51 protein-coding genes (2 of these 51 only partly in view) are annotated in these 57,671 nt (G+C 70.7%); 17 read left to right on the forward strand and 34 right to left on the reverse strand.

All coding sequences use genetic code 11. The annotated features are described in order from the left end of the window. The 5 genes from KME78_RS44345 to KME78_RS44365 all read left to right on the forward strand — a co-directional run. A protein-coding gene (locus KME78_RS44345) for a shikimate dehydrogenase (protein ID WP_219535841.1) crosses the window boundary here: on the forward strand, window positions 1-755 show its 3' portion. 100 nt of this gene lie to the left of the window's left edge; 755 of the gene's 855 nt are visible here — the last part of the coding sequence; its start codon lies off the left edge, out of view; the stop codon is at window positions 753-755. Window positions 756-772: 17 nt separating this feature from the next. Beyond that, on the forward strand, window positions 773-2,587 hold the full coding sequence (locus tag KME78_RS44350; RefSeq protein WP_219535843.1) for a bifunctional sugar phosphate isomerase/epimerase/4-hydroxyphenylpyruvate dioxygenase family protein: 1,815 nt from the start codon (window positions 773-775) through the stop codon (window positions 2,585-2,587). A gap of 12 nt (window positions 2,588-2,599) precedes the next feature. Next, window positions 2,600-3,265 (forward strand): TetR/AcrR family transcriptional regulator, encoded by a 666-nt coding sequence (locus KME78_RS44355; protein ID WP_219535845.1) that lies wholly within the window; start codon window positions 2,600-2,602, stop codon window positions 3,263-3,265. Between the two features lie 117 nt (window positions 3,266-3,382). Beyond that, complete coding sequence (locus tag KME78_RS44360) at window positions 3,383-4,720, forward strand: MFS transporter (protein ID WP_219535847.1); 1,338 nt, start codon at window positions 3,383-3,385, stop codon at window positions 4,718-4,720. A gap of 31 nt (window positions 4,721-4,751) precedes the next feature. After that, window positions 4,752-5,585, forward strand: coding sequence for an N-acyl homoserine lactonase family protein (locus tag KME78_RS44365; RefSeq protein WP_219535849.1), 834 nt, complete (start codon window positions 4,752-4,754; stop codon window positions 5,583-5,585). Between the two features lie 3 nt (window positions 5,586-5,588). Here KME78_RS44365 and KME78_RS44370 read toward each other — a convergent pair whose 3' ends face one another. The 6 genes from KME78_RS44370 to KME78_RS44395 form a co-directional block, all read right to left on the reverse strand. Continuing rightward, window positions 5,589-6,290, reverse strand: coding sequence for an ABC transporter ATP-binding protein (locus KME78_RS44370; RefSeq protein WP_219535851.1), 702 nt, complete (start codon window positions 6,288-6,290; stop codon window positions 5,589-5,591). Further along, entirely contained in the window at window positions 6,287-8,071 is a 1,785-nt protein-coding gene (locus KME78_RS44375; protein ID WP_219535853.1) for a branched-chain amino acid ABC transporter ATP-binding protein/permease, read from the reverse strand. Before KME78_RS44375 ends, KME78_RS44370 begins: the two co-directional genes overlap by 4 nt. After that, on the reverse strand, window positions 8,068-8,937 hold the full coding sequence (locus tag KME78_RS44380) for a branched-chain amino acid ABC transporter permease (RefSeq protein ID WP_219535855.1): 870 nt from the start codon (window positions 8,935-8,937) through the stop codon (window positions 8,068-8,070). The genes KME78_RS44375 and KME78_RS44380 overlap by 4 nt, the downstream gene beginning before the upstream one ends. A gap of 7 nt (window positions 8,938-8,944) precedes the next feature. After that, window positions 8,945-10,087 (reverse strand): ABC transporter substrate-binding protein, encoded by a 1,143-nt coding sequence (locus KME78_RS44385; protein WP_219535857.1) that lies wholly within the window; start codon window positions 10,085-10,087, stop codon window positions 8,945-8,947. Window positions 10,088-10,201: 114 nt separating this feature from the next. After that, window positions 10,202-11,932 carry a thiamine pyrophosphate-binding protein gene (locus KME78_RS44390; RefSeq protein WP_219535859.1) on the reverse strand — a complete coding sequence of 577 codons (1,731 nt, stop codon included), beginning with the start codon at window positions 11,930-11,932 and terminating at the stop codon, window positions 10,202-10,204. Next, window positions 11,929-13,377, reverse strand: a complete 1,449-nt coding sequence (locus KME78_RS44395) for an aldehyde dehydrogenase family protein (protein ID WP_219535861.1) — start codon at window positions 13,375-13,377, stop codon at window positions 11,929-11,931. The genes KME78_RS44390 and KME78_RS44395 overlap by 4 nt, the downstream gene beginning before the upstream one ends. A 185-nt stretch (window positions 13,378-13,562) precedes the next feature. On the opposite strand from KME78_RS44395, the gene KME78_RS67555 reads away from it, so the two are divergent. Genes KME78_RS67555 through KME78_RS44410 form a run of 3 tightly spaced genes read left to right on the forward strand, consistent with a single transcriptional unit; the run spans window position 13,563 to window position 16,237 of the window. Beyond that, complete coding sequence (locus tag KME78_RS67555; protein ID WP_219535863.1) at window positions 13,563-14,336, forward strand: IclR family transcriptional regulator; 774 nt, start codon at window positions 13,563-13,565, stop codon at window positions 14,334-14,336. A gap of 13 nt (window positions 14,337-14,349) precedes the next feature. After that, a complete protein-coding gene (locus KME78_RS44405; RefSeq protein ID WP_219535865.1) occupies window positions 14,350-15,504 on the forward strand; it encodes a CaiB/BaiF CoA transferase family protein in 1,155 nt (384 codons plus the stop codon). Beyond that, window positions 15,497-16,237 (forward strand): citryl-CoA lyase, encoded by a 741-nt coding sequence (locus tag KME78_RS44410; protein WP_219535867.1) that lies wholly within the window; start codon window positions 15,497-15,499, stop codon window positions 16,235-16,237. Before KME78_RS44405 ends, KME78_RS44410 begins: the two co-directional genes overlap by 8 nt. Here KME78_RS44410 and KME78_RS44415 read toward each other — a convergent pair. Then, on the reverse strand, window positions 16,234-18,351 hold the full coding sequence (locus tag KME78_RS44415) for an outer membrane protein assembly factor BamB family protein (protein WP_219535869.1): 2,118 nt from the start codon (window positions 18,349-18,351) through the stop codon (window positions 16,234-16,236). The two genes, KME78_RS44410 and KME78_RS44415, sit on opposite strands and share 4 nt — an antisense overlap. 159 nt (window positions 18,352-18,510) lie before the next feature. On the opposite strand from KME78_RS44415, the gene KME78_RS44420 reads away from it, so the two are divergent. Then, entirely contained in the window at window positions 18,511-19,413 is a 903-nt protein-coding gene (locus KME78_RS44420) for a ThuA domain-containing protein (RefSeq protein WP_219535871.1), read from the forward strand. On the opposite strand, the gene aroQ is transcribed toward KME78_RS44420, so the two are convergent. The 15 genes from aroQ to KME78_RS44495 form a co-directional block, all read right to left on the reverse strand. After that, complete coding sequence (aroQ, locus tag KME78_RS44425) at window positions 19,414-19,881, reverse strand: type II 3-dehydroquinate dehydratase (RefSeq protein ID WP_372455077.1); 468 nt, start codon at window positions 19,879-19,881, stop codon at window positions 19,414-19,416. 13 nt (window positions 19,882-19,894) lie between these two features. Further along, on the reverse strand, window positions 19,895-21,181 hold the full coding sequence (locus KME78_RS44430; RefSeq protein WP_308127366.1) for an AAA family ATPase: 1,287 nt from the start codon (window positions 21,179-21,181) through the stop codon (window positions 19,895-19,897). Then, complete coding sequence (locus tag KME78_RS44435) at window positions 21,178-22,605, reverse strand: hypothetical protein (RefSeq protein ID WP_219535875.1); 1,428 nt, start codon at window positions 22,603-22,605, stop codon at window positions 21,178-21,180. The genes KME78_RS44430 and KME78_RS44435 overlap by 4 nt, the downstream gene beginning before the upstream one ends. Next, window positions 22,602-23,702, reverse strand: coding sequence for a hypothetical protein (locus tag KME78_RS44440; protein WP_219535877.1), 1,101 nt, complete (start codon window positions 23,700-23,702; stop codon window positions 22,602-22,604). Before KME78_RS44440 ends, KME78_RS44435 begins: the two co-directional genes overlap by 4 nt. Before the next feature lie 39 nt (window positions 23,703-23,741). After that, window positions 23,742-24,548, reverse strand: a complete 807-nt coding sequence (locus tag KME78_RS44445; protein WP_219535879.1) for a hypothetical protein — start codon at window positions 24,546-24,548, stop codon at window positions 23,742-23,744. A 97-nt stretch (window positions 24,549-24,645) separates the two neighbouring features. Next, window positions 24,646-25,332 (reverse strand): class I SAM-dependent methyltransferase, encoded by a 687-nt coding sequence (locus KME78_RS44450; protein ID WP_219535881.1) that lies wholly within the window; start codon window positions 25,330-25,332, stop codon window positions 24,646-24,648. A gap of 56 nt (window positions 25,333-25,388) precedes the next feature. Then, entirely contained in the window at window positions 25,389-25,976 is a 588-nt protein-coding gene (locus KME78_RS44455) for a hypothetical protein (RefSeq protein ID WP_219535883.1), read from the reverse strand. After that, the gene (locus KME78_RS44460) at window positions 25,973-26,968 is read right to left on the reverse strand and encodes a PASTA domain-containing protein (protein WP_219535885.1); all 996 of its coding nucleotides are present in this window, start codon (window positions 26,966-26,968) and stop codon (window positions 25,973-25,975) included. The genes KME78_RS44455 and KME78_RS44460 overlap by 4 nt, the downstream gene beginning before the upstream one ends. A 118-nt stretch (window positions 26,969-27,086) precedes the next feature. Next, complete coding sequence (locus KME78_RS44465; RefSeq protein ID WP_219535887.1) at window positions 27,087-27,848, reverse strand: class I SAM-dependent methyltransferase; 762 nt, start codon at window positions 27,846-27,848, stop codon at window positions 27,087-27,089. 107 nt (window positions 27,849-27,955) lie between these two features. Next, window positions 27,956-28,384, reverse strand: coding sequence for a hypothetical protein (locus KME78_RS44470; protein WP_219535889.1), 429 nt, complete (start codon window positions 28,382-28,384; stop codon window positions 27,956-27,958). A gap of 342 nt (window positions 28,385-28,726) precedes the next feature. Continuing rightward, on the reverse strand, window positions 28,727-29,974 hold the full coding sequence (gene fmdA / locus KME78_RS44475; protein WP_219535891.1) for a formamidase: 1,248 nt from the start codon (window positions 29,972-29,974) through the stop codon (window positions 28,727-28,729). Window positions 29,975-30,049: 75 nt separating this feature from the next. Beyond that, complete coding sequence (locus KME78_RS44480) at window positions 30,050-30,703, reverse strand: AmiS/UreI family transporter (RefSeq protein ID WP_219535893.1); 654 nt, start codon at window positions 30,701-30,703, stop codon at window positions 30,050-30,052. Window positions 30,704-30,854: 151 nt separating this feature from the next. Continuing rightward, on the reverse strand, window positions 30,855-31,448 hold the full coding sequence (locus KME78_RS68230; RefSeq protein WP_372455078.1) for an FmdB family zinc ribbon protein: 594 nt from the start codon (window positions 31,446-31,448) through the stop codon (window positions 30,855-30,857). Continuing rightward, window positions 31,387-32,121 carry an aminotransferase class V-fold PLP-dependent enzyme gene (locus KME78_RS44490; RefSeq protein ID WP_246653239.1) on the reverse strand — a complete coding sequence of 245 codons (735 nt, stop codon included), beginning with the start codon at window positions 32,119-32,121 and terminating at the stop codon, window positions 31,387-31,389. Before KME78_RS44490 ends, KME78_RS68230 begins: the two co-directional genes overlap by 62 nt. 49 nt (window positions 32,122-32,170) lie before the next feature. Next, on the reverse strand, window positions 32,171-33,625 hold the full coding sequence (locus KME78_RS44495; RefSeq protein ID WP_219535897.1) for an aminopeptidase P family protein: 1,455 nt from the start codon (window positions 33,623-33,625) through the stop codon (window positions 32,171-32,173). A gap of 130 nt (window positions 33,626-33,755) precedes the next feature. Between KME78_RS44495 and KME78_RS44500 the strand changes: the two genes are divergently transcribed. Next, complete coding sequence (locus KME78_RS44500; protein WP_219535899.1) at window positions 33,756-34,184, forward strand: hypothetical protein; 429 nt, start codon at window positions 33,756-33,758, stop codon at window positions 34,182-34,184. Continuing rightward, window positions 34,181-34,786, forward strand: a complete 606-nt coding sequence (locus KME78_RS44505; protein ID WP_219535901.1) for a TetR family transcriptional regulator — start codon at window positions 34,181-34,183, stop codon at window positions 34,784-34,786. The genes KME78_RS44500 and KME78_RS44505 overlap by 4 nt, the downstream gene beginning before the upstream one ends. On the opposite strand, the gene KME78_RS44510 is transcribed toward KME78_RS44505, so the two are convergent. From KME78_RS44510 to KME78_RS44525, 4 genes are read right to left on the reverse strand one after another with little or no spacing between them, the layout of a single operon-like run. Next, window positions 34,740-35,561, reverse strand: a complete 822-nt coding sequence (locus tag KME78_RS44510; protein WP_219535903.1) for an ABC transporter permease — start codon at window positions 35,559-35,561, stop codon at window positions 34,740-34,742. The two genes, KME78_RS44505 and KME78_RS44510, sit on opposite strands and share 47 nt — an antisense overlap. Next, the gene (locus KME78_RS44515; RefSeq protein WP_219535905.1) at window positions 35,558-36,277 is read right to left on the reverse strand and encodes an ABC transporter ATP-binding protein; all 720 of its coding nucleotides are present in this window, start codon (window positions 36,275-36,277) and stop codon (window positions 35,558-35,560) included. The genes KME78_RS44510 and KME78_RS44515 overlap by 4 nt, the downstream gene beginning before the upstream one ends. A gap of 43 nt (window positions 36,278-36,320) precedes the next feature. After that, window positions 36,321-37,286, reverse strand: a complete 966-nt coding sequence (locus KME78_RS44520; protein ID WP_219535906.1) for a phosphotransferase family protein — start codon at window positions 37,284-37,286, stop codon at window positions 36,321-36,323. Continuing rightward, a complete protein-coding gene (locus KME78_RS44525) occupies window positions 37,283-38,473 on the reverse strand; it encodes an acyl-CoA dehydrogenase family protein (protein WP_219535908.1) in 1,191 nt (396 codons plus the stop codon). The genes KME78_RS44520 and KME78_RS44525 overlap by 4 nt, the downstream gene beginning before the upstream one ends. 306 nt (window positions 38,474-38,779) lie before the next feature. Between KME78_RS44525 and KME78_RS44530 the strand changes: the two genes are divergently transcribed. After that, a complete protein-coding gene (locus KME78_RS44530; protein WP_219535910.1) occupies window positions 38,780-44,848 on the forward strand; it encodes a PA14 domain-containing protein in 6,069 nt (2,022 codons plus the stop codon). A gap of 80 nt (window positions 44,849-44,928) precedes the next feature. Continuing rightward, the gene (locus KME78_RS44535; RefSeq protein WP_219535912.1) at window positions 44,929-45,270 is read left to right on the forward strand and encodes a DUF6285 domain-containing protein; all 342 of its coding nucleotides are present in this window, start codon (window positions 44,929-44,931) and stop codon (window positions 45,268-45,270) included. 59 nt (window positions 45,271-45,329) lie between these two features. Here KME78_RS44535 and mctP (KME78_RS44540) read toward each other — a convergent pair whose 3' ends face one another. The 6 genes from mctP (KME78_RS44540) to KME78_RS44565 form a co-directional block, all read right to left on the reverse strand. Continuing rightward, window positions 45,330-46,940, reverse strand: a complete 1,611-nt coding sequence (gene mctP / locus KME78_RS44540; protein WP_308127367.1) for a monocarboxylate uptake permease MctP — start codon at window positions 46,938-46,940, stop codon at window positions 45,330-45,332. Next, window positions 46,937-47,146 carry a DUF3311 domain-containing protein gene (locus tag KME78_RS44545; protein WP_219535914.1) on the reverse strand — a complete coding sequence of 70 codons (210 nt, stop codon included), beginning with the start codon at window positions 47,144-47,146 and terminating at the stop codon, window positions 46,937-46,939. The genes mctP (KME78_RS44540) and KME78_RS44545 overlap by 4 nt, the downstream gene beginning before the upstream one ends. A gap of 140 nt (window positions 47,147-47,286) precedes the next feature. Next, window positions 47,287-48,897 carry a monocarboxylate uptake permease MctP gene (gene mctP, locus KME78_RS44550; protein ID WP_308127368.1) on the reverse strand — a complete coding sequence of 537 codons (1,611 nt, stop codon included), beginning with the start codon at window positions 48,895-48,897 and terminating at the stop codon, window positions 47,287-47,289. Further along, window positions 48,894-49,103, reverse strand: coding sequence for a DUF3311 domain-containing protein (locus KME78_RS44555; RefSeq protein ID WP_219535916.1), 210 nt, complete (start codon window positions 49,101-49,103; stop codon window positions 48,894-48,896). Before KME78_RS44555 ends, mctP (KME78_RS44550) begins: the two co-directional genes overlap by 4 nt. A gap of 60 nt (window positions 49,104-49,163) precedes the next feature. Beyond that, complete coding sequence (locus KME78_RS44560) at window positions 49,164-49,820, reverse strand: carboxymuconolactone decarboxylase family protein (RefSeq protein ID WP_219535918.1); 657 nt, start codon at window positions 49,818-49,820, stop codon at window positions 49,164-49,166. Next, window positions 49,820-50,368, reverse strand: a complete 549-nt coding sequence (locus KME78_RS44565) for a VOC family protein (RefSeq protein WP_219535920.1) — start codon at window positions 50,366-50,368, stop codon at window positions 49,820-49,822. The genes KME78_RS44560 and KME78_RS44565 overlap by 1 nt, the downstream gene beginning before the upstream one ends. Before the next feature lie 78 nt (window positions 50,369-50,446). Between KME78_RS44565 and KME78_RS44570 the strand changes: the two genes are divergently transcribed. Next, window positions 50,447-51,337: an SDR family oxidoreductase gene (locus KME78_RS44570; RefSeq protein WP_219535922.1), complete on the forward strand. Its 891-nt coding sequence runs from the start codon at window positions 50,447-50,449 to the stop codon at window positions 51,335-51,337. A 9-nt stretch (window positions 51,338-51,346) separates the two neighbouring features. Here the strand turns inward: KME78_RS44570 and KME78_RS44575 are convergent, their stop codons facing one another. Both KME78_RS44575 and KME78_RS44580 read right to left on the reverse strand, forming a co-directional pair. Further along, window positions 51,347-52,288: a helix-turn-helix transcriptional regulator gene (locus tag KME78_RS44575; RefSeq protein ID WP_219535924.1), complete on the reverse strand. Its 942-nt coding sequence runs from the start codon at window positions 52,286-52,288 to the stop codon at window positions 51,347-51,349. Beyond that, entirely contained in the window at window positions 52,270-53,832 is a 1,563-nt protein-coding gene (locus KME78_RS44580) for a CocE/NonD family hydrolase (RefSeq protein WP_246653240.1), read from the reverse strand. Before KME78_RS44580 ends, KME78_RS44575 begins: the two co-directional genes overlap by 19 nt. A gap of 301 nt (window positions 53,833-54,133) precedes the next feature. Between KME78_RS44580 and KME78_RS44585 the strand changes: the two genes are divergently transcribed. The 3 genes from KME78_RS44585 to KME78_RS68235 form a co-directional block, all read left to right on the forward strand. Next, entirely contained in the window at window positions 54,134-56,263 is a 2,130-nt protein-coding gene (locus tag KME78_RS44585; RefSeq protein WP_219535928.1) for an anthranilate synthase component I, read from the forward strand. An 88-nt stretch (window positions 56,264-56,351) separates the two neighbouring features. Further along, window positions 56,352-57,509, forward strand: coding sequence for an amidohydrolase family protein (locus tag KME78_RS44590; RefSeq protein WP_219535930.1), 1,158 nt, complete (start codon window positions 56,352-56,354; stop codon window positions 57,507-57,509). After that, window positions 57,434-57,671, forward strand: the 5' end (the start) of a protein-coding gene (locus KME78_RS68235; RefSeq protein ID WP_219535932.1) for an ATP-binding cassette domain-containing protein. Its footprint extends 269 nt past the window's final position; only the first 238 of its 507 coding nucleotides appear in the window; the start codon lies at window positions 57,434-57,436; its stop codon lies beyond the right edge, outside the window. Before KME78_RS44590 ends, KME78_RS68235 begins: the two co-directional genes overlap by 76 nt.

Genomic DNA, 57,671 nt, shown 5'->3' on the forward strand with positions numbered 1-57,671 from the left:
TCTACCGGCTGCTCGACATCGGCGAGCTGGGGCTGGGCGCCGACGCCGCGGGGGAGCTGGTCCGTACGGCGCGGCGGCTCGGGTTCGACGGCCTCAACATCACCCACCCGTGCAAGCAGACCGTGATCCCCTTCCTGGACGAGCTGTCCCCGGACGCGGCGATGCTCGGCGCGGTCAACACCGTCGTGTTCGAGGGGCGGCGGGCCGTGGGGCACAACACCGACTGGACCGGGTTCGCGGAGTCGTTCGCCCGAGGGCTGCCCGACGCGCCCACCCGGCAGGTGGTGCAGCTCGGCGCGGGCGGGGCGGGGGCGGCGGTGGCGCACGCCCTGCTGACCCTCGGCGCCGACCAGGTCGTGCTGGTCGACGCCGCCGAGGACCGCGCGGCCTCGCTCGCCGCCGACCTGGCCGGCCGGTTCGGGCCGGACCGGATCCGCGCCGCGGCCCAGCGCGAGCTGGGCGGGCTGCTCGCCACGGCGGACGGGCTGGTGCACGCGACCCCCACCGGGATGGCGCAGCACCCCGGGCTGCCGCTCCCCGCGGAGCTGCTGCGCCCGCAGCTGTGGGTGGCCGACATCGTCTACCGGCCCCTGGAGACCGAACTGCTGCGCCGGGCCCGGGCGCTCGGCTGCCGCACCATGCACGGCGGCGGCATGGTGGTCTTCCAGGCCGCGCATGCCTTCCGCCTGTTCACGGGCCGCGAGCCCGACGCCGAACGGATGCTCACCCACCTCACCGACCTGATCGACGCCTGACCGGGAGGTCGCGCACCATGCGTAAGTCCATCGCCACCGTCTCGGTCAGCGGGACGCTGGCGGAGAAGCTGACCGCCATCTCCGCCGCGGGCTTCGACGGTGTGGAGATCTTCGAGAACGACCTTCTCGTCTCCCCGCTGAGCCCGGAGGAGGTACGCGCCCGCGCCCGGGACCTCGGCCTCGGCATCGACCTCTACCAGCCCTTCCGCGACTTCGAGGCGGTGCCGGGCGACGTGCTGGCCGGCAACCTGCGCCGGGCCGAGCGCAAGTTCGAGGTGATGGAACGCCTCGGCGCCACCCTGCTGCTGGTCTGCTCCAGCGTGTCACCCGACGCGATCGACGACGACGAACTGGCCGCCGAGCAACTGCGCCTGCTCGCCGAACGCGCGGCCGGGCACGGCATCAGGATCGCCTACGAGGCGCTGGCCTGGGGCAGGCACGTCAACGAGTACCTGCACGCCTGGCGGATCGTCCGCATGGCCGACCACCCGAACCTCGGCACCTGCCTCGACAGCTTCCACATCCTGTCGCGCGGCTCCGATCCGATCGGCATCGAGGCGATCCCGGGCGAGAAGGTGTTCTTCCTCCAGCTGGCCGACGCGCCGCTGCTGGCCATGGACGTGCTGCAGTGGAGCAGGCACTACCGCTGCTTCCCCGGCCAGGGGACCTTCGACCTGGCGGGGCTGGTGACGCACGTGCTGGAGACCGGGTACACCGGGCCGCTGTCGCTGGAGGTGTTCAACGACGGCTTCCGGCAGGCCGACGCCGGCCGTACGTCCCTGGACGCCATGCGGTCGCTCATCGCGCTGGAGGAGGCCGCGGCCCGGCGGCGCGGCACGACGCCGCCGATCCCGCCCCCGGTCATCCCGTCCGGCTTCGCGTTCGCCGAGCTGTCCGTCCCCGCCGCCGACCCGACCGCTGAGCTGCTGGCCGCTCTCGGGTTCGTCCGCACCGGGACGCACACCGGAAAGCCGGTCGAACTGTGGGAGCAGGGGCAGGCCCGGATCCTGCTCAACGCCACCGGCGACGAACCCGCGCTGGCCGCGCTCGGGCTGGAGAGCCCCGACCCGGCCGGTTCGGTGAAGCGCGCCGAGTCGCTGCTGTCGCCGGTGCTGCCCCGCCACCGGGCCCCGCGCGAGGCCAGGCTGGACGCGATCGCCGCACCGGACGGGACCGAGCTCTTCTTCTGCCGCACCGAACACCCTGACCATTCGAGCTGGACCGACGACTTCAGGCCCCGCCCGGAGGGCGCACCGCCCGCCGGGGGCATCACGCACATCGACCACGTGGCGCTCACCCAGCCGAGGCACCACTTCGACGAGGCCGCGCTGTTCTACCGCGGCGTCCTCGGCCTGCGCCCCCAGGAGAGCCTGGAGGTCCCCGACCCCTACGGCCTGCTGCGCAGCAAGGCGATGTCCAGCGAGGACGGCGCCCTGCGGATGGTGCTCAACATCAACCAGGTCGGCGCCCAGCACATCCCCTGGCAGCACATCGCCCTGGCCTGCGACGACATCGTGACCACCGCCCGCCGGCTACGCGCCGCGCACCCCGGCCTGCTGCTGCCCGTCCCCGCCAACTACTACGACGACCTGGCCGCCCGGTACGACGTGCCACCCGAGCTGCGAGAGCTCGGCCTGCTGTACGACAGGGACGAGCACGGCGAGTTCCTCCACCTGTACACGATCACGGCCGGGCGGGTGTTCTTCGAGATCGTCCAGCGCGCCGGCGGCTACCAGGGCTACGGCGCCGCCAACGCACCCGTCCGCCTGGCCGCACAGCACGCCTGGGGAGCACAACGGTCATCTAGGATGGCGGTGACCCCGTCGGCCTGACCGTGGAGCCCCATGACCTCGCAGCCACTCGCCCGCGCCGGTGGCGAACGTCAGCGTGACGCCGACCGGACCAAGGCGGAGATCCTCCAGGTGGCGCAGCGGGAGTTCGCGCGGCACGGATACGCCGGGGCCAGGGTGGACGAGATCGCCGAGCGGACGCGCACCACCAAGCGCATGATCTACTACTATTTCGGCGGCAAGGAGCAGCTCTACATCGCCGTTCTGGAGAAGGCCTACACCGAGGTGCGGGCCGCCGAGCGGACCGTCGACGTGGCGCACCTGGCGCCGGTGGAGGCCATCCGCACGCTGGCGGAGCTGACCTTCGACCACCACGACGCGCACCGCGACTTCATCAAGCTGGTCGGCATCGAGAACATCCACGAGGCCGAGCACATCCGCAAGTCCGAGCTGCTGGCCAACCTGGGCACGCCCGTCCTCGACCTCATCTCCCGCATCCTCGACGCGGGGCAGGAGTCCGGCGACTTCGTCACCGAGGCCGACGCCATCGACGTGCACATGATGATCAGCGCGTTCTGCTTCTTCAGGGTCGCCAACCAGCACACGTTCGGGGCGCTGTTCGGCCGCGACATGACCGCGCCCGAGCACCGTGCCCGGCTGCGCGCGATGGTCGGCGAGCTGACCGTCGCCTACCTGCGCGGTGCGGGTGCGCCCGCCTGACCTGCGGGCGGACCGGCGCACACGATCACGGCCGCGCTGGAGAAGGGTCGTTCACACCCTTGTAATGTACGAACCAGTGAGTTAGTTTCGGCTCTATCTCACCCGGGAGGAGCCCCCGTGACCGACGCACCCACCCCGCAGGGCAAACCGCGCAAGGCCGCGATCGCCGCTTGGATCGGCAGCGCCCTGGAGTACTACGACTTCTTCATCTATGGCACCGCCGCCGCCCTGGTCTTCGGCAAAATTTTCTTTCCCACGTCCGCTCCGGGCACCGGAACGCTGCTGGCCCTGGCCACGTTCGGCGTCGGCTACCTGGCCAGGCCCGTCGGCGCGTTCGTGCTCGGCCACATCGGGGACAAGTTCGGGCGCAAGAAGGTGCTGGTCTCCACGCTGGTGCTGATGGGCCTGTCGACGTTCCTGGTCGGCTGCCTGCCCACCTACGACCAGGTCGGGGTGCTGGCTCCGGTGCTGCTGGTGGTGCTCCGCCTGATGCAGGGCTTCTCGGTCTCGGGGGAGCAGGCGGGCGCCAACTCCATGACGCTCGAACACGCTCCGGCCGGCCGCCGCGCCTACTACACCAGCTTCACCCTCAACGGCACCCAGGCCGGGCAGATCATCGCGACCGCGATCTTCCTGCCGATCGCCGCGCTGCCCGAGGACCAGCTGCTGAGCTGGGGCTGGCGGGTGCCGTTCTGGCTGAGCATCGTGGTGGCGGCGGTGGGGTTCGTGATCCGGCGCACGCTGGAGGAGACGCCCGCCTTCGAGCGGGAGGTCGCCGAGAACGGGGTCGCCAAGATGCCGCTGGCCGTGCTGTTCCGCGAGCACGGGACGGACGTGCTGCGGGTGATCGTGGCCGCGGTCATCGCGTCGGTGAGCACGATCTTCACCGTGCACGCGCTGTCGTACGCGGTCAACACGGTGGGGCTGGAGCGGGCGCCGATGCTGTGGGTCGGCGTGCTGGCCAATGTCGCGGCGGTGATCACGATCCCGCTGTGGGGGGCACTGTCGGACCGGGTGGGGCGCAAGCCGGTGTTCATCGGCGGCTCGCTGGGGTGCGCGGTGCTGATCTTCGCCTACCTCTGGGCGATCTCGGCCGGTGGCTATCCGCTGATCTTCGTGGTGGGGATCCTGATGTTCGGTGTCGTGCACAGCGCGACCAGCGGGGTCTGGCCGTCGTTCTACGGGGAGATGTTCAGCACCCGGGTGCGGCTGTCCGGGATGGCGATCGGCACGCAGATCGGCTTCGCCATCGCCGGGTTCGCGCCCACGGTCGCCACGGCGGTGGCCGGCACGGGCCGGGGCAGCTGGCTGGGGGTCTCGGTGCTCACGGCCGTGGTGTGCCTGATCAACGTGGCCGCGGTGGCCACCGCGCGGGAGACGTACCGGATCCCCACCGAACAGCTCGGCGCCAAGACCGCCACCCCCGCGCAGGCGGCGACGGCGAGCAGGGCGTGAAGGGCGGGCATGGCGTGATTGACGGGCAGGCATGAGCGGCGGGCAGGGCGCGCGCGGCGGTCCGGGTGCGTCCGCGGGCGGTGAGTTCCGCGTCTACGCCCTCCGGTACGCGCGGCGCGACGCCCTGCGCGGCGAGCACTTCCTCGGCCACGACGGGCGGGCGGGCGAGCCGCACCCGACGGCCTACTACACCTGGCTGGCCGTCTCCGACCGGCACACCGTCGTCGTCGACACCGGCATCAGCCGCGCCCGCGCCGCGAAGATCGACGGCCTCGACTACCTGGCCTCGCCCGCCGAGACGATGGCCGAGCTGGGCGTGCCCGCCGACGCGGTCGATCACGTGGTGCTCACCCACCTGCACTACGACCACACCGGCACGGCCCGTGAGTTCGGCAGCGCCCGATACGTCCTGCAGCGGGCCGAGCTCGACTACTGGACCGGCCCCTGGGCCCGGCGCGTCGCCAGGGAACGCTGGCTGATGGACGAGGACGACGTGGCGCACCTGCGGGCCGCGGAGAAGGACGGCAGGATGGACCTGCTCGACGGCGACGCCGAGCTGGTCCCGGGCCTGAGCGTGCACCTGGTCGGCGGCCACACGGCCGGCACGCAGGTGGTGCGGATCCGGACCGCGCGCGGCCACGTGGTGATCGCCTCGGACGCGAGCCACTTCTACGAGAACATCGAGGCCGACCGGCCGTTCCCGATCCTGCACAGCATGACCGGCATGTACGGCGCCTTCGACCGGATCAACGAGCTCGCCGACGGGCCGCACCTGGTGGTGGCGGGTCACGATCCCGAGGTGCTCACCCGCTTCCCGCCGCTCAACGAGGCCCTGAGCGGCCGGGTGGTCGTGATCGCCGGGTAGCACTCACAGGCCGAGGTAGATGCGCCGGACCTGGGGATCGACCCGCAAGGCTGCCGAGGTGCCGGTGGCCGCGATCTCCCCGTTCTCCATGACCAGGCAGGTGGCGGTGACGTCGAAGGTGAGCTTGGCGTTCTGCTCGACCAGGACGATGCTCAGCCCGTCGCCGTTCAGCCGTTTCAGCGCGGTCACGATCTCCTCGACCAGGATCGGTGACAGCCCCATCGACGGTTCGTCGAGCAGCATCACCCGGGGGCGGCACATGAGCGCCCGGCCGATGGCCAGCATCTGCTGCTGCCCCCCGGACAGCGCCCCGGCCAGGCGGTGCCGCATCTCGCCGAGCACTGGGAACAGGTCGTAGACCTCGCCGATCGGCGTCCGCTTCCAGTTTCCGGTGTAGGCGCCCAGCAGCAGGTTCTTCTCCACGGACAGCCCCGGGAAGACGTGCCGTCCTTCGGGGACGTAGCCGATGCCGCGGCGGACCAGGGTGTGCGCGGGCGCGCGGAGCAGGTCGTGCTCGCCGAAGCCGATGCGCCTGGCCTGCCGGGGCGCCAGGCCCATGACGGCCTTGAGGGTGGAGGTCTTGCCCGCCCCGTTGGCGCCGATGATGCCCAGCGACTGGCCTGGCTCCACCGTGAAGCTCACGTCGTGGGCGGCCCGTACCCCGCCGTAGTGCACCGACAGTCCCTCGACGATCAGCGTGCTCATCGGGTGGCCTCCTCGACGGCGGATTCGGACGGGGCGGCCATCGAGTCGCCCAGATACGCGGCGACCACGTCGGGCTGGACGGCGACGTCCGCGGGGGCGCCGTCGGCGATGACCTTCCCGCCGGACAGCACGGTGACCCGGTCGCACAGCGACATGACCAGGCCCATGTTGTGCTCGATCACCACGACCGTCACGCCGGAGTCCCTGATCGACCGGACGATCTCGGCGAGCTGCCGCACCTCCTCGCCGTTGAGCCCGGCCGCCGGCTCGTCGAGCAGCAGCAGCGCGGGCGCCATCGCCATCGCGCGGGCCATCTCGATGCGCCGCTGGATCCCGTACGGCAGCGCGCGCGGCGCGGCGTCGGCGAAGTCCCGCAGCCCGAACCGGTCGATCAGTTCCCCGGCCCGCTCCCGCAGCGCACGCTCGAACCCGAGCACGCTCCAGGGCAGCGCGACATAGCGCCAGACCCAGCGCGTCCGCGTGCGGTCCAGGCCGACCAGGAGGTTCTCCCGGACGGTCAGGTCGCCGAACAGCCGCAGGTTCTGGAACGTGCGGGCCACCCCCAGCAGCGACAGCCGGTACGGAGCCGCGCCGGTGACCTCCCGCCCCCGGAACAGGATCCGGCCCGACGTCGGCGTGTAGAAGCCGCTCACGACGTTGAACAGGGTCGTCTTGCCCGACCCGTTGGGCCCCACCACGCCGCGGATCTCACCGGCCGTGATCGTGAGCGACACCTGGTCGAGCGCGGTCAGCCCCTTGAACCGCATGGTCACCCCGTCGATCTCCAGCAGGTCGCCGTCCGCGCCCGCGTCCGCCCGCTCGTACGGCCGGAAGGGCCCCAAGGCGGCTCTGGCCCCGGCGGCCCGGCGGCGTCGGAGCCGGGCGGGCAGCCCGGCCAGACCGGTGGGGGCGAAGACCACCACGAGGACGACCACGGTCCCGTAGCCGAGCTGGGCGTAGGCCGACACGTCCAGCAGCGCCTCCCTGACCAGCGACAGCGCCACCGCCCCGACGACGCAGCCGAGGATGCTCCGCCTGCCGCCGATGATCACCATGGCCAGCAGCAGGAACATGTTGGCGATGCTGAACGTCTCCGGCGCCACGAAACGGATGAGCCCGGCGTACAGGACTCCGGCGATGCCGCCGTACAGGCCGGACAGCACGAAGGCGGTCATGCGTAGCAGCGGGATCTCCGCGCCGAGCGCGCCCGCGGCCAGGTCGTCGTCGCGCATGGCGCGCAGCCGGCGGCCGAGCGGCGCGTGGGTGAGGAACAGCGCGAACGCCAGCGCGAGCGCGAACGCCACCAGCTCGACGTAGTAGAAGAGGTACTCGCTGGACAGGTCCACCCCGAACAGCGGCGGCACCGGGATGTCGCTGATGCCCTCGGCCCGCCCGGCGACGGTCGCGTTGGTGATCCAGTTGACGAAGGCCAGCGCCAGCCCGAGCGTGACGATGCCCAGGTAGTGCGACTGCATCCGCAGCGCGGGCAGCCCCACCAGCAGCCCGACGAGGACGGCGGCCAGCAGGGCCAGCGCGGCGGCGGTCCAGAAGCCGAGCCCGGCGCGGGTGGTGAGGATGGCGACGGCGTAGGCGCCGACGCCGAAGAAGGCGATCTGCGCCAGGTTGATCTGCCCGGCCACGCCCATGGCCAGCCCGAGGCCGATGCCGAGGACCGCGAAGATGATCGCCACGTCGACGACGTGGATCGCGTAGCCGCCCAGCCCGTACGGCAGCAGCCAGGCCGCCACGGCGGCGGCGATGAGGGGGATCAGCCGTTTCACGCTCGGTTCACCGTCGTCTCTCCGAAGATGCCGGTGGGGCGGACCATCACGATGGCGGCGAAGACCAGGAACGTCACCAGCTCGGAGTACTCCTGGAAATGGCCGGCCGCGAACGAGTCGAGCAGCCCGAACGCCATGCCGCCGGCGATCGCGCCCCGCATGCTGCCGAAGCCGCCGAAGATCGCGGCGGCGAAGCCCTTGATGCCCAGCGAGCCGCCCATCGTGGGGCTGACGTAGAGCATCGGCCCGATCAGCCCGCCGGCCAGCGCCGCCAGGCCCGCGCCGATGGCGAAGGCCATGGCGTTGCTGCGGCCGACGTGGATGCCGACGGCGGTGGCCGCCTCGTGGTCCATCGCGACCGCCTGCATGGCCGCGCCCCGCTTGGTGCGCTGCAGGAACATCCCCAGCAGCACGGTGGCCGCGGCCGCGACGCCGATGACCACCAGGCTGTAGGTCGGGATCTTGATCCCGGCGACGTCCAGCGGCGCGGTCGCCACCGGCGACGGCACGGCGTGGCCGGTCGCGCCGAACACCCGGATCGCCCCGGCCTCCAGCACGGTGCCGAAGCCGATCGTGCCGATCAGCATCAGGTCGAAGTCCTTGTTCTCCAGCGGGCGCAGCACCCGCTCGATGACCAGGCCGATCAGCCCGGTCACCGCGATCGCCACCGCGACCGCGACGGGGAAGGGCAGCTTGGCGAACATGTAGAGGTTGGAGGCGGCGTAGGCGCCGATCATCACCACGTTGCCGTGGGCGAAGTTCACCAGGCCCATGGTGCGGTAGACGATCGAGAAGCCCATGGCGACCAGCGCGTACACCGCGCCGAACGTGACGCCGCCGATGAGGGTCTGCAGAAAGACCTGCACGGTGCTCCTAGCCGGCCGACTCGGCGACGATCTTCCCGGCCTTGATGAGGCCGATCTGGGTGGCGTGGATGCCCACGCCGGAGTCGTCGTAGGCGAAGTCGCCGAGCAGGCCGTCACGCTTGACCGCGCGGATCGCGTCGGCGAGCGGCCGGCCGCCGGTGCCCTTGGTCTGCTTGAGCGCCTCGATAAGGATCTTGGCGCCGTCGTAGGCCTTGGCGCCGTGCAGCTCGGCGGGCTCGCCGAACGCGGCCTGGTAGGCGGCCGCGAAGGTCTTGCTCGCCTCGCTCGTGTCGTTGCTGAGGTACGGCGAGCTGATGACCGAGCCCTCGGCGTTGTCCGCGCCGGCGGTGGTGACGTACACGTCGGTGCCCATCGGCGCGCCGCCCGCCAGGACCGCCTTCAGCCCCAGCTCGCGGGCCTGCTTGGCGATCAGCCCTGACTCGACCTCCTCGGCGCCGATGAACAGCACGTCGGGGTCCTTCTGCCGGATCGCGGTGAGGGAGGCGCTGAAGTCCTTCTGGTCGGGGGTGACGGCCTCGTCGGCGACGGGGGTGACGTTCCTGGTCTTGAGCGCGGCCAGGAAGGCGTCGTGCTCGCCCGCGCCGTACGTGCCGTTGTTGCTGATCAGCGCGATCTTCTTGTGGCCCTTGTCGTCGACCAGGTACTTGGCCAGCGTCTCGTCGTAGGTCACGCTGGTCGGCGCGTTCAGGAACAGGAACGGGCTCTTGAGCGCGGCGAGCTTGGGCGACTGTCCCGAGGTGATGTTCGGGATCGCGGCGTCCTTGAGTATCGGCGCCATGGCCAGGGTGACGGCGCTCTCGGCGGTGCCGAGCATGGCGACGTAGCCGCCACCGGCGATCTTCCTGGCGAGGTTCGTGCCGACCGTGGGGTCGCCCTGGTCGTCGAACAGGTCGAGCTGGATCTGCCGCCCGCCGACGCCACCGGCCTTGTTGGCCTCGTCGACGGCCAGCTTGACGCCCTTGCTCTCCCACTTGCCGAGCGAGCTGAGCTGGCCGCTCTGCGCGTTGATGTTGGCGACCTTGATGGGTCCTGTGGCATCGGCCTTCGTGCCGGACTGCTGTCCGGGCGCCGAGCAGGCGGCCAGCGTGATGAGGAGCGACACGGCGGCGACGGGGAATCTCGCGGACAACACGGTTCACCTCGTTTGGGGGGATTTTTCGGGATACGGCCGCGTAATGCACGAACTAGTACGTTAGTTATACGGCCATGGGTAACCGGAGGAAATACCGAACGTGCAACGGTTTCAGGCGGGGAAGACGCCCTGGTAGATGTCCTTGATGTTCCAGTGACCGGGGGTGGGGACGGGTTCGTTGACCATGGGCACGTCGATCACCGCGGTCCGCCGGTCGGCCACCGCCTTGCGCAGGGCCGTACGGAGGTCCTCGGGCGCGCTGACGCTGTGCCCGTCGGCCCCGCACGCCCGCGCGAGCGCGGCGAAGTCCGGGCTGTAGGGCCGCCCGGAGGGGTCGGTGAAGTCGCAGCCGTGGCTGCGGCCGAAGTGCGCGGACTGCAGGTCGGAGATCGTGCCGTGGGACCGGTTGTTCATCACCACGAAGATCACCGGCGCGCCCGACTCCACCGCCAGCGGCACGGCCGGGAGCTGGGCGCTCATGCCGCCGTCGCCGATCAGCGCGACCACGGTCCTGCCCGGCTCGGCGAGCTGCGCGCCGACGGCCGCGGCGGGGCCGAAGCCCATGGTGGAGGCGCCGCCGGGGGTGATGAACCGGCCCTCGGGCGGCAGCTCGTAGCACTGCGCCACGCCGTTCTTGTTCCAGCCGACGTCGGTGACGAGGATCGTGTCCGGGGGCACCGAGTCGCGCAGGTCGGCCAGGATGCGCTCGGGCCGCAGCGGGAAGTCGCCGGCGCGCCCGCGTTCCCTGCTCGCGCCGAACAGCTCCGACCTGGCCGCGCGGATCCGTTCTCGCAGCGCGGGACGGCTCGCCGCGGGATGCGCGCCGGCTGCCGCGGCGATCGCCCTGATGGCCAGGGCGGCGTCGGCGACCGCGCCGATCTCCGCCGGGTAGTTGCGGCCGATCTCGGCCGGGTCGAGGTCGATCTGGAGCAGCCGGCCGCGCTCGCCGAGCGTCCAGGTGAAGCGGGGATCCCAGGAGCTGGAGTCGGTCTCGGCGAAGCGGGTGCCCAGCGCCAGCACCACGTCGGCGTCGCGGGCGTAGTCGTTGGTGAGCTCCAGCCCCCAGAACCCGGTCATGCCGAGGACCAGGGGGTGCGCGTCGGGCACGGTCCCCTTGGCCATCAGCGAGTGGGCGATCGGGATGTCGAGGTGCTCGGCCAGGCGCAGCAGCGCCTCGGCGTCGTCGCGCAGCCCGCCGCCCGCGTAGATCAGCGGCCGCTCGGCCACGGCGAGCGCGGCGGCGATCCGCTCGGCGACCTCCGCCGGCAGGCCGGGCCGCTCGGCGCGGCTGAGGGGCGGGTACGGCCCGGCGGCCCGCGAGAAGACGTCCATGGGCACGTTGACCAGCACCGCCCCCGGCCGTCCCGTCGTCGCCGTCCAGAAGGCACGCTCCACGGCCCGGCCGAGGTCCTGGGCGCGGTGCACGTTCCACGCCCGCTTGACGAACGGCCGGAAGACGGCCGCCTGGTCGGCGTCGGCGTGCAGGTTGATCTCCTGGTGCGGATGCCGCCCGTGGTAGTAGGAGGGGACGTCGCCGGAGATCACCACCAGCGGCACCGAGTCGAGCGCCGCGGTCAGCACCCCGGTGGTGGCGTTGGTCAGGCCGGGCCCGACGTGGACGAGCAGCACGCCCGGTTCGCCCGACACGCGGGCGTAGCCGTCGGCGGCGTGCGCGGCGGCCTGCTCGTGCCGGGCGATGACGAACCGGATCCGGCTGTCGGCGAGCGCGTCCAGCACGGCGATGTTGGTGTGGCCGCAGGTGCCGAAGACGTGCGTGACGCCGAGGTCCTCCAACTGCGCGACGAGCGCGTGCGCGGCGGTGGCGGTGGCAGCGGTGGTCATTCTTCTCCCCAGATGGTCAGGCCCCGCAGCAGGAGGGTCTTGGTCACGGTGAAGTCCTCGATCATCCAGCGCGGCGACTCGCGGCCGATGCCGGAGTCCTTGACGCCGCCGAACGGGACGTGGTCGAGGCGGAAGTTCGACGAGCCGTTGACCACCAGCCCGCCGACCTCCAGTTCCCGCCAGGCCCGGACGATCCGCCGTACATCATGGGTGAACAGACCGGCCTGCAGGCCGTACCTGCTGGCGTTGCACGCCTCGATGACCTGCCCGAACTCGTCGTAGGGGAGCACGGCCACCAGCGCGCCGAACACCTCCTCGCGCACCAGCCGGGCGTCGGCGGGCGGCGCGGCGACCACGGTCGGCTCCATCACCGCCCCCGACCGGCCGCCGCCGGTCGTGATCACGGCGCCCTGGCCGGCCGCCTCGCCGGCCCAGGCGGCCACCCGCGCGGCGGCGTCGTCGTCCACCATCGAGCCGACGTCCGTCGCCGGGTCCAGCGGGTCACCCACGACCAGGGCCTTCACCTCGGCGGTCAGGGCGGCCACGAACTCCTCGAACCTGCCGCGCTGGACATAGACCCGCTGCACGGAGATGCAGCTCTGCCCCGAGTTGCTGTAGCCGGTGCGCGCGCAGACCCGCGCCGCCTCGGCCACGTCGGCGTCCTCGCACACGATCGTGGCGGCGTTGCCGCCCAGCTCCAGCAGCACCCGCTTGGGCCCGGCGGCGCGGGCGACGGCGGCGCCCGCCGTCACGCCGCCGGTGAAGCTGACCACGGCGATCTCGGGCGCCGCGCACAGCCGCGCGCCCACGTCGGCACCGCCGTGCAGCACCTGTACGGCCTCGACCGGCATCCCGGCGTCGAGCAGGATCCGCACCAGCTCCGTCGAGACCGCGGGCGCCTGCGGGGGCGGCTTGACGATCGTGGTGTTGCCCGCGGCGAAGGAGGCGCCGAGCTTGTGCGCCAGCAGGTTGGCCGGGGCGTTGAACGGGGTGATCGCCAGCACGGGACCGGCGGGGGCGCGGCAGGTCAGCGCGGTGTTGCCCACGCCGCGGGCCCAGCCCGCCACCGGCAGCACCTCGCCGCCCAGCGCCCTGGCCTCGGCCGCCGACACCGACAGCGTGTCGGCCACCCGCAGCACCTCTCCGCGCCCGTCCTTCAGCGGCTTGCCGAGCTCGACGGCCAGCAGCCGGGCCAGCTCCTCGCCGCGGGCGGTGACCTCGGCCGCGCCGCGTTCGAGGATCGCGGCCCTGGTCGCGGGGGCTAACCGCGCCACCGCCCCGGCCGCCCGCCCGGCGTGGTCCAGGGCCCGGGTGATGTCGTCCGGCGTCGCCGTGCGGGCCCGGCTGACCGTCCGCCGCAGGTAGGGGCCGGTTCGCTCCGTCGCCGGGCCGTCGGTCAGCCACGTCCCGGCGACCAGGCAGCCCGCTTGGTAGATCGCATCCATCTCGACTCCACTAGGTGGTGCATCAGAACCGCACTGTGGACTTGCCCAAAGTATGAGGACATTCCCGTCCGCGCAAGAGGAACCGCGTAGTGGAACGTCTGGACCGTATAATGGACCGAGTGTTAGCGTACGGACCGCATGAGAGGGTGAGCAGGAGTTCACCTTCGACCGACAAGTGAGGACCCGTGCCTGCGAACTTCCCGGCAGAATCCGGCGAGTCCGGTGGCGTGCGCAGCGTCCAGCGAGCGTTCGACATCCTGTCCCTGCTCGGCGAGGACCGGCGGATCCTGACGATCCGCGAGGTCGTCGACGAGACCGGCCTGGCGAAGACGACGGCGCTGCGCCTGCTGCAGACCCTGGAGCACATGGGCCTGCTGTGGGCCGCGCCCAAGGGCTACACCGCGGGGCCCGCCCTGTGGCGCTGGGCGCACCTGGCCCGCAGCGCGTGGGAGCTGCCGCCGGAGACCGTCAAGCTCATGCGCGACCTGGCCGCCCGGCAGCGCGAGACCGTCAACCTCTACGTCGCCAGGGACGTCCACCGCGTCTGCATCGCCCAGCAGGAGAGCCCGCAGCCGCTGCGCCACGTGGTGCGGGTCGGCGACGAGCTGCCGATGTGGGCGGGCGCCTCCTCGAAGGTCCTGCTCAGGGACGCGCCGGTGCGGCTCCTGACGCGGATCGCCCGCTCCTCTCCGCACGGCGAGGCGCACCTGGAGACGCTGCGGCAGTGGGTCGCCCAGGCGGCGGCCGACGGTCACGCGGTCAGCCACGGCGAGCGCGAGCCCGGTCTGTCCGCCGTCGCGGTGCCCGTGACCGGCGGCTCCACGGCGATCGTGGCGGCGCTCACGCTCAGCGGCCCGACCGTGCGCTTCACGGACGAGCGGGTGGCGGAGTTCGTCGCGGACCTGGGCGAGGTGGCGGGGCGCATGTCGGAGCGCGGGTTCGACCATCCCCTGACCTAAAGGGAGATCGTGAATGCAGCAGTTGCCACTGGACGGTGTCAAGGTCGTCGATCTGACCAGCGTGCTCGCCGGACCCTACTGCAGCTACCAGCTGATGCTGTTCGGCGCCGAGGTGGTCAAGGTCGAGCTGCCCGGCAGCGGGGACCTGGCCAGGCGCCTCGGCCCTGACGACGAGCTCAACCGGGACCGGCTCGGCGCCTCCTTCCTGGCCCAGAACGCCGGCAAGAAGTCGGTGGAGCTCGACCTGAAGAGCCCGGCGGGGCGGGTGGCGTTCGAGGCGATGGTCACCGGCGCCGACGTCCTGCTGGAGAACTTCCGGGCCGGGGTGCTGGCCAGGCTCGGCTACGACCGTGACCGGCTGCGTGAGCTCAACCCGCGGCTGATCTACTGCGCGATCTCCGGCTTCGGGCAGAGCGGCCCGATGAGCGGGGCGCCCGCCTACGACCAGATCATCCAGGGGTTGTCGGGCATGATGAGCGTCACCGGCACCCCCGACACGGTGCCGATGCGCGTCGGCTTCCCGGTCTGCGACACGGTCGGCGGGCTGATGGCCGCCATGGCGATCTGCGCCTCGCTCGCCGGCCGGCACCGCACCGGGCGGGGCAGCTTCCTGGATCTGTCCATGCTGGAGGCGTCGATCTCCGCCATGGGCTGGACCGTGTCCAACTACCTGGTCAGCGGTGTCGAGCCGGAGCCGATGGGCGACCAGAACGCCACCGCGGCGCCGTCGGGCACGTTCGAGACCGCCGACGGGCCGCTCAACATCGCCGCCAACCAGCAGACGCAGTTCGAGACGCTCTGCCGGCTGATCGGCCGCCCCGGCCTGGTGGCCGATCCGCGATTCGCCGTGCCCGAGGCGCGCAAACTCCACCGCAAGGCGCTGAACGCCGAGCTCAACGACGCGCTGCGGGCCAGGACCGCGCGGGAGTGGGAGGAGCTGCTGTCGGGTCACGGCGTGCCCGCCGCCCGCGTCCTGACCGTCCCGCAGGCCCTGGCGCTCGACCAGGTGCGGCATCGCGGCTTCCTCACCGACCTGAGCTTTCCCGACGGGAGTGACCGCCGCCTGACCGTCACCGGCAACGGCGTGCTCGTGGACGACGAACCGCTGCGCCCCCCGGCCGCCCCGCCGCTGCTGGGCGCCCACAACGAGGAGTACGCGCATGAGTGAGGCGGCCGACTGGTGGGGCACCGCCGTCTCCAGGATCGAGCCGGACGTCATCGAGCTGCGCGGCCGGCCGGTCCAGGAGCTGATCGGCCAGGTGGGGTTCGCGCAGATGATCTGGCTCATGCTCCGCGGCGACCTGCCCGACCCGCGGCGGGCGGCGCTGCTGGAGGCCGCGCTGGTCTCCTCGGTCGACCACGGCCCGCACGCGCCGTCCATCGCCGTCGCGCGGATGGCGATCACCTGCGGCGTCGGGCTGAACAACGCCGTCGCCACCGGCGTCAACCTGCTGGGCGACGTCCACGGCGGCGCGGGGGAGCAGTGCGTGGCGCTGCTGGAGGAGGCGCGGGCCTGCGGCGACACCGCGGCCACGGTGGCCCGCCGACGGGCCCGCGACAAGTACCTGCCCGGCTTCGGGCACCGCTTCCACACCCGCGACCCGCGCCGGGACCCGCTGCTCGGCCTGGTGGAGCGGGCGGTGGCGGACGGGGTCGTCGCGGGCGAGCACCTGCGGGTGGCGAAGGAGGTGGAGGAGCTGATCAGCCCGGTCCCGATGAACATCGACGGCGCGACCGCCGTCGTCTACGCCGAGCTGGGCTTCCCCGCGCCGCTGGCCAGGGGGCTGTTCGTGCTCGGCCGCAGCGTCGGCATCCTCGCGCACGCCTGGGAGGAGGCGGGGCAGGGGCGGCGCAACAAGGGCCCGCTGCCCCCCTCGATCCGGCCGACCTACCTCGGCTAATAGACGACGATCTTCCCGGTGTTCTGCGGGAAGATCGCGTCGTTGTAGAAGTACTCGCCGGGCGTGGCGAAGGTGTGGGTGAACGACTGCCCCGGCATCAGCACGCCGCTGTCGAACTCGTACTCGAAGAAGGAGACGGCGGCGTGCGCGAAGGCGTTGTCCGCCGGGTTGGTGAACGTGACGGCCGTCCCCTTGGGCACCCGCAGGTGCTGCGGCGACATGGCGTTCTGGGCGACGGTGTTCTCGGCCGGGCCGGGCCGCTGGTTCGCCGCGTCCCAGACGCGGCCCAGCGTGACCGTCGTGCCGGCGACGGCGGCGGTCCTGATGTCGTTGCGCTTCTTGGGCGGGACGGGCGCCGCCGCGGGTGCCACCTTGCCGCCGAGCTTGAACGCCCACAGGTGGTCGCCGCGTGGGATGTCCGGGTACGGCAGCCCGTTCCCGCCCGCCAGGACCGCGATGTACTGCTCGCCGGCGATCTCGTAGCTGATCGGGCTGGTGTGCACCCCGGCGCCGCACTGGAAGCTCCACAGGATCTTCCCGTCGGTGTCGTCCATCGCGTGCAGCACCCCGTCGGGGCCGCCCTGGAACATCACCCGCCCGCCCGTGGTGAGGATGCCGTTGCCGTGCGCGAGCGACCACTCCCGGTCGAGGGTCCACACCGGCTTGTTGGTACGGGGATCGACGGCCGCGATTCCCCCCGCGAAGTACTCGCCCAGCGGGCGCGAGGTGTTGACCCGGCCGTCGCGGCTGTTGGAGAAGCCGGAGTTGATCAGCCCGTAACCGACGTAGATCCAGCCCGTGTGCGGGTTGAACGACAGGTGCGCCCAGTCGGCGCCGCCGCCCGCGCCGGGGAAGATGATGGTCGCCCGGTCCCAGTGCGGCGTGTAGAGGCCGCCCCAGGCGTAGAACGGCACCGGCCTGGTCGCCTTGCCGAACTCCGGCGCCTGGGTGATGAACGGCTCACCGCCCGGGAACGGCTGCGTCGGCGCGGTCTTCTGGCGTAAGTCCTGGGGCACGGGCCGCTCCGTCACGCCGTGGACCGGCTCACCCGTCGCCCGGTCGAGGACGTAGAACATGCCGGCCTTGCTGCCGTAGACCACGACCTTGCGCTTGTCGCGGCCGATCCGTACGTCCACGAGCACGGGCGCCATGACGTTGTCCAGGTCCCAGATGTCGTGGTGCACCGACTGGAAGTGCCACTTGCGCTTGCCGGTCTTGGCGTCGATGGCCACGATCGAGTTGGCGAACAGGTTGTCGCCACCCCGGCTCGAACCGTCCAGCCGGGGGTAGGAGCCGCCGAACGTCCAGTAGACCAGCCCGAGGTCCGGGTCGATCGCGGGGTGGATCCACGGCACCGCGCCGCCGGTCTTCCAGGACTCGCCCTCCCAGGTGTCGTTGCCGAACTGGCCCTCGCCCGGACACGCCCAGAACGTCCACGCCGCCTCGCCGGTGGCCGCCTTCAGGGCGTAGGCGCGGCCCCGGGCGCCGCCGGTGCTGCCCTGCATGCCGACGTAGATCAGCCCGTCCCAGTAGACGACCGCGCCGGCCAGGGTGCCGGTCAGGCCGCCGCACTGCCCGTTCTGGGGATCGCAGCCGCCGGTGTCGCCGCCGCCCTCGTCCTCGGTGATGAGCTGCCGCTGCCACACCACCTGGCCGCTCTCCTTGGCTAGGGCGTAGACGATGTTGGCGCCGGAGGTGGAGAAGACCAGGCCCTCGCCGAGGGCGACCCCGCGCATGTTCGTCTGCTTGGTGCCGAGGTTCGTCTTCCACTTCAGCGCCCCGGTCCTGCCGTCCACGGCGAAGACGTTCTGCTGGGTGGTCTGGACGTACAGGATGCCGTTCTCCACGACGCAGGTGCTCTGCTGGGGCGCGGCGGTGCTGCCGCCCTCCAGGTTGACGTGCCAGGCGGCGCCGAGGCGGTCCAGGTTGCGCGCGGTGATCTTCTTGAGCGGCGAGTGGTTGTGGTTGCCGAGGTTGCCGCAGACCTTGGGGAAGTCCGTGCCCGTGCTGCCCAGGGCGGGGGACTGCTGTTCCGGGACGGGAGCGGGAGCGTCCGTACGAGCGGGCACGGCCAGTGCCGCGGCCGCGCCGAGGAGGAAGTTGCGTCGTTCCACTGGCACCACGCCTTCTGTGGTCCACTAGATGGACCTATAGATCCGCTTAACGGACGCACAATAAGCCGGTGCGGCGGTGAAGACAAGACCTTGCCGGGCCTCGGGGCGCTGGCTACGCTGTGGAACGATCGATCCACCTGGTGGACTCCGGAGGTGCCCGTGAGACCCTCGACGCTCGTGACCGCCGCCCTGCTGCTGGCGGTCGGCTTACCCGCTTCAGCCACCTCCCACGATCCCGACCCCGCCCCCGCCGGCGGGGTGTGCCGGGGCACCGACGCCCGCTGCTACCACGACTGGGGCAACTTCGACCCGGCCAAGGGCTACCGCCTGCTGGTCTACACGCGCACGGCCGGCCCCCGCCACGCCCACCTCGGCACCGTGCTCGGGCCGGGTCTCAACCCGCCGCTCAACGACGACAACGTGGCCGTCAAGGCGGTGCTCAAGCTGGGCCAGGACAACGGCTTCGCGGTCGACTACACCGAGGACGTCACCCAGCTCGCCTCAGCGCAGAGCCTGCTGAAGTACAACGCGGTGATGTTCCTCAGCACGACCAGGGACGCGCTCGACGACGCCGCCCAGACCGCGCTGCGCCAGTACGTCAGGGCGGGCGGCGGCTTCGTCGGCGTGCACAACGCCTTCGGCACCGAGTACAACTGGCCCTGGTACGAAGGGCTGCTCGGCGAGTCCAACTTCTACGACCACGGCCCCGATCAGCCCGCCACCGTACGCACGGTCGACCGGCGCGACGCCTCGACCCAGGGCTTGCCGCCGACCTGGACGTTCAGCGACGAGTGGTACAACCTCGTCCCGGCCCCCACCCGCGTCCGCGTCCTGGCCCAGGTCGACGAGAGCACCATGCTCAAGGGCACCCGCGGCAACCTCGGCCATCCCGGGCACGGCAGGGACCACCCGGTCTCCTGGTGCCAGTACTACGACGGCGGCCGGTCGTGGGTCACCACGCTCGGCCACGAGGTGCAGGCGTGGACCGGCGACCAGCGCTTCCTCGGCCACCTGACCGGCGGCGTCAGATCGGCGATGGGCATGGCGCCCTTCTGCCGGTGATCACTTCTGGGTGGCGGCGTGGTGCAGGCCGCGCAGCGCCAGCACGTAGCCGTACACGCCGAACCCGACCACGATGCTCCGCGCGACCGGCGAGATGTAGGAGTGGTGCCGGAACGGCTCGCGCGCGTGCACGTTGGAGATGTGCAGCTCGATCACCGGCAGCTCCACGCCCTCGATGGCGTCGTGCAGGGCGACGGACGTGTGCGTGTAGGCGCCGGGATTGAACACCGCGCCCACGCACCGCCCGGCCTTGACCTCGGCCCCGGCCTCATGGATCCAGTCGATCAGCTGCCCCTCGTGGTTGGACTGCCGGAACCGGAGGTCGAGGTCGAGCCCGGCGGCCTCCTCGCGGCACAGCTCCTCGACGTCGGCCAGCGTCGTGGTGCCGTACACCTCCGGCTTGCGGGTGCCGAGCAGGTTGAGGTTCGGGCCGTTGAGAACGTAGACGGATGTCAACACATGCCTCACTTCGTGGTCGTCGCTACACCCGGTGGCGGGCCAGGTGCTCCAGGACCGACTGGTTGGCCTCCCAGCCGTCGGGGAACTTCACCGGCACGCCCAGCCGTACCGGCTCCGCCGACGGATGGGCGTCGAGCAGCTCGGCGATGCCCGCCCTGGCCACCACCACGCACGCGTGCCGGTGCCGCGAGGCCAGCACGCACAGCCGCCCCGACTCCAGATGGAACGCGGTGGCGTCCCGGCGGCCCGACAGCGGGTGCAGCACGATCGTCACGTCGTACTCGCGGCCCTGCAGCCGGTTGGCGGTGTCGACGGTGATGTCCGGCGGCAGTCCCGCGTTCCTGATCGCGGCCACCTGGTCGCGGTGCGCCGCGCCGACCGCGATCCGGTCGGCGGTCACCGGCCGCTCGCCCTGCTCCGAGCCCGCCACCGCGCCGCGCTGCAGCAGCCGCTCGGCCAGCAGCGCCACCGCCTGCACGGCCTCCCCGTCGGTGCGCACCGTGTGACGGTTGGGCAGCTCCAGCAGCGCCCAGCCGGAGCGGGCCGCCTCCTCCAGCGCCCGGTCGTGCACGGTGCCCATGCCGCCGGTGGCCAGCTCCAGCCGCCGCTCGCCGGCCCCGGTGCCCGACCGGAACCCGGTGAACGGGTAGAACGCCCGCGACACCACCGGCGCGGCCGAGGCGGGCAGCCGCCACGACACCGGCAGCCGGTGCACCGGCAGGTCGGGATTGTGCCGCAGCAGCACCGAGACCGCGCTCTGCAGCGGGTCCCACGACAGGCCGGACCAGCGGTCGCCGTCCACGATCGAGAACGGGTCGAGCTGGCCCGGATCGCCCACGAACAGCGCCCGCTCGAACAGCCCGGCGATGCGCAGCAGTTTGTCCGAGCGCATCTGGTACGCCTCGTCCACGATCGCCCACGGCCACGTGCGGCCGGAGATCCACGCCCACTTGTCCGACGTGGCGATCATGATGTCGGGGTCGCCGAGATCCTGGATCCTCGTGCCGACCGTGACGCCGGGCAGCTCCAGCAGGCGCAGCGGCGGCACGTAGCCGCTCGCCGACAGCCGCCCCACCGTCAGGTGCGGATGCCGCTCCGAGATCCGCGCCACCAGGTCGTCGACCTGCTCGTTGGTCTGGGCGACGATCATCAGCGGCTCGCCGGTCTCGGCCAGGTGGGCGGCGGCCCGGACGACGAGCGTGGACTTGCCCGCCCCCGGCGGCGAGTCGACCACCACGCCGCGGTTCCTCGGCAGGTCGGCGAGCACGTTCCTGATGACCTGCTCCGGACTGGCCTCGTCCGCGGTCACGACCACTCCTCCCGGGCGTCCTCGTCGGTGGGGCGGTATTCCTGCGGCGGGCCGCCGTGCGTCCACGGCGTCGCCTCCGCGTCGGGCAGGCTCGGCGCGCCCTGGAAGTCGTCGGTGAGCGAGGTGTAGCAGACCCGCTCGCCCACCTCGGGCACGGCGCCGGGAGTGGGCGTCTTGCCGCGGCCCATGCCCTTGGTGATCTTCAGGGTGACCAGGCCGTCGTTCGCCTCCACCAGCTGGGCGCCCTGGCCGCGCCGCTGCGGGGTGCCGAGCGCGGCGCCGGGCGGCAGGCGTACGGGATCGTCGGTCTTGACCACCACGAGCGGGCGCAGCTTGCGCGAGCGGCCCTCGCCCTCGAAGTTCTCCGGCTCGGTCTCCATGACCTCGCCGGCGAACGCCTCGCCGGTCAGCCGGTACTCGGCCATGACCAGCGGGTCGTCATAGGCGCGCTGCACCTCGTAGGCGGCCTGGGCGCGTTCCATGCGGGCCAGCCGCGCGGCGGCGGCGATCGCGCCGTCGTGCCTGGCCTGCGGCGGCGAGCCATCCTCGATCTGCGCGGCCAGGCCGCTGAAGGAGGAGCGGTCCTGTTCCCACCGCTGCGCCACGCTGGCCCCCTCGGGCAGGCCGCCGAGCAGGTCGATCGCCTGCCACATGAGCCGCCAGGTGGGTTCGAGCTGGGTACGCAGGGCCTCGGTGACGCGTTCGGCCGAGCCCTTCTCGATCGCCGGCGCCAGCACCTCGGCGTCGAACCCCGGATCGGTGACGGGTCCGGCCGGCGGCCAGATCAGCGGATCCTCCGCGTCGTCGCTCGGCCCGTCGGTGATCCAGCCGAGCAGCGCGGCCAGGTTCGCGTCCTCCAGGCCGCTCTGCCCGCTCGCCCAGTGCCGGCCCAGCTCCTCGCTCGCCGCGATCGTCAGCGACGACCCCGGATATCCGGCGCGCTCGGCGAACCAGGTCAGCCACCTGCCGAGCAGCGGCACCCCCGTGGGCACCGGGTAGGGCCCGTCGGCCCGGCGGAACCGGGTGGACCTGCCGAGCAGCCGGGTGAACGCCACGCCCGCCTGGTTCGGCACGATCAGCTGCGGCGCGTCGAGCGCTCGCTCGTACGGATCGGCGTTCTTCCGCTCCACCGTCTCCGTCTCGCGCAGAAAACTCTGGATGTACGGCAGCAGCAGCCCGGCCAGCTCGGCGGTCCAGGCGAAGCGCAGATCGCGGTTACGCGGCTGGGTCACCACCAGCAGCCGGGGCTCGGCGCGGTCGGTGCCGAGCATGGCGGCCAGCGGCGCGGCGGCCTCGCCGGAGAGCTTGAGCGGGATGAACACCATCGGCCGCGCCGACAGGTGGCAGTGCCGGACGGTCGCGATGGGCTGCGCGATGCCCTCGTCGAGGGCCCGCAGCCGGGCGAGCGAGGTGAGCAGGCTCACGTCAGGCACTCTCTGCGCAGGCGTTCGGCGTTGCGCAGCAGCCGGGCGATCTCCTCCTGGCCCGGCGCCGGGTCGCGGGTGCCGTCGGCCAGCCCGAGCGCCTCGCCGACGGAGGCGACGCCGCCCAGCTCATCGCGTACGTGGCGGCCCAGCAGGTCGGAGGCGCCCTCCTGCCGGGCCTCGTCGCGGCAGAAGAAGCACAGGTCACACGTCGACAGGCAGTCGGGCGCGTACCGGGCGTCGGTCCCGCGCAGCGCGTCGGCCAGCTCGGCGGCGGACCGGGTCGGCAGCCCGTCCTCGCCCGGCAGCAGGTCGAACGTGACGTCCTCGGGCAGCACGTCGAGCAGCCGGTCGAGGCCCGTCATCCGGTCGAGCTGGCGTTCCAGCACGGCGAGCTGCGGGCGCACGTCCACCAGCGACGCGACCGGCCGGTTGGCGAAGTTCTCCGGGCAGACCAGCACCACCTCGTGCGAGACCCGCAGCGGGTCGTGCCCCAGCTCGTCGAGCAGCCGGCGCAGCGCCAGCACGTACACCGCCGCCTGCCGGGCCGCGGCGGCCACCGCGGCCGGGTCCGCCTGCCCGTCGATCACCGCGAACGACTTGATCTCCACGATGTGGAACCGCCCGCCGAGCTGGAAGGCCACCACGTCCGGCTCCAGGTAGGCGGCGTGCCCGGCGATCTCCAGGCTGAGAAGCGGATGGTCGTAGACCGTCCCCGCGTCCTGCCCCTCGGACACCGCCCGGTCGAACAGCGCCCTGGTGTGGGCGTGGCGCAGGTGCGCGCCGACGTTCTCCACGTCGTGGTAGGCCACCTCGGCGATCGGCAGCCCGAGCTGCTCGCGCAGCATGCGCAGCAGCTCGGCGCAGCCGTCGGCCTTCACCAGCGCCTCGAACATGTTCCCGCGGGTGATCGCGAACGGCGACTGGCCGAACGGCGCGGGGAAACCCAGGTGCCGGGCCGCGGCGTCCTTGTCGATCCCGGCGCCGTCCATGAGCGCTCTGCGCGAACAGCCGGGGTTCGCCGCGAGCGCGGCGATGGCGCGGGCGTCGTGCGGCTTCGGTGGCGTCGTGCCTCGCAGCGCGTCAAGCCGGTTCATCGGCCGCCTCCCGTATTACTGTGGCGTTCAGTGTCGCCCTCACCCGGTGATCTCCTTCATCGCGACGGTGCTCAGCGTAGCGGCGCCGAACAGCCGAGCCGTGTCACCGAGCTGCGATGCCGCGCGTTCGGCCAGCTCAGCCCGGTCGTGCGTGTCGCGCTCCACGTGCACCGCGAGCTCGGTCCGCGCCGCCTCGATCACCCGGCCGGGATCGGGCGGCCCCAGATCGCCGTCGGCGGCGCCGGGGATGTTGCGCGCCATTCTGGACAGCAGCCGCGCCGCCCCCGGCTGGAGGTCCCCGAGCTCCGCCAGATCGGGATCGAGCTGCCCGGCCACCGCGATGGCGCAGGTCAGGAAGTCGACGCGGGGGCTGAGCGGGCCCACCATCCGGCGCGCCTGCGGCCACGTGCTGACCGCCAGCAGCCCCCGGGCGGGGGAGAGGCGGTCCGTCAGCGCCGCGCATAAGTAGAAGGGCCTGCCGTACGGGGAGGCCTTGAACGAGCGTGCCTCGTCGCGGCGCAGGCTGGTGAGCTGGTTACTGCGCAGCGTACCGCCGCAGAACGCCTGGCCCACGGCGACGATCAGCCTCGGCTGCGCGCAGGCGCCCAGCAGGGTGAGACCCTGGTGCACCTGCTCGCGCACGGTCACCAGCCGCGGCGCCACGGGCTCGGGGGTCGGCTCACTGGCCGGGGCGGCGCTCACCAGGGCGTCCCACGTACGTTCCACGCCGCGGAGCTCGGCACGCAGGGTCCTGGCCGTGGCCGTGTCCTTGACCCGCATGGCCCTGCGCACACCGGCTCGGAGCTCGTCGATCCGCCTCTCGAGATCATCCAGCCGGTCACTCATGGCGCGAGCGTAGCAAGAGTTCCAGTCTTTCCCAGTAATTTCCGGACATCACTCGCGCGCCAGCTCTATTGATCTACATTGTAAAGGGCGGGCCCGGTTACGCGGCAGGGACGGCCAGCACCCACTCGTGGTCGTCGGTGAGGAAGCGGTCCAGGTGGAGACCGGACTCGGCGAGGGCGGCCCGGAGGTCGTCGTCGCTGAGCCGCCGGGACGTGAACGACTGTGTCCACACCTGATCCCCGTGCGCGTACCGCATGGTCGCGCTGAACAGCCCCGGCTCGACCTCCTCGTGCGCCGCCAGCGTGATCGTGATCTCGCCGTCGGTCCGGCTCCTGCCGGCCCGCCGGGTGTCGTGCGTCTCGGGTGGCGTCCACTGGATCAGCACCGCCCCGCCGGGTGCCACGTGCCGCGCGCAGGCCGACAGCAGCGCCCGCCTGCCGTCCTCGTCGGCCGTGTGCACCAGGTACGACGCGAGCATGACCGCGTCGAATCGCCGCTCCAGCCGCAGGTCCTGGATCCGGGACAGCACGGTCTGCGCGCCTCGTACGCGGGCCAGCATCTCCGCCGACTCGTCCACGGCCACCACCTCGAAGCCGCGCTCCAGCAGCGCGTGCGTGACCCGGCCCACGCCCGCCCCCAGCTCCAGGACGGACCCGCCGGCCGGTGTCACCTGCCCGACGATCTCCGCCTCCCCTCGAGGTCTCAACCGCGTGTAGAACTCCACGGGGGAGCCGTCGGGGGTGATCGAGCCGGGTCCGGTGCCGGAGTTGGGGGAGATCGTCATGCTCTCGAACCTAAGGCATGAGACCGGCTCCCGCCGTGCCCCGTCAGGCTGATCGGTCAGCTCGCCTTGAGAAGGGGGTAACCCTCGCCGAGGTCGCAGTTGATCGGCAGCGTGACCAGCGCGCAGTCCTTCCTGGCCACCTCCACGCCCTGGATCGCGCAGGCGATGGAAGCCGTGCAGTCGCCCCCCGTCAGGAGCATGAGCCGGCCGGCGCGCACTCCCGCCTGCACCATCGTGACACGCAGGATCAGGTCCACGCCGAACGTCACCCGGCCCATCGGCTGCCCGTTGACCTGCACTTCGATATACGGCTCGTGATGGGAGACGACCTCGTGCTCGGCCAGCGGCACCACCTGGCCCTTGCCCGGATCATCCAGGCTTCTGTGAGCGGCGGCCCGCAGGTCGCGGTACTTCGCCCAGCCGGTCAGCAGGACCGACCCCAGGTCGATGCCCCGCAGCAGCTCGGCACCGGCCTCGCCGGCCTTGTGCGCCAGTTCGGCGGACGGCATCCGGACCCGCTGCCTGATCTCGTCGAGCACCTGGCGGTTGTCGACGGCCCGCGACAGTTCCTCGGCCGCGCGGTGCGGATCGGCGTAGAGGAGCAGGTCGGCGGTGCTCGGGTGGGTGGTGAAGGCGGCGGTCACCGTACGATCTCCCTGATCTCCTGGCGGCCCTGATCGTGGTGGCACACGAACGTGACCCCGGCCGTGGGCGCGGGGTCACGGACCTCCACCCCGGGGGCCGGATCCACGCACGGCACGCAGACGACGGCGGCCGCCGGGGCGGGCCGGGGCCCGCGAAGGGCCCGGCGTACCGCCCAGGCCCCCGCGCCCGCCGCCACGGCGACGGCCGTGGGCACCAGCCATCCGGGCGGCTCCGTGCTGCTCGATGAGTCCGCCTTGCTGGGGTCGACCACGTCGGGATTCTGGCCGGCTTCATTGGGGGTCGCGGGGCGCAGGTACAGCGTCACGGTGGAGCCGCAGGGGGCCCTTGTTCCGCCGCTCGGGACCTGACGGCGGACGATCCAGTCGCTCGCCGCGTCGGAGGGCTTCACTTTCGTGCGGAAGCCGCCCTCCTTCAGCGCGCCTTTCGCCTTTTTCGTGGTGTTTTGCACGACCGTGGGTACAGGCCCGCTTTTCGGCCCGGCCGCGCTGTCCGGATCGCCCAGAGGTGCGCAGGACAGCGGGTTGGTGTCCGTGTCGGTCGGCGCTTCCAGGTAGATGACCACGGTGGAGCCGCAGGGGGCGTCTCCTCTCTGGATCTGTCTGCGCACGATCCAGTCGGCCGTCGCGCTGGGGGGCCTCGCGTCCATGCCGAAGCCGCCCTGCTCCAGCTCGGCCTTCGCCTTCTCCTTGGTCCTACCCACGACCCGAGGTATGGGCCCGCTTCTCGGCCCGTACACGCTGTCCGGATCGCCCAGCGGCGCGCACTTCTGCGGCGCAGGTGTGTCCGTGCCAGTTGTTGTGTCCGTGTCGGTGTCTGTGGGCGTTTCGGTGGGCTCGTCCGTCGGCGTGGCCGTGTCGGTGGTCGTGTCCGGCGGGGCCGGTGACGCGGCCGTCGACGGTCCGGCCATCGCAGGTGCCGCCGCCAGCGCGATCATGCTCACGGCCAGCGCTTTCGCGACCTCGAACCGCATGGTCACCCCCTGGCCCTCAGTATCGGAGACACCGCAGGCCGGCCGGCCGTGTCATGAGCGGTCCCGTACTCAACCCGGAGGAACACGCGTCCCGCGTTGTGGAATACAGGGCAGCCGCCTACGACCTCCTGGTGATGCGGATCTTCGACTGCTTGTGCCGGAGCTGTTCCCAGTCGTCCATGAAGGTGGCGTCCAGGCTGTACCGGTCCGCCAGGGCCACGAGGGTCTCGGTGCGGTAGTAGAAGTCCTCGCGCAGCACGTGGTGCTCCTTGCCCTCGGCGCGGTCGAAGGTGAAGTCGAACCACCCGTCCGGCTTCATGACCCGGCTCACGTGGGCGAAGCACTCCTCGATGACGTGCAGCGGCGAGTGCGAGAAGACGCTGTGGGCGTGCACCACGTCGAAGTGGCCGTTGGGCAGGAACGCGAAGCGCAGATCACGGACCGGGGTCAGGTGCGGCAGCTTCTCGCGCAGGCCGTTCGCGACGACGGTCTCCTGCGCGGCGAACAGGATGTCGGGGGAGATGTCGAGGCCGTAGTAGTTGCCCGTGTCCAGGTAGTCGATGAACAGGCGACCGGCTCGCAGATTGCCGCAGCCGATCTCCAGCATCGTGAAGTCTGGCTTGAGGCCGTGCTTCTTCAAGTAGTCGAACTGCATGCGCCCGAGCGCCAGCCAGCGCCGGTGCGTGTGGGAGCCGACCGCGCCTTCCGGACTGCAGGCGGCGTCCGACTTCATGACGGCCCGGTAGTAGGAGACGTGGTCGGGGTTGCGCAGCCGCAGCCAGGTGTCGCGGGTCAGCCGGCGCAGATGCGGCAGCACCTTGTGCGGGTGCGTGAGCGCGTAGCGGGCTTGGTAGGCCAGGCTGGAACGGTTGTGTTTCACGGTGGACCGCCAGAGGAGATTCCAAAAGAGCACTGGGAATCTAGGCGCCGCCGTACGCGCGCTCAATCACCGCCGCTTATAGAGCGGGCAAAATGAGTGCCGTTCGCTCAGGGCATGCCGGCGATGACGCACGCCCGGCACGAGGGGCGCGCGCAGATGCACTGCATGATGGCGTCGAGAACATCGTGATCGTGATAAAGGCACTGATCCTTGCAGGTGTGCCGCGGAACGAATCCCGCCTGGATCTCGTCGGGCCACGGCTCTTCGCCTTCGCGGCAGCGGACGAACTGGTCGGGGTCTGCCGAGTGCAGCCCGTGCATGCGTTCGCGGGCCTGGGTCTCCAGGGTCCGTGTCTCCGTCACCATGGTCTTGAGCTGGGCGGCGAGGTCGACGTACCGGTCATCGCCGGTTCGTACGTGCGCGGCCCGCAGCGCCATCACCGCGTTGCCCAGGAATCGGCTGGCGTCCTGGAGATCGGTGGTGTGGTGCAATTGGATGCCGGTCACGCTTCGGACCCACACGGCGTCGTTGGTCATTGATCAATCCTCCGGAGCGACAGGCGCACGCCTGCTGGGAATTGCCCCGTTTGAGTGGACATGTCGGGGTCTGCGAATACATGTGATGATAACCAGATTTTTGCGTATTTTTCGAGCTGGGTGCTCTGGGTTGACCGTTGGCAGGGTGATGGTGAACCCGGGGGAGGCGTGCCGAAACGGCTTCTGGCCTGGCCTGGAAGGCGTGCCGGTCACTGGCGTGGTAAACGGCACTTGGGAATAAACAGGGGAAGATATTAATCGCCGCAGGGTGTGTGAACATAGATCGCGGCCACCGCGTGCGCGGTGGCCGTTCTCGTTTTCAGGCGCCCCTTGCGGTGACGGTCAGCTCGTCATGGCGCACTTTCCGCGCTCCTTCCTGGCGGGTCCCTCGGCGTTCGGCCGGATGTCGAAGTCGAAGATCGCGGTGGGCAGGTAGAGCGAGCAGCAGGCGTTGGGAATGTCGACGATTCCGCTGACCCGCCCTTCTATCGGAGCCGAGCCGAGGATCAGGTAGGCCTGTTCGCCGGTGTAGCCCCACTTCTTGAGATACTCGACGGCGTTGAGGCATGCCCTGCGGTAGGCCACGGTCGCGTCGAGGTAGTAGTTGGTGTCGGTGTCGTGGTCGACCGAGATCCCGATGAACGAGAGAAACTCGGAGTAGCGCGGCTCGACGTTTCCGGGCAGGAAGAGCGGATTGGTGGTGACACCGTACTTCTCCATGCCGCCCTTGATGAGGTCGACGTGGAAGTCGATGTAACCGCCCATCTCGATCGCGCCGCAGAAGGTAATCTCGCCGTCGCCCTGGCTGAAGTGCAGGTCACCTCCGGAAAGTTTCGCGTCCTTCACCATGACCGGGTAGAAGACCCGGGCTCCGCGGGTGAAGTTCTTGATGTCGTGGTTGCCGCCGTTCTCCCGCGCCGGCACGGTACGCGCGCCCTCCTCGGCGACCCGCCGCGCCACCTCGCCGCTCGCCGTACCGGCGATGACGTTGTCGCCCAGCGGCGGCAGGCCGAGTGGCGGGACCCGTTGCGGATCGGTGTCGATGAGTGCCTGCTCCCTGCGGTTCCAGGAGGCGAGCAGCTCGGCTGACGGCGCGGTGCCGAACAGCCCGGGGTGGGTGATGCCGGTGAAACGGACACCTGGCAGGTGACGGGATGTGGCCACCTGGCCGTGGAAGTCCCAGATCGCCTTGTACGCGTCGGGGAAGTAGTCGGTCAGGAAGCCGCCGCCGTTCGCCTTGGCGAACACACCGGTATACCCCCATCCCTGTCCTGGTGCCTCCCCGACCTGCTGCGGTACCGCGCCGAGGTCGAGGATGTCGACGACCAGAAGGTCGCCCGGCTCGGCTCCGTCCACCCCGATGGGTCCGCTCAGCACGTGCGCGACGCTCAGGTCGACGTCCCGTACGTCGTTCGCGGAATCGTTGTTGCCTATCTGGGCGTCGGTCCATTCCCTGCATTCGACTCGGAACTCATCTCCGGGGCGGACCATGTCGGCCACCGGAATATCTGGGTGCCATCGATTGTGTCCGGGGATTTTCTGGTCGCGCATGGACATCGATTGATCGATGCTGAATACGACGTTCGGCATGATGAATGCCCTTCTTGGATTACGGGTGCCGTCAGGGATATGCGCATCGACCACCTCCTTATGGGCGTCTTCTCGTCAGGTCCAGCGCGGGCGATGCGTCCGGTCGCCCATCGCCTCCTCGCTCGGTGCCGCCACGGCGGGTTCACGCCCTCGGGTCAGCGGCCACAGCCCGATGAAGACCACCACGCCGAACACGGCGAGGATGAAGGCGATGAGATTCGTGTTCCGCCAGTAGCCCGTCAGGATCAGGAAGGCGGGGATCGCCGCCGTGACCCACCCCTGGATCGCCGTGACCCAGCCCGTGTACCTGGTGATCTGCTCGTGTTTCAGACCCAGCAGCACGAAGAAGAGGAACCACAGGAATCCCCAGTAGAGCCAGATGACCCCGAACGCCGGATCGCCCAGGAGCCGGAAGTTCGCGTACGCGTATCCCATGGCCATGATGGCCACGAACAGCGAGAAATAGCCGACACCCGTGGAGTCGAAACCGCCCAGCAGGTTGATCCCGACGTACAGGTAGGTGAAACCGAACAGATAGATCCCGGACGCGCCGAGGATCTGCGCCGGGTTCGCGAGATTGGCGATGATCAGTACCGTGGGCGTGATCACCTGCAGGCCCCCGACGAAGAGGTTGAAGATGCCTGCCGCGCGTGGATCGATCTTCTTCAGCAGCATCATCCCGTTGATGAAGAGCACTGCGCCCACGTAGAGAAGTCCGACGGCTCCCATGAGCGACGCACCTCCTGGTGTAGTGGTGCGGCGGCGGCATTCACGCCGGATGGCCCGTGTGACGCGCGCCGCATCCGGATCGGCGGAGCCGCGTGTGTGATCGGTTCACACCCACGTGGCCGCGTTGGTTCTGTTGGTCAGGGCCTGTTGATCAGGGCCGAGGCAGGCGTGCCAGCGCTGGGTGCGGCGGCGGTTCGCGCCGCTTGGGAGGCGCGCTCGTGATCACCTCGGGTGCTTCCTGACTCCGCTCCTCGCGGGTGAGCGCGGCGGCCACTGCCGAAGGCACCCGGCTGAGGTACGGCGAGGAGAAGACTCGAGGGGATGGGCGATGACACGCGGGACATTCGCCTGTCGCCGTGGCGGTCCCGATCGGTAGGTGTACCTCGAATCTTCCGCAATCGGGGCAGCGATACTCATACGTTGCCATAGGCATCCCTCCGCGGAGATCTAACTCGATCTTCTCCGGCCTTTGGCGCCCCAAAATCAGACAACCTCTGCCTACACTCCATGTCAAGGTCGTCATATACTGTTGCAATTTCATCGGAAAACCGGCGCTGAGCAGAAAAGGGAGGCAGAATAGCAGAAGCGTCCTCGCGACGGCGATAAACGTGGTCAGACCTTTAACGTCGTGCCGCGCATAATTGCCCGATCGCCTGCGAGAATTTGCCGGACGTTTGACGGATTCAACGATTGCGGCCGGAGCCGATCGACCGCAGCGCCGCGCACAGCCGTTCGATCTCCGCATCGGTGTTGTAGTAGTGCACCGATGCCCGGACCACGCCGGGCAGGCCCCGAGGTGCCAGGTCGAAGCGCGCTGAGGTGACTCCGGAGACGCTGGTGTTGATGCCCGCCGCGCTCAGCCGGCTCCGCACGTCGGTGGCGGGCACGCCGTCCACGGTGAAGGTGACGATCCCGCACAGCGCTGTCCGTGGTCCTGGACGGTCACTCCCGGCAGTTCTCGGAGGCGTTGCCGTGCCCGCCGGGCCACGGCGGTGACGCGTTCCTCGATCGCTTCGATTCCCCATTCCAGGGCGTAGCCGACCGCGACGCCGAGGCCGATCTTGGCCGCGTAGTTGGTCTCCCAGTTCTCGAATCGGCGGGCGTCGGCCCGGATCTCGTACGTCCGCGGGTCCGTCCCGCAGGTCCGCCACCGACAACTGGCCGTGCTCGTCGTCGTCGACCACCTCGACCTGGGCTCCGGTACGCGCGGCGACCTGCAGGAAGGCGATGACGTTGCCGGCGTACTCCGCCCGGGAGGCGAGGATGCGGTCGCCGCCGATCCGCGCCTCCAGCCGCAGGTGATCGATGACGGCGTCGGTCACCGGGGTGGGGGCGAGTGCCGCGTCGGCGTTGTTGAGATGCACGACATCGGCGCACCCTGGGGTCTCCTTGCGTGCGCGATCCACGTCCAGCGGCATCGGCGCCGCCCTCCTGCTCGGGTACGTCATGGTGAGGGGCCGGCCGGGTTCACGGCAGTCGCGGTCCGGCTTCCCGCTGGTCGGCGAGCCAGGACTCCACCTCGTCGGCCCGCCGCGGCAGGCCCGCGGAAAGGTTGACCGCGCCCGCGTCGGTGACCAGGATGTCGTCTTCCAGGCGAATCCCGACCCCGCGCAACTCGGCCGGCACCAGGTCGTCCTCGGGCTGGAAGTACAACCCCGGTTCGACGGTCAGCACGTAGCCTTCGCCGAGCACGCCCTCGCGGTACCTCTCCGGGCGGGCCGCGGCGCAGTCGTGCACGTCGATGCCGAGCATGTGCCCGAAGCTGTGCAGCGTCCAGCGCCGGTAGAGCATGGATCCAGGGTCCATCGCCTCATCGACGCCCACCGGCAGGACGCCCAGCTCCGCCAGGCCCTCGGCGAGCACCCGCATGCAGGCGAGGTGGACGTCGGCGAACTTCACGCCCGGTCCGACGAGGTCGATGCCGGCCTGCTGGGAGGCGTACACGATGTCGTAGACCTCACGCTGGAGCGGGGAGAAGGTGCCGGAGACCGGGATCGTGCGGGTCACGTCGGCGGTGTAGAGGTGGGTGTTCTCCACGCCCATGTCCATCAGCAGCAGCTCGCCGGGCACGGTGCGGCCGTGATTGCGCTTCCAGCACAGGATCGTGGCGTGCGCGCCGGCGCCCACGATCGAACCGTAGCCTACGTCATTGCCGTCATGGCGGGCTCGCAGGCCGAAGACGCCTTCGATCAGGCGCTCGGACACGCCACGGTCGGCCGGCACCACCCGGGCGACGTCCTCGAAGCCGCGGACGGTGGCCTCGACCGCGTCCCGTAGCTGGGCGATCTCCCACGCGTCCTTGACCAGCTTCAGCTCGGACACGACCGCGGCCAGCTCCCGATCACGGGCGCCCTCCTCCACCGGGTCGTACGGCGGCACCGCGGCGTCGACCCGCCGGTCCAGGCCGCGCAGCACCCGGGTACGGCCAGGCGTACAGCCGGTCAAGGCCGTGTCGAGATCGGCGAGCGCGGCCGTCTGGACGCCCAGTTCGGTGGCCTTCTCCGCCAGGGTGCGCCGGCGGCCGGCCCACAGCTCTCCATCCCGGTCGCGGAAGAACCCGTCGCTCTCGCGGGAGGCCGGGTGCCGGGTGTAGAGCACCGCGTCGTGGACATCTCGGCCCGGAAGCAGGACCAGCACGCCGTCCGGGTCGTGGTCGCCGGTGAGGTAGGCGAAGTCGCTGCCAGGACGGAAAGGATGAAGCGTGTCGTTGGCGCGTACCTTGCTGGTCCCGGTCGGGATCACCAGCGTTTCGCCGGGGAAGGCCGCTGACAGCCGGTCGCGGCGTCGCGCGTGGTTCACGGCCTCCGGTTGCGGCCGCACGTCGAGTGCGTCGTCCCGCCAGCCCGTCCGCATGAACTGCAGGAACTTGTCCGGGAAGTCCGGGTCATGCGACGCCGTACGCACCTGTTCGTCGTGCTTCATCCACGTCTCCCGTTCTGCCTGCCTCACCCGCGAGCATGCTATGTACTATTGCATATTATTCGCAATAGCGAAGGGCTCGCATATAGCGCGGGCCGACATGGGAGGTGGGTGGGCGGGGGACGATGCTGCTGTGTCCCGTGAGGTGCGTCATCTGATCGGCGTCGTGGCGGGTCTGGCCGCGCTGCCCCTCGTCTACTACCTGACCGAGGCGGGGGCCAGGGCCCTGCGGGCGGCGTACGCCACGTTCCGGCCCGCGCCGGTCGGCCTCGGCTACCTGACGGCCGTGGCGGCCATCGTGGTGCTGCTCGCCGCCTGGTCGTGGCTGTCGCCGCTGGCCGCGCTGGCCTGCGGGCTGCCGCTCACCGCCGTCGCCGCGCTGTTCGCCTTCGATCTCGACGTGGCGCTGGAGTTGGCGGGCCGGCTGCCGAGCTTCGCGGTGCCCGTCGGCGAGCCGCCGGGCACCCTGGCCGGGGTGACGGGCCTGTACGCCGTCATCGGCGTCCTGCTGGTGCTGTCGGCGCTGTTGCCACGTGGCCGGCGATCTATCCTGGGCGGATGAGCGGACGGGACCCGGATCGGCGCAGGGCGCTGCTGGACGCGGCGGACCGGGTCATCCTGCGCGAGGGCCCCGAGGCGTCCATGGCCGCGATCGCCGCCGAGGCCGGCATCACCAAGCCGATCCTCTACCGCCACTTCGGCGACAAGAGCGGCCTCTACGAGGCGCTGGCCGACCGCCACGTGCGCACGGTCATCGCCCAGCTGCGCCCGGCCTTCGCCGAGGTCGCGACCGACCTGCGCGGCCGGGCCAGGACGACGATCACCGTCTACCTGGACCTGATCTCGGCCAACCTCAACCTCTACCGGTTCCTGTTCCACCGGGCCAGCGCCGAGGACACCCGGATGCGCTCCCACATGACCGCGCTCGTGCGCAGTCTCGGCGAGGAGCTGGGCAGGGTGCTGGTCGCCGAGCGGGTGGCGGAGCCGGTACGCGCCCAGGTGCTCGGCCACGCCTTCGTCGGCATGGTGCAGACCACGGGCGACTGGTGGCTGGAGCACCCGGAGGTGGATCGGGCGGAGGTCGTCGAGGGCCTGGTGGACGTGATCGTCGCGGCGGTCAGTCACCGAAGCGGGAGAGCCTCCCATGCCGCCGGGCGTAGTTGAGCGCCCACCCGAAGACCGCCAGCGCGCCGGCCAGATAGACCGCGTTGAGCCCCAGCGCCCACGCCATCCGATCCCACGGCAGCGCACCCCCCGACATGACCGTCCGCATCCCCTCGAAGACATGCGAGGCGGGCAGGAACCACGCCACGGCCCGCACCGGCTCGGGCAGCACCGACAGCGGGTAGAAGATCCCGGCCAGCGGCTGCACGAAGAAGACCAGCGACCAGGCGATGACCTGCGCGTTCTCCCCGAAGCGGAGCACCGCCGCGATGCCGATCAGCCCGAGCGACCAGCCGAGCAGGAGCAGCACACCCATGAACGGCACCAGCCCCACGCCCAGGCTCGTCACCCCGAACCCGTAGAGCGCCAGCGCGAGCCCCGCCATCACGGCGACCGCGAACACCACCTTGCCCAGCGAGAACAGCATCAGCCCGATCAGGTATTCGACGCTGGACAGCGGGCTGACCTGCACGTTGAGCAGGTTGCGCGCCCAGATGTCCTCCAGGAAGGCCAGCGAGATCTCATTGCTCGCCTTCTGCAGCACCTGCCAGAGCAGCACCGCGCCGATCAGGAACGCCACCACGAAGGGCACCTGCTGCGTCCTGAGGAACAGCGTGACGAACCCCCACAGCAGCAGCTCGATGGTCGGCCAGAACAGGATCTCGAACATCCGGATCGGGCTGCGCCGCAGCGCGGCGAAGTCCCGCCGGATCACGCCGGAGATCCGGCTGCGCCGGGCGGCGAAGCTGAGCGGGGGCAGGGTGAGGGTCGTCATCCGCGGGCCACCTTCAGGAACACCTCTTCCAGGTCGTCGACCCCGTAATGGCTCGCCAGCTCGCCGGCGGTGCCGGTGGCCACGATCCGGCCGTCGGCCATGAAGTGGATCCGGTCGCACATCCGCTCGACCTCGCGCATGTTGTGCGAGGTGATCAGCATGGCGCTGCCGGTCTCGTCGGCCAGGCGCGACAGCAGGCCGCGGATCCGGTCGCCGACGTCGGGGTCGAGGTTGGCCGTGGGCTCGTCGAGCACCAGCAGCCGGGGCTCGTTGAGCAGGGCCTTGGCCAGCTGCACCCGGGTGCGCTGCCCGGAGGACAGATCCATCATCCGGCGCCTGCGCAGCGGCCCCAGCTCGAACAGCTCGATCATCTCGTCGACCCGCGCCGCCGGCCGCCGCAGCGCGTAGAGGCGGGCGAACGCGTCGAGCACCTCCCGCACCCGCAGCGGCCCGGGCAGGTCCACGTAGCTGGCGGCGAAGTTGACCCGGCTCAGCACCTCGATCCGGTGCCGCGCCAGGTCCTGGCCGAACAGGCGGACGCTCCCCGAGTCAGGCGTGATCAGGCCGAGCAGCATGTGAAGTGTGGTCGACTTGCCCGCGCCATTGAGGCCGAGCAGCCCGGTCACCTCTCCTTCGCCGACGGTGAGGCTCAGGTCGCGGACCGCCGTCACGGGTCCGAACCGCTTGACCAGATGAGTCGCCTCCAGGATGGCCACCCGATCATGGTGCGTTCCGTACACGGGCGCTCGCAACGGGTTTTCAGCCGAGCAGCCGCAGCAGGTCCCACTCGTTCTCGCACACCCGGCGGCCGATCGCGGCCAGCTCGACGGAACGCGCGCCGCCGCGCAGATGGCGCATCGTCTGCATGACGCAGATGACGCCCCACTTGAGCACGCCGAACGTCTCCCACCAGCGCAGCGCGTCACCGTCGACGGGCCGCCCGCCCGCCTTCTCGTACGCGGTGATCAGATCGTCGTAGTCGCCGAAGCCGCCGACCGGCAGCGGGGAGCCGAACCGCCACGCCTTCACGCACAGCCAGCCGAGGTCCTCGACCGGATCGCCCGCGTGGGCCAGCTCCCAGTCGAGCACCGCCCGGATGCCCTCGGGGCCGACGATCAGGTTGCCGTTGCGGAAGTCGCCGTGCACCACGCTCGGCCGCGAGTGCGGCGGCCGGGTCGCCGCCAGCCGCCGGAACGCCAGCTCGAACACGGGATGCGGCTCCCCGATTTGATCGAGCACCTCCCGCCACTGCCGCAGCGGATCGCCAGAGGCGGTGGGCGCGAGCGGACCGCCTGAGGCTGCGGCCGAGGGCAGAGCGGACAGTGGCATCCGGTGGATCGCCGCGAGCGCCTCGCCGCACTGGGCGGCCAGCCGCGGCCGGGCGTCCGCGTACGCCGCGTCGCGCAGGATCCTGCGCGGGATCGTCTCACCCGCCACCCTGGTCATGAGGATGTACGACCGATCGGCCGCCACGATCCGCGGCACGGGCACCCCGGTCCCGGCGGCGGCCCGCATCAGCGTGGCCTCGCTCGCCAGGCTGCCACCGGCCTCCAGAGCCGCGCCGGGGGAGTCGAGGCGCAGGATCAGCTCGTGCCGTTCGTCCCCGTCGAGCACGTCGAGCGCCCACGTCTCGCGCGAGGCCCCGCCGGGGAGCCGCGCGCTGAAGGGCACCGACGCGCCGGACCCGAAGACCTCACGGACGATCGAGTGGACCGCTTCCGTCATCGCAGCCCGAACTCCCAGTTCCCGCCCGCCGCGTAGGCGCCGAGTATCCGCCGCCCCACCGAGTCGATGTGCACCTCGTCCGGCCCGTCGTAGATCCGCCCGGCCCTGGCGTGCCGGTACATCCGGTCCAGCGGGGTGTCCGGAGTCAGCCCCGCCGCGCCGTACACCTGAATGGCCCGGTCGATCACGTTGTGCAGCATGCGCGAGCCCACCACCTTGATCGCGCCGATCTCGACCCTGGCGTCGGAGCCGGAGTCGATGGCCCGCGCGGCGTCGAGCGTGAGCAGCCGCGCGGCCTGGATCTCCGCGTAGGAGTCGAACACGTGCTGCCGCATGAGCTGTTTGGCCGCCAGCGGCTCACCGAACGCGGTCCGCTCGTGCATCCGGCGGCACATCAGGTCGAAGGCCCGCTGCGCCTGGCCGAGCCAGCGCATGCAGTGGAAGATCCGCCCGGGCCCCAGACGCTTCTGCGCGATGACGAACCCGTGGCCGCGCCGCCCCAGGAGGTTCGAGGCGGGCACCCGGACGTTGTCGTAGCGGACCTCGCAGTGCGCGCCGTCCAGCCCCAGCACCGGCGTCTCACGGATGATGTCGTAGCCCGGCGTGTCGGTCGGCACCAGGATCATGGAGAAGGCCAGGTGCGGCGCCGCGCCGTCCTCCGTCCGGCACATCACGGTGGTGTACGCGGCCCGGGACGCCCCGGTCGTGAACCACTTGTGCCCGTTGATCACCCATTCGTCCCCGTCGAGCACGGCGGCCGTCCTGATCTGCGTCGGGTCGCTGCTCGACACGGAGGGCTCGGTCATCGCGAAGCTCGGCGAGATGTCGCCCCGCACCAGCGGAGTCAGGTAACGTTCCCGCTGCTCGGCGGAGGCGTGCTCGTACAGCATCAGCGAGTCCTGCAGCGTGTACGTACCCAGCGCGATCTGCCCGAACTCACTACGCCCCTGCACCTCGTTGACGTACACGTAGTCGAGGAAGGGCAGCCCGCCCCCGCCCAGCTCGCGCGGGTGGCCGAGCGCCCACAGGCCCTCCTTCTTGGCCTCCGCGCGCAGCTCGTCGAGCGCCGCCCCGGCCGCGGGCCCGCCCTGGTGCAGCACGTTCTCGGCGGGCTCGACCCGCTCGGTCATGAAGGCGTGGACGGCATCGCGGATGGGACGAACGCTGTCAGGGACGGCGAAGCTCATGAAAGGATCTCAGCCGATAATCGTTGCCCGGTCAACGAGGGTCGATCAGCGGTCTCCACGCGCCATCTTCTGGGCGGCTTTACGCGCACGTCGGATCCGGAAAAATCCGGGCTCACCGAGGCGAGAATGATCATCGGATATGTCCGGTTAGTGGCCGGTCGGTGCCCTGGTCCGGGCTTGTCCGCTGTCGCACCCTGATCGAGGCGCTTATGTGCGCCTTATGGGTCTCGATCAGCCATCGAAGGGTGGGCCATGCCGCCAAGCGGTACCAGACAGCAACGAACAGTGGTTCGTCGCATTGCGGTGATGATGATTCTTGTCCTGATCGGCGCCGTCGTCGACGTGCTGCCGCCGACGCCCGCGGTGGCGTCCGTGGCGCGGGCGTCGGCCGGTGGCGATCCCCGGGCAGTGCCGCTGATGGCGGCTCGCCAGACTCCGCTGAAGAAGACGGCGCGCGCCGCGCCGAAAGCCGACTTCGCCCCGCTGGCCGGAGGCACCACCCACTTCGACCGGCAGCGTTCGCGGTCGGTGTCGCGCTCGGCGTTCGTGACCGAGTATGAGAACCCGGACGGCACCCGCACCTTCCAGCAGAGCACGGAACCGCTGAACGTGCGGGACGACTCGGGCGATTGGCGGCCGGTGGATCCGGCGGTCTCCGTGGATGCCGGGACCGGGCGTGCCCGGGTGGGGGCGCACCCGCTGAATCCCACCTTCGGCTTACGGGCGGACGACGCCCGCCTGCTGCGGGTGGAGACCGGCGGCAAGTCCGCCTGGCTGGCCGCGGATCAGTCCGCGGCCAGCCAGGCGGCCGTCTCCGGCACGACCGTCAGCTATCGCGGGGCCTGGCCGGACGCCGACCTGGTGTACGCGGTCACGCCGGGCGCGGTGAAGGAGACGATCCGGCTGAACCGGGCCCCCACCGTGAGCGGGGCCTCATGGCGCTTTCGCCTCGGCACGAGCGGCCTGACGCCGAAGCTCGGCAAGGACGGCGGTGTCCTGCTCGTCGACAGCGGCGGCAAGCCGGTGGTGGCGATCCCGCCGGTGGAGACGTGGGATTCGTCGGGAAAGGCCGACCGCCCGCCTGCGGTGACCGGCGGCCGGTACGCGCTGGAGAAGACCTCCGGTGGCTGGATGCTGACGGTGTCGGTGGACGAGGCATGGCTGCGCGATCCCGCGCGGGTGTACCCGGTGAGTGTGGATCCGTCGTTCTCGTTCGGGTCGGTGGACCACTTCGCCTACAAATCCGACGGCTACTCATGCCAGCTCTGCGGTGTCCGGATCGGTAACTCGCTGGACCAGGGCGACGCGATGTGGCGCAGTGTGTTCCACCCGGACTACCGTTCGCTCTTCGGCACCGGCCGTACCGTGGTCAGCGCCCGGCTGGACGTGACCAACCAGCGCAGCGCGACCACCGTCGACCGCACGTACCCTGCCGCCCTCTACCACGCCTCCGCGTTCGACTTCAACGGCGTGGGCGCTCTGCTGGCCTCGGGCCTGGTCGGGCAGGTCGGAAGCTTCAAGGGTCCGTCGTTCACCTCGTTCATGCGCACGATGGTGGACACTCAGGATGCGCGCGCGTACTTCATGCTGGTGGGCCACGAGGCCGCGGGGACGTGGACGTACAAGAACCTGGCGGTCACCATGTACGTGGACATGGGGACGGCGCCGCCGGCGGCTACCCTGAACGGACCGGCGGACAACAGCGTGCTGACCGGCCTGACCCCGACGCTGTCGGTGAAGCCGGTCAGCGACCAGGACGGCGACGCCGTCTCGTACTGCTTCCAGGTGGCCACGGGTGCGGACGCCAAGTCGGGCGTGGTGGTGGACTCCGGCTGCCTGCCCACCCCGACGTGGACGGTTCCCGCGGGTGTTCTGCAGGACGGGGTCGCGTATACGTGGCGGGCGACCACCTACAGCGGCATCACCACCACGGAGCCCCCGTGGGTCGGGCACTTCAAGGTCGACCAGCGGATCGGGGAACGCGGTCCCGCGCCCTCGGACGAGCTGGGCCCGCTGTCGGTGAACCTCGCCAACGGCAACGTGACGACCTCCGCGGCGTCGCCGACGTTCACGACGGTCGGCGGCACGGCGGGACTGAACCTCACCTACAACTCGCAGCAGCAGGACCCGAAGGGGCTGCGGGCGTCGTACTTCAATGACCTGTCCCACAACGGGAACATCGCCGACGGGCAGCAGCCGGTGCTCGTCCGCACCGAGCCGCAGGTGAACGTCGACTGGGGCACGGGGGCGCCGTTCCCGCCCGCGCTGGACGCCGACTGGTTCGTGGTGCGCTGGGAGGGCTACTTCCAGGCCCCTGCGACCGGTACGTATCAGCTGGCCGGCATCCACGACGACTCGCTGCGGATCTGGCTGAACAACCAGCAGGTGTACACCGCGGGCTGCTGCAGCGAGGTGAACTGGACCCAGGCCACCGAGGTGGCGCTGACCGCGGGTCAGCGGGTGCCGATCAAGGTCGAGCTGGCCGAGGCGACCTGGACGGCCTTCCTCAAGCTGTTCGTGCGCACCACCGACGACGTCACGGTGCCGCCGCAGATCATGCCGGCGGAGTGGCTGTACACGCTCGACGCGCCCGCACTGCCCACCGGCTGGACGCTGTCGGCCGACCTGGACGGCACGGGCACCGGCTACACCGAGGCCAAGGTCGCCGACCAGAGCATCGTCCTGACCGACGCCACCGGCGCCAAGCACACCTGGACCAAGAAGAGCGCCGGCGGCTACACGCCTCCCGATGGCGAGGACGGCGTTCTGACCCTGGACGCCTCGGGCCAGGTCACCCTCATGGACGGCACCGACGTGTCCACCTTCCGCGCCGACGGCAAGCTCGACACCCAGACCTCGGCGCTGGACTCGCGCAAGCCGGCCGCGCTGCAGAACCTCTACGACGGCACGCCGAGCCGCCTGCGGGAGATCAAGGACCCCGTGTCCGGCCGGTCGCACAAGCTGTACTACAACCGTCCCGGCGACGACTGCTACGGCGGTGCCACCCCGCCGCCGGGCGCGCAGACGCCGCCGGCGCAGATGCTGTGCCGGATCGCGTACTGGGACGGCACCCAGACGCTGCTGTGGTACCAGAACGGCCAGCTGACCCGGATCGAGGACCCCGGATCGGAGATCACCGACTTCGTCTTCTGGGCCAATGGGCCGCTGGCCGGGGTACGCGACAACCTGGCCGCGGACTGGGTGGCGGCCGATCCCGCCAACCGCAACAACAACGACTCCCTCTACCTGCTGGGCTACACCGACCCGGCCGCGGTCAAGCCGATCGCCGACGCCCTGTCGGGCCCGGTCCCGAGTCCGGGCAAACCACGGCCGCAACGCTCATACCGGCATGAACCACAGAACAACCGGACATTCGTCGACGTCGCCGGCCTGAGCCCGGCGACCGGGTTCTTCTCCAAGGTCACCTACGACGACGCGTTCCGGCTGCTGTCCACGACGGACGCCACTGGCGCGACGTCCTCCCGGACATGGAACGTCAAGGACCAGGAGCTGACCTCCACCGACCCGGCCGGCCGGGTGTCCACCACCGTGTACGACCACGCCGACCGGCCGACCGACACCTACGGGCCCGCGCCGTCCTCCTGCTTCACCGGCCAGCGACCCACCGCCGCCTGCGCGGACACCGTGCCGCACCAGCACACCGGCTACGACGAGGGCATGAACGGGCTGTCAGCGGCCTACTACGACAACACCGGTATGACCGGAACGCCGAAAGTGTACGCCACCGGCTTCGGCGACAGCAGCGGAAAGATGGCCGCGGCCTGGGGCGAGAGCACGCCACCGGCGCCGGGCATCCCGGCCGGCACCTTCGCGATCCGGCTCACCGGCGAGATCCAGTTCCCCGTCACCGGGGACTACACCATGGAGCTCTACGTCGACAACGGCGCGCGCATGTGGATCGATGACCGCCTGATCATCGACTCCTGGGTACTGGAAGCACCCAGAAGCGTCACCGGCACGTACACCAACACCACGGCCGACTCCATCCACCGCATCCGCGTCGACTACTACAATGGCGGCGGCCCCGGTGAGCTGCGCGTGAAGTGGCAGCGTCCCGGCGGCACCTCCGAAGAGGTGCCGGGCGGCTACCTGCGCCCGCGTTACGGTCTGACCACCTCCAGCGTCACCGACGAGTCCGACGGAGTGCCCAGCCAGGTCACCACCACCCGGTACGCGGAGAACGGGCTCGACCCGGCGTACGGCCTGGCCACGTCGACCACGACCGGCACCGGCTCCCCGCAACTCACCACCACGACCGGCTACGAGCCACCCGGCACCGGCTACCTGCGCCAGCGCACCAAGACACTGCCCAGCGGCGCGCAGACCACCTACGACTACTACGGCGACAACGAATTCCGCCTCAGCCCCTGCGGGCCGGGAAGCTTCCCGCAGGGTGGACTGCCCAAGCGGAGCACGCTGCCGGCCCCCGCCGGCGGCGCCGCGCGGGTGGACGAGCAGGTGTACGACGCCTCCGGCCGCCTGGTGGCCAAGTCCACCTCAGGCGGATGGGTCTGCACCACGTACGACGCCAGAGACCGGGTGCGGACGGTGGCCTACCCCGCGACCGCGAGCGCGACGGCCCGTACCGTGACCAACGACTACGCCGTCGGCGGCGATCCGCTGACCACCTCGGTCTCCGACGGGTACGGCACGGTCACCACCCAGGTCGACCTGCTGGGCCGCGTGGTGGCACACACCGACGCCCACGGCATCCGTACGGTCACCGCCTACGACCAGCCGGGGCGCGTACTCACCGAAACCGTCACCCCGCCCGCCTCCGCCGACCCGCCGCAGGTCACCACCTACACCTACGACGACGCCGGACGGCTACGCACCACGAAACTCGACAGCTACGTCCTCGCCACGGCCGGCTACGACAACGCCGGCGAGCTGTCCGGCGTCACGTACGCCAACGGCGCGAAACTCACCACGATCGACAAGGACCGCGCCGGGCGGACGACCGGACTGACCTGGACCACCAGTAACGGCGTCGCGGTGCCTTCGACCGTCGCGCGGACCCGCGCCGGGACGATCGTCGACGAAAGACTCGCCGGTACGGACCCGCGACCCAACGAGCCCAACTACACCTACGACGCGGCCGGCAGACTCACCGAGGCATGGGTCACCGGGCATCACTACACCTACGACTTCACCTCCAGCGCGCCGGCCGCCTGCCCTGCCGGGACCAAGGCCAACGCCGGAGCCAACACCAACCGGGTGCGGCTGCTGGACGAGACCTCGTCCGGCACGATCGAGACCGGCTACTGCTACGACCCCGCCGACCGCATCCTGGCCACCACCGGCAACAGCCCGGTCGGCGCGATCACCTACGACGGCGACGGCAACGCCACCCAGTGGACGGCCGGTTCGAGCAACACCGTCCTCAGGTGGGACGGTGCCAACCGCAACACGGCCGTCCAGACCACCGGAACGGACCCGGCCGCCGTCGTCTACGTCCGCGACGCCACCGACCGGATCATCCGCAGAGACGCGACCGGTGACCCCACCCCCAGCGTGCTCTACGGCTACACCGGCAAGGGCGACAGCGCCGACCTCGTCCTGGGTGCGGACAAGCGGCTGCTCAGCCGTACCGTCGTCCTGCCCGGCGGAGTCGTCGCCACCGCCGCAAGCGGGCGGACCGCGCAATGGGACCATCCGTCGGTGCGCGGCGACCTCGTGCTCACCACCGGCGCGAACGGTCAGCAGGCCGGCGAACTGCGCACCTACGCTCCCTACGGCGACCCGCTGACCACGACCGGCACCGTCGACACCGACAACGTCCCGGACAACCAGCCCGGCCAGATGGACTACGGCTGGCTCGGGCAGCACCAGCGTCCCTACGAACACGCGGGCAGCCTCGCCGTCGTCCAGATGGGTGCCCGGCCCTACCTGCCGCTGTTCGGCCGGTTCCTCGCCGTCGACCCTGTGGACGGCGGCTCCGCCAACGACTACGACTACGTCAACGCCGACCCGATCAACTCCGTCGACCTCGACGGGCAGGCCCCGAAATGCTCGAAGTGGGCGAAGTGCTACAAGAAGAAGCCGAGGCTACGCATCAAAGTTGTTATCCGGCACTCGACCAAGGACGTGTATTGGATCATCGGCAAGAGAACGGTCCGGGAATACCACTACCGGATGGGTGGAAACGGCTGGCAGCTCAAGAGTTACCGAGTTGGAAAGCGGAGAGGCATGGTCGGGCCCCCGATCCGCGAGAACAAGCCGTTCCGATGGGACTGTCTCTCCATCTTCGCGGGCGGGATGGTCGCAGTAGGCAGCGCGGCAGTGAGTGGTTTCTGGGCGACAGGTTGGGCCCTTATAGGAACGGGAGCGGCGATGAAAGCCGCGAAATGCTGATGAGTTGTTCGTAGGGATCCACCTGCCGGTCAGTGGGATGCTACGGCACAGCTCGATGATCAACGGATAGGGAGTTCCTCATGGCAGCCCCGCACGATGTACCCTCGGCGGCCCAGTTGGTGGCGGCAGTGCGCGACTTCCTGGCCGACGACGTGCTGCCCGCGGTCGAGGGGCGGGTGCGATTCCACACCCGTGTGGCGATCAACGTGCTCGGCATGGTCGAGCGGGAGATCGAGCTCGGCCCCGCCCAGGCGGCGGAGCACGAGCGGCGGCTGGCCGGGCTGGGGGTGGCCGACGACGCGGAGCTGGCGGCGGCGGTGCGTGAGGGCCGCTTCGACGACTCGGCTCTGGTCGAAGCGCTCAGGGACGCCGTAGGGGCCAAGCTGGAGGTGGCCAACCCCGGCTATCTCGGTGACGGGTAGCCGATCGGCGATGGCCGGTTCCCGGTGGGGAACCGGCCATCAACCGGCCCGGAAGGCGATCAGTGCGAGGCAGCCAGGTCCAGGTCCTTGACCTTGGGGTCGCCCTCGTCCGCGAAGTAGTCCTCCCGGGACGTCGCGTCCTCCCCGTCGGCCACCTTCAGCGCCCGGAACAGTAGCGTGCCGAGCACCGCCACGATCAGGTTGACCGCCAGCGCCAGGAAGCCCGCGTAGATCGTCATCTTGGTGTCGAGGCCGAGGTTCGACAGCCCGAACGCCGACCCACCGAAGTGGGCCTTGCCGGTCGCCGGGTTCGGGACCAGGTACAGCATCCAGATGCCCGCGCCCATGCCCAGCGCCCAGCCCGCGATCAGGCCGCCCTTGTGGAACCAGCGCGTGTAGAGGCCCAGCCCCACCGACGGCAGCGTCTGCAGGATGATCACGCCGCCGATGAGCTGCAGGTCGATGGAGAACTGCGGGTCGAGCAGCAGGATGCAGAGCACCGCACCCACCTTGACCACCAGGGACACCAGCTTGGAGACCTTGGCCTCCTGCGCGTCGGTGGCGTCCTTGCGCAGGTATTCGCGGTAGATGTTGCGGGTGAACAGGTTCGCCGCGGCGATCGACATGATGGCCGCCGGGACGAGCGCGCCGATGCCGATGGCCGCGTAGGCGACGCCCGCGAACCAGTCGGGGAACATCTGGTCGAACAGCGCCGGGATGATCGTGTTGTTGTCCACCTTGCCGGTCGCGCCCACGACGCCCTTGGTGCCCGCCGCGATCGCCATGAAGCCGAGCAGCGCGATCAGGCCGAGCAGGAAGCTGTAGGCGGGCAGCGCCGCCATGTTCCGCTTGATGACGCCGCGGTTCTTCGAGGCCAGCACGCCGGTGAGGCTGTGCGGGTAGAGGAACAGCGCGAGCGCCGAGCCGAAGGCCAGCGTGACGTACTGGAGCTGGTTGTTGGCGTTGAGCGTGATGCCGTCGCCGGGCGCCGGGGTCGCGTCGAACTTGGCCTTGGCCGCGTCGAAGATCGACCCCCAGCCGCCCAGCTTGGCCGGGATGTAGATGACCGCCGCCAGGATCACGATGTAGATCAGCGTGTCCTTGACGAACGCGATCAGCGCCGGCGCCCGCAGCCCCGACTGGTAGGTGTACGCCGCGAGGATGGCGAAGGCGATGATGATCGGCAGATGCCCGGTGATGCCCATCGTCTTCAGCACCGCCTCGATGCCGACGAGCTGCAGCGCGATGTACGGCATGGTCGCCACCAGGCCGGTGATCGCGATGATCAGCGCCAGCGTCGGCGACCCGAACCGGGCCCGGACGAAGTCGGCCGGAGTGACGAACCCGTGCACGTGCGACACCGACCACATCCGGGCCAGCACCAGGAACACCAGCGGATAGACCACCACCGTGTACGGCAGGGCGTAGAAGCCCAGCGCCCCGGCCCCGAACACCAGCGCGGGCACGGCCACGAAGGTGTAGGCCGTGTAGAGGTCGCCGCCCACCAGGAACCAGGTGATCCAGGAGCCGAAGTTCCGGCCGCCCAGTCCCCACTCGTGCAGGCTCTCGATGTTCTCGGGCCGCCGCCATTTGGCCGCCACGAACCCCATGACGCTCACCGTGAGGAACAGCAGCGCGAAGACGACCAGCTCGGTCACATTGGGGTTCACTTGGTCATCCTGTAGACGATCGTGGTGCAGCCGACGCCGACGGCGATGAAGGCGATCTGCAGCCAGTAGAACAGCGGGAAGCCGAGCAGCCGGGGCTCGTCGGCGTTGAACAGGAAGGTCATCAGCGGCAGCGCGATGGGCAGGACCAGCAGCCAGTTCCACGGGCTGCGGTCACTGCGTGCCTGCCCGGGTTCCCGGGTTGTCATCGACCCCTCCGAAACATGAGTCAGGAGCCGGCCCACGGTCTGAACCGGCCCCTGACCAATCGTCAATGAGGGGAGATTAGCTTTTCCGAGGTATTAATCCCAATGTCATCGGGGTTACGGTTTGGCCTAAATGCAGAGAGTCACGTCGAGCCGGAGAGCTCGATGTCCTTGATGCGCGGGTCGCCCTCGTCGGCCGTGAAGTGCTCGGGCGCCGTGCCGTCAGGGCCGTCGGCGACCTTGAGCGCGCGGAACAGCAGCGTGCCGAGCACCGCCACGATCAGGTTGACGGCCAGCGCCAGGAAGCCCGCGTAGATCGTCATCTTGGTGTCGAGGCCCAGCTTGGCCAGCGCGAACGCCGACCCGCCGAAGTGCTCGTGCTTGGTGGCCGGGTTGGCGACGTTGTAGAGCATGAGCATGCCGGCGCCCATCCCGGCCACCCAGCCCGCGATCAGGCCGCCCTTGTGGAACCAGCGGGTGAACAGGCCGATGGCGACCGACGGCAGCGTCTGCAGGATGATCACGCCGCCGATGAGCTGCAGGTCGATGGAGAACTGCGGGTCGATGAGCAGGATGAACAGCACCGCGCCGACCTTCACCACCAGCGAGGTGACCTTGCTGACCCCGGCCTCCTGGGCGTCGGTCGGGTTGCGGTTGATGTACTCGCGGTAGATGTTGCGGGTGAACAGGTTCGCCGCCGCGATCGACATGATGGCCGCCGGGACGAGCGCGCCGATGCCGACGGCCGCGAACGCGACGCCCGCGAACCAGTCGGGGAACAGCTTGTCGAACAGCTGCGGCACGACGGTGTTGACGTCGGTGCCGATCGGCTTGATGCCCGCCGAGATGGCCATGTAGCCGAGCAGCGCGATGAGCGCCAGCAGCAGGCTGTAGGCGGGCAGCGCGGACATGTTCCGCTTGATCACGTCGCGGTTGCGCGAGGCGAGCACGCCGGTGACGCTGTGCGGGTAGAGGAACAGCGCCAGCGCCGAGCCCAGCGCCAGCGTGACGTACTGGAGCTGGTTGTTGGAGTTGAGCAGGATCCCGTCGTTGGGCGCCGGCGTGGCCGCGAACTTGGCCGCGGCGTCGCCGAAGATCTGGCTCCAGCCGCCCAGCCGGGCCGGGATGTAGATGATCGCGACGAGGATGACCAGATAGATGAGGACGTCCTTGACGAACGCGATGAGCGCGGGCGCCCGCAGCCCCGACTGGTAGGTGTAGGCGGCCAGGATCACGAACGCGATGATCAGCGGCAGGTCGCTGAGGAACCCGCTGCCGGCCACGCCCATCGTCTTCAGCACGGCCTCGATGCCGACGAGCTGCAGCGCGATGTACGGCATGGTCGCCACGATGCCGGTGATGGCCACCAGCAGCGCCAGCGTCGGCGACCCGAACCGGACCCGGACGAAGTCGGCCGGGGTGACCAGGCTGTGCACGTGCGACACCGACCACAACCGGATCATGATGAGGAACACGATCGGGTAGGTGATCACCGTGTACGGCACCGCGAAGAACCCGGCGGCACCCGCGCCGAACAGCAGCGCGGGCACGGCCACGAACGTGTAGGCGGTGTAGAGGTCGCCGCCGATGAGGAACCAGGTGATCCACGGCCCGAAGTTGCGGCCGCCCAGCCCCCACTCGTGGAGGCTGGCCAGGTCGTCCGGCCGGCGCCACCGGGCGGCGACGAAGCCCATACCACTGACCACCAGGAACAGTACGGTGAAGACGATGATCTCGGTAAGGTGCTCGCTCACCGCTTCCTCCCGCGCTTGGTCATCTGGTACACCAGCGTGGTCGTGCCCACGCCGAGAGCGATGAAGGCGATCTGCAGCCAGTAGAACAGCGGGAAGCCCAGCAGGCTGGGCTCGGCGGAGTTGAACAGGAATGGCATCAGGGGGATGGCGATGGGCACGAGCAGCAGCCAGTACCAGGGGCTGCGGTCACTCTTGTCATCGGGCAAGGCGGTCTCCTAGGGAGATGCGGCTCTTGCCCTCGCAGACTAGTGACGTGATTATTTCGGTCAGGTCACCGATCGACGAGTGGTCTGCTCCTCGCGACGAACGGTCACCTCGTCGGCGATGTCACGGCTGCCGTAGCCCTCGGGCGCGGGCACCTCGACGATCGGGTCGGGCCGGTCGTCCCATTCCAGCCGCAGCGCCCTGGCCATCGTGGCGTGCATCTCGTACAGGCAGGTCACGTAGGTGAGCTCCAGGATCTGCTCGTCCGGCAGGTGCGCGCGGAGCACCGCGAACACCTCGTCGTGCACCCGTCCGCCGTCGAGCACGAGCCCGTCGGTGTAGGCGAGCACGGCCCGCTCCAGCTCGCCGAACACGTCGCTGACCTGCCAGTGCGCGACCGCCCGCACCTTCTCCTCGGGTACGCCGAGCGCCCGCAGTTGCTTGCAGTGCTGGGAGAAGACGAACTGGCTCTGCCGCGCCCACCCCGCCCTGGTCTGGCCGAGCTCGCGCAGCACCGGGTCCAGCGAGGACTCCCGGTAGAGCTGGAAGCCCTTGACGGCGTGCCGGAAGATCTTCGGGTCGAGCGCGAACACCGTCCACCAGTCGCCGGGCGAGCCCGTCGCCGTGCCCGCCCGCTCCGGCGAGAACAGCTGGTCGTAGAAGAACGTCACCAGCGGGTCGGTCATCTCCTCGCGGGGCACCGGCCGCAGCCGCGGCATCAGACGGTCCGCTCGGCAGCGGTCCTCGGCTCGTGCCGTACGTCGCCGGGCTGCCCGACCTGCCGGGTCCAGGCGGCGAACTCGACCAGCACCCCGTCGGGGTCCTTGAAGTAGATCGACCGGACGAACACGCCGTCATGCATCTCGGGCGCCACGCCGAACTCACTGTCGTCGTGGTTGAGCAGCACGCCGACGTCGATGCCCTTGGCGACCAGCCGTTCGCGGTACTCCTCGATCCGCTCGGGCGGCACGTCGAAGGCGATGTGGTTCATCGACCCGACGGCCGACAGCAGCTCGCCCCGGTCGGGCAGGTTACGCGGCGCCGACACGCCGGGCACGCCCTCGGGCGCGTCGGGGAACCAGAAGAACGCCAGCGCGTTGCCGCCGCCGCAGTCGAAGAAGAAGTGCTGCCCCCAGCCCATCGGCAGCTCGATCGTCTTGATCAGCGGCATGCCGAGCACGCCGGAGTAGAAGTCGACGGTCTGCTTCATGTCCGAGCAGACCAGGGCGATGTGGTTGACCCCGCGCACCTCGAATTCGCTGTTCATAGTAACTCCTTACTTATCACAGGGTTCTGGCGAAAAAACATGACAGGAGATGTCCTCTTTCCGGGCGAGCATGGCCCCATGATTGCTCTGGTGGCGGGCGCGACCCGCGGAACGGGACGAGGAATAGCGGTCCAGCTGGGCGCGGTCGGCGCGACCGTGTACTGCACCGGCAGATCGACGCGTGAAGGCCGCTCGGAGCTGAACCGGTCCGAGACGATCGAGGAGACGGCCGAGCTGGTCACGCGGGCCGGCGGCACCGGCATCGCGGTGCGGGTGGACCACCTGGACCCGGCCCAGGTCAAGGCACTGGCCGAACGGATCGACCGCGAACAGGGGCGGCTCGACGTGCTGGTCAACGACGTGTGGGGTGGCGAGCCGCTGTACGAATGGGAGACACCGGTGTGGAAGCACGACCTGGACAACGGGCTGCGGCTGCTCAGGCTGGCGATCGACACCCACCTCATCACCAGCCACCACCTGCTGCCGCTGCTGATCCGCAACCCGGGCGGCCTGGTGGTCGAGGTGACCGACGGCACCACCGACTACAACGACACCCACTACCGGGTCTCGCCGTACTACGACCTGGCCAAGGTGTCGGTCAACCGCCTGGCCTTCAGCCAGGCGCACGACCTGGAGCCGCACGGCGGCACGGCGGTGGCGCTCACCCCGGGGTTCCTGCGCTCGGAGGCCATGCTGGAGCTGTTCGGCGTCACCGAGGAGACCTGGCGCGAGGCCAAGCCCGACCCCGCGTGGGCGGTGTCGGAGTCACCGGCCTACGCGGGCCGCGCGGTCGCCGCCCTGGCCACCGATCCCGACAAGCGACGCTGGTCCGGCAAGTCGGTCTCCAGCGGTGAGCTGGCCCAGGTGTACGGGTTCACGGACCTGGACGGCAGCAGGCCGGACGTGTGGCGGTTCATCACGGAGGTGCGGGAGCCGGGAAAGGAGGCCGACCCGGAGGACTACCGGTAAGAGGACCGTTCACTGGTAAAGGGCCGCCAGTCGCGCCGCCGCTTCGGCCACCAGGGCGCGCAGCTCCGGTGGCCCGAGCACCTCCGCCTCCGGCCCGAACCGCAGCACCTGCCCGTACGCCACCCGCACCGACTCCACCCCCAGCCGGATCGTCCCGTCGGGCTGGAGCGAGGCCAGCGCGCCGGGCAGGGCGGCCGGGTCGGCGATGTGGCGCAGCATGCGCACACCCGCCTCGCTCAGCCGCAGCGTGACCGTCTCGCGCAGCAGCGACCGGCTGAACGCCGCGGACTGCCCCGCCCAGAAGGCCGCCAGGTCGAAGCCCGGGTCGCGCTCGAAGACCCGGGCGAGCACGCCGATCTCCCCGAAACGGTCCACCCGGAAGATCAGGAACCGCTCGCCGCTCCTCGCCGCCAGATACCAGGCGCCCGCCTTGAGCACGAGCCCGTACGGCTCCAGCGTCCGCTCCGCGTCCTTGTAGACGGCCGTCACCGACAGGTCCCGCCAGACGGCCCTGGCCAGCGGGGCGAGCGCGGCCGGCGGCGGGGAGTCGCCGGCGAACCAGCCGGGCGCGTCCAGGTGGAAGCGCTGCGCGGCCGTCGCGGGCGCGTCCCGCACCCCGGGGGACAGCGCCGCGGCGGCCTTCAGCCGGGCCGTCGCGGCCACCTCCTCCAGCCCCATCTCCCGCAGCGCCGCCGGCACCCCCGAAAGGAACAACGCCTCCGCCTCGGCCCGGTCGAGCCCGGTCAGCCGGGTACGGTAGCCGTCCAGCAACCGGTAACCGCCACCACGCCCCCGATCGGCGTAGACCGGCACCCCCGACTCCGCCAGCGCGAGCACGTCACGGTGGATCGTCCGCTCCGACACCTCCAGCTCCTTGGCCAGCTCCGCCGCCGTCATCCCGCCGCGCCCCTGCAACAGCAGGAGCAGCGACATCAGTCGCGCGGCGCGCATGGCAGGACGGGCAGCAGCATGGCCGAGGGGTGCTCGGGGGAGTGGAACACCTCGACGTCGGCGGGCACCATCTCGCCGCCGCGCCCGAGCGGCAGGCCGGTGCCCGGATTACGGGCGATCGTCGGGTACGCCCCAGCGGCCACCTGCACCCGGATCCGGTGATCGCGCGCGAACCGGTGCCCCACCGGCCACAGGTCCACCAGCACCCGCCGTATGTCCTTCTCCTTAATGTCCCCCGCCAGGTCGGGACCCAGCCGCCGCACACCCTCGCACACGTTGAGCGAGCGGCCGTCCGGATGCACGTCGCAGACACGCACGACCACGTCCACGTACGGCGTGCTCGACCTGACGAACAGCTCGGCGCCGACCGGCCCGATCAGCTCCACGTCCGACTCCAGCGCCGGGGAGCTGTAGACCAGCACGTCGCGCCGTGCCTCTAACCGCCGCTGGTCCCGCGGCCTGGAGTCGGCCAGCAGCACCGGCCCGCCGATCACCGGCGTCGGATGGTCCGGGTGGTAGCGGAACCGGTCCGGCTCACCCTCCTCCGGCGGCTCGGTCCCGAGCCCGAAGCCGCGCCGCAGGTGCCATCGCTCCTGCCGCATCCCGGGCACCGGCCAGTCGGGGTAGTCGCGCCACTCCTCGGCCCCCGTCACGTACAGCCGTACCGGCTCGGCCCGCAGCCCGGACCGGTCGCCCAGCAGGTGCGCGCGGAACCAGGCCAGCGCGTCGGCCATCGAGGGCCGCCCGTGCCGGGCGTCCACGTGGTACCAGGGCCCGATCGTCAGGTACGGCCGGCGCCCCGCCGCCCGCATCGCCTGATAGTCCTTGAGCTGCCACGGCAGGAACACGTCGTACCAGCCGCCCAGCATGGTGACGGCCGCCTCTACCTCGCCGACCTTCGGGGAGAAGTCACGCTTGTCCCAGTACGGCACCGCCGGGTCGGCGTGGTGCGCCAGGAGATCCTGGAAGAACGGCAGCGGCCGCCCCGCCGTCACCAGGTCCAGCTCGGCCACCGGCCGCCCGGACAGGACGGCCCTGCGGGTGAGCCGGGGCGCCGTCAGCATCGCCGTACCACCGAAGCGGCGCGACATGGCGTCGGTCAGCGTGGTCCAGCTCAGCGCCGACTCCAGCGCGAACGCCCCGCCCACGTAGGCGGCGTCCCTGAACTGCGAGGCGGTGATCTGCGTGGCCATGGCCTTCAGCTCCGGCCCGGCGTCGGCCGCGATGGCCCACTGGGTGTAGCCGAGATAGGAGGGGCCGAACATCGCGAACGACCCGCCGTACCAGGGCTGCTCGCGCATCCAGGCGACGGTGGCCAGGCCGTCGTCGTGCTCGTCGCCGAGAGGGTCGAGCGTCCCGCCGGAGCCGAAACCGCCCCGGCAGCTCTGGATCACCACCTGGAAGCCGCGCCTGGCGAAGCCCCGGCCGTACACCCAGCCGAACACGCCCCGCCTGCCGTACGGCGAGCGGATCAGGATCACCGGCGCCCGGTCCGACCTGACCGGCGCGTAGTGGTCGGCCAGCAGGGTCACGCCGTCGGGCATCGGAACGGGAAGGTCACGCCGGACCCGCACTCGTCGCATTACCTACCAGTAACAGATGCCCCATAGGCGCGATACCCCGGGGGGCGATGTGGAGCATCCCGGCGCGGGCGCGTTGCGTGATCATCGCGCGCCGGTTACGCTTGCCACATGCGAATCTCGTTGCAGCTTCAGTGGTGGCGCCGCTCCTAGGCGGCGCGTGATTCGCATTCCTCAACGGACGGCCGCCCCGGAAGGCGGCCTTTCTCGTGTCCGCCCCCGGGGCATCAGTGTTTGAACCATCGGTTTTCGACAAGGGGCAGCAGTGGAGACGAGCGGATATACCACCGCAGGGGGCATCGGCGTCGAGCGTGAGGTACGCCAAGTGCCGGAGGAAGCGCTCGAAGAGATCGTGACGGCACTCGGAGAGCGGCGCGGTGGCGCCTTCTCCTCCGGGATGGACTACCCGGGTCGCTACAGCCGATGGGCCTTCGGCTACGTCGACCCCTGCCTGGAGCTGGTCGCCAAGGGCCGCCGGATCTCCGCCAGGGCGCTCAACGCGCGCGGCAGGGTCGTGCTGCCCGCCGTGGTCTCCTGCCTGCTGGCCGCGGGCAAGCCCGTCGAGGAGCCGACCGCCGACTTCGTCGAGGTGCACGTGCCCGAGTCGGCGGACCTGCTCACGGAGGAGATGCGCAGCCGCCGGCCCACCGTGTTCACCGCGATCCGCGAGGTCATCGCCGCCTTCCGGGGCGACGACCCGCACCTGGGCCTCTACGGCTCCTTCGGCTACGACCTGGCCTTCCAGTTCGAGCCGATCCGGCAGGAGCTCGTCCGCCCCGACGACCAGCGCGACCTGGTGCTGCACCTGCCCGACCGGCTGGTGGTGATCGACCGCCAGCGCGAGACCAGCGTCGAATACCGCTACGAGTTCACCGTCGACGGCGCCACCACCCGCGGCCTGGAGCGCACCGGCGCGTCCGTGCCCATCACCGAGCCCGCCGAGGTGCCCGCCGACCCGAAGCGGGGCGACTACGCCAGGGTCGTGGCCGCCGCGAAGGAGAAGTTCAAGCGCGGCGACCTGTTCGAGGTCGTGCCCGGCCAGGTCTTCCACGCCACCTGCACCGACCCGTCGGCGTTCTTCCGCGGCCTGCGCCACAGCAACCCGGCCCCGTACGAGTTCATCATCAGCCTCGGCGAGGGCGAGCACCTGGTCGGCGCCTCGCCCGAGATGTACGTCCGGGTGAGCGGCGACCGCGTCGAGACCTGCCCCATCTCCGGCACGATCGCCCGCGGCAGCAACCCGATCGAGGACGCCGAGGCCATCCGCACCCTCCTGACCAGCGTCAAGGAGGAGTCGGAGCTGACCATGTGCACCGACGTCGACCGCAACGACAAGTCGCGCATCTGCGTGCCCGGCTCCGTCCGGGTCATCGGCCGCCGCCAGATCGAGCTCTACTCCCGCCTGATCCACACCGTCGACCACATCGAGGGCCGGTTGCGGCCCGAGTTCGACGCCCTTGACGCCTTCCTCACCCACATGTGGGCCGTCACGGTCACCGGCGCGCCCAAGACCTGGGCCATGCAGTTCATCGAGGACCACGAGGCCACCACCCGCAGGTGGTACGGCGGCGCCATCGGCTTCATCGGCTTCGACGGCTCCATGAACACCGGCCTGACCCTGCGCACCGCCCAGATCAAGAACGGCCTGGCGACCGTCAGGGCCGGCGCCACCTTGCTGTTCGACTCCGACCCCGAAGCCGAGGAGCGCGAGACCGAGCTGAAGGCCAGCGCCCTGCTCGGCGCCCTGGCCGCGGTCAACCAGCCGCACGCCCAGCCGGTCACGCAGACCCGCGAGCAGCCGGGTCAGGGCATGAAGGTGCTGCTCGTCGACCACGAGGACTCCTTCGTCAACACGCTCGCCGACTACTTCCGCCAGGAGGGCGCCGAGGTGGTCACGCTGCGCCACGGCTTCCCGGCGGCCATGCTCGACGACCTGGCGCCCGACCTCGTCGTTCTGTCGCCGGGGCCCGGCTGGCCGTCCGACTTCGGCATGTCGGCGCTGATCGACCAGATCTACGCCCGCGACCTGCCGGTCTTCGGCGTCTGCCTCGGCCTGCAGGCGATGGTCGAGCACGCGGGCGGCTCGCTGGAGCTGCTCGACTACCCCGAGCACGGCAAGCGCGGCCAGGTCAGCCGGCTGGGTGGCGGCGACGCGCTGCTCGACGGTCTGCCCGAGGAGTTCGTCGCGGCCCGCTACCACTCCCTGCACGCCAAGCGGGCGGGCGTGGTCGGCTTCACCCCGACCGCGGTCACGCCGGACGGCAACGTCATGGCGATCGAGGACACCGAGCGGCGCCGCTTCGCCGTGCAGTTCCACCCGGAGTCGATCCTCACCGCCGAGGGCGGCGCGGGCGCGAGGGTCATCGCCAACGTCCTCCGTCTCGCCCGCCGGTGAGGCTGCCTCCGATAGGTGAGGATCCAGCGCGTCTTTCCGGTAGGTAAAACGTCCACGGGGGCGTGCGGAGACCACTTAGAGTCTCCGCATGCTCCCCGTAGATCTGCCCGATACGGTGCGTGACGCCCTCCTGGCCCCGCTGGTCGACCACCACTGCCACGGGGTGCGCCGCGACGACCTGTCCAGAGCCCAGTTCGAGCTGCTGATCAACGCGGGCGGCTGCCCGGCGCCGCCCGGCACCACCCACTTCGACGCGCCGATCGGCGCGGCCATCCGCCGCTGGTGCGCGCCCGTGCTCGACCTGGAGCCGCACACCGCGCCCGCCGTCTACCTGGCCCGCCGGGCCGAGCTCGGCGCCGACGAGGTCAACCGGCGGCTGCTGCGGGCCGCCGGGGTGGGGGCGTTCCTGGTCGACACCGGCATGGAGGGCGCCGAGCTGCTGACGGCCGCCGAGCTGGCCCGCCACGGCGACGCGGCCGCGAACGAGGTCGTCTCCATCGAGCAGATCGAGCACGACGTGGCCGAGATGGCCCAGCTGGCCCTCGACTACATGGACAGCCTGGCCGAGGAGCTCACCGCCAGGGCCGCCAGAGCCGTGGGGATGGCGACGGTCATCGGCTACCGGTGCGGCCTCGACTTCGACCCATCCAGGCCCAGCAGGGGCGCGGTCATCGCGGCGGCCAACCGCCGGCTGTCCGACCCCAAGGAGCCGCTGACCGACCCGATCCTGCTGCGTTACCTGCTGTGGACCGCCGTCGACGTGGCCAGGGAACGCGGCCTGCCCGTCCAGTTCCACGCCGGTTTCGGCGACCCCGACCACGGGTTCCACCCGGGCCCGCAGCGTACCGATCCGGCACGGATGACCACGTTCGTCAAGGCGCTGCAGCCGATCGGCGTGCCGGTGGTGCTGCTGCACTGCTACCCGTTCCACCGCCAGGCCGCCTATCTGGCCGGCGTCTTCCCGCACGTCTACGTCGACGTCGGCCTCGCGCTGACCTACAGCGCCGCCGGATCCGCGCGGATCATGGACGAACTGCTGGAGCTGGTGCCCTTCCACAAGCAGCTCTTCGGCTCCGGCTGCCACGGCGTGGCCGAGACCGGCCACCTGGGCGCCCTCTACTTCCGCCGGGCCCTCGCCGCCACGCTCAAGTCGCGGCTCGACGCGGGGGAGTGGAGCGCCGCCGACGCCGCCCGGGTGGCTCACATGATCGGCTCCGGCAATGCCCGCCGGGTCTACCGGCTCTGAATTCCTGGGCAAGACCACCACCCTGGGCAGCCTCCTCGGGCTGTGCACCGCCGATTCCGGCACGGCGCGCCACGGAGGCGCTGGAACAGGTCGGTCTCGCCGACGTGGCCGACAAGCGGGTGCTGGCCTTCTCGCTGGGCATGCGGCAGCGGCTGGCGCTGG

Source organism: Nonomuraea guangzhouensis (assembly GCF_019396345.1).
Classification (GTDB): domain Bacteria; phylum Actinomycetota; class Actinomycetes; order Streptosporangiales; family Streptosporangiaceae; genus Nonomuraea; species Nonomuraea guangzhouensis.

Excerpts from the sequence above, each read along its gene's own strand:
- KME78_RS44505 (WP_219535901.1), top strand. The coding sequence starts at position 34,181 with ATGAGCGGACGGGACCCGGATCGGCGCAGGGCGCTGCTGGACGCGGCG.
- KME78_RS44520 (WP_219535906.1), bottom strand. The coding sequence starts at position 37,286 with ATGACGGAAGCGGTCCACTCGATCGTCCGTGAGGTCTTCGGGTCCGGC.
- KME78_RS44575 (WP_219535924.1), bottom strand. The coding sequence starts at position 52,288 with ATGCGCGCCGCGCGACTGATGTCGCTGCTCCTGCTGTTGCAGGGGCGC.
- KME78_RS44580 (WP_246653240.1), bottom strand. The coding sequence starts at position 53,832 with ATGCCCGACGGCGTGACCCTGCTGGCCGACCACTACGCGCCGGTCAGG.
- KME78_RS44395 (WP_219535861.1), bottom strand. The coding sequence starts at position 13,377 with ATGGATGCGATCTACCAAGCGGGCTGCCTGGTCGCCGGGACGTGGCTG.
- KME78_RS44355 (WP_219535845.1), top strand. The coding sequence starts at position 2,600 with ATGACCTCGCAGCCACTCGCCCGCGCCGGTGGCGAACGTCAGCGTGAC.
- KME78_RS44460 (WP_219535885.1), bottom strand. The coding sequence starts at position 26,968 with ATGCGGTTCGAGGTCGCGAAAGCGCTGGCCGTGAGCATGATCGCGCTG.
- KME78_RS44440 (WP_219535877.1), bottom strand. The coding sequence starts at position 23,702 with ATGAACCGGCTTGACGCGCTGCGAGGCACGACGCCACCGAAGCCGCAC.
- KME78_RS44590 (WP_219535930.1), top strand. The coding sequence starts at position 56,352 with ATGCTCCCCGTAGATCTGCCCGATACGGTGCGTGACGCCCTCCTGGCC.
- KME78_RS44390 (WP_219535859.1), bottom strand. The coding sequence starts at position 11,932 with ATGACCACCGCTGCCACCGCCACCGCCGCGCACGCGCTCGTCGCGCAG.
- KME78_RS44525 (WP_219535908.1), bottom strand. The coding sequence starts at position 38,473 with ATGAGCTTCGCCGTCCCTGACAGCGTTCGTCCCATCCGCGATGCCGTC.
- KME78_RS44530 (WP_219535910.1), top strand. The coding sequence starts at position 38,780 with ATGATGATTCTTGTCCTGATCGGCGCCGTCGTCGACGTGCTGCCGCCG.
- KME78_RS44535 (WP_219535912.1), top strand. The coding sequence starts at position 44,929 with ATGGCAGCCCCGCACGATGTACCCTCGGCGGCCCAGTTGGTGGCGGCA.
- KME78_RS44545 (WP_219535914.1), bottom strand. The coding sequence starts at position 47,146 with ATGACAACCCGGGAACCCGGGCAGGCACGCAGTGACCGCAGCCCGTGG.
- KME78_RS44470 (WP_219535889.1), bottom strand. The coding sequence starts at position 28,384 with ATGACCAACGACGCCGTGTGGGTCCGAAGCGTGACCGGCATCCAATTG.
- KME78_RS44405 (WP_219535865.1), top strand. The coding sequence starts at position 14,350 with ATGCAGCAGTTGCCACTGGACGGTGTCAAGGTCGTCGATCTGACCAGC.
- KME78_RS44565 (WP_219535920.1), bottom strand. The coding sequence starts at position 50,368 with ATGAACAGCGAATTCGAGGTGCGCGGGGTCAACCACATCGCCCTGGTC.
- KME78_RS44510 (WP_219535903.1), bottom strand. The coding sequence starts at position 35,561 with ATGACGACCCTCACCCTGCCCCCGCTCAGCTTCGCCGCCCGGCGCAGC.
- KME78_RS44370 (WP_219535851.1), bottom strand. The coding sequence starts at position 6,290 with ATGAGCACGCTGATCGTCGAGGGACTGTCGGTGCACTACGGCGGGGTA.
- KME78_RS44410 (WP_219535867.1), top strand. The coding sequence starts at position 15,497 with ATGAGTGAGGCGGCCGACTGGTGGGGCACCGCCGTCTCCAGGATCGAG.
- KME78_RS44570 (WP_219535922.1), top strand. The coding sequence starts at position 50,447 with ATGATTGCTCTGGTGGCGGGCGCGACCCGCGGAACGGGACGAGGAATA.
- KME78_RS44495 (WP_219535897.1), bottom strand. The coding sequence starts at position 33,625 with ATGAAGCACGACGAACAGGTGCGTACGGCGTCGCATGACCCGGACTTC.
- KME78_RS44490 (WP_246653239.1), bottom strand. The coding sequence starts at position 32,121 with ATGCCGCTGGACGTGGATCGCGCACGCAAGGAGACCCCAGGGTGCGCC.
- KME78_RS44445 (WP_219535879.1), bottom strand. The coding sequence starts at position 24,548 with ATGAGTGACCGGCTGGATGATCTCGAGAGGCGGATCGACGAGCTCCGA.
- KME78_RS44350 (WP_219535843.1), top strand. The coding sequence starts at position 773 with ATGCGTAAGTCCATCGCCACCGTCTCGGTCAGCGGGACGCTGGCGGAG.
- KME78_RS44365 (WP_219535849.1), top strand. The coding sequence starts at position 4,752 with ATGAGCGGCGGGCAGGGCGCGCGCGGCGGTCCGGGTGCGTCCGCGGGC.
- KME78_RS68230 (WP_372455078.1), bottom strand. The coding sequence starts at position 31,448 with ATGCGGAGATCGAACGGCTGTGCGCGGCGCTGCGGTCGATCGGCTCCG.
- KME78_RS44480 (WP_219535893.1), bottom strand. The coding sequence starts at position 30,703 with ATGGGAGCCGTCGGACTTCTCTACGTGGGCGCAGTGCTCTTCATCAAC.
- KME78_RS44560 (WP_219535918.1), bottom strand. The coding sequence starts at position 49,820 with ATGCCGCGGCTGCGGCCGGTGCCCCGCGAGGAGATGACCGACCCGCTG.
- fmdA (WP_219535891.1), bottom strand. The coding sequence starts at position 29,974 with ATGCCGAACGTCGTATTCAGCATCGATCAATCGATGTCCATGCGCGAC.
- KME78_RS44450 (WP_219535881.1), bottom strand. The coding sequence starts at position 25,332 with ATGACGATCTCCCCCAACTCCGGCACCGGACCCGGCTCGATCACCCCC.